This is a genomic window from Robiginitalea myxolifaciens (assembly GCF_900115205.1).
Lineage (GTDB): Bacteria > Bacteroidota > Bacteroidia > Flavobacteriales > Flavobacteriaceae > Robiginitalea > Robiginitalea myxolifaciens.
Map to the genome: position 1 here is coordinate 1326311 of NZ_FOYQ01000001.1, position 57671 is coordinate 1383981.

50 protein-coding genes and 1 tRNA gene (2 of these 51 running past the window's edge) are annotated in these 57671 nt (G+C 48.4%); 31 read left to right on the top strand and 20 right to left on the bottom strand.

The features are described from left to right. From BM318_RS05820 to BM318_RS05845, 6 genes are all read right to left on the bottom strand, one after another. Positions 1-1749: the 5' portion of a pyrroloquinoline quinone-dependent dehydrogenase gene (locus tag BM318_RS05820; protein ID WP_092981427.1), read on the bottom strand. It extends 411 nt beyond the left edge of the window; only the first 1749 of its 2160 coding nucleotides appear in the window; it begins with the start codon at positions 1747-1749; its stop codon lies off the left edge, out of view. 56 nt (positions 1750-1805) lie between these two features. Next, on the bottom strand, positions 1806-3434 hold the full coding sequence (locus BM318_RS05825; protein ID WP_092981430.1) for a S41 family peptidase: 1629 nt from the start codon (positions 3432-3434) through the stop codon (positions 1806-1808). Continuing rightward, complete coding sequence (gene rnpA / locus BM318_RS05830; protein ID WP_245759753.1) at positions 3412-3834, bottom strand: ribonuclease P protein component; 423 nt, start codon at positions 3832-3834, stop codon at positions 3412-3414. The genes BM318_RS05825 and rnpA overlap by 23 nt, the downstream gene beginning before the upstream one ends. Next, the gene (locus BM318_RS05835; protein WP_092981431.1) at positions 3800-5647 is read right to left on the bottom strand and encodes a M1 family metallopeptidase; all 1848 of its coding nucleotides are present in this window, start codon (positions 5645-5647) and stop codon (positions 3800-3802) included. Before BM318_RS05835 ends, rnpA begins: the two co-directional genes overlap by 35 nt. 24 nt (positions 5648-5671) lie before the next feature. After that, complete coding sequence (locus tag BM318_RS05840) at positions 5672-7315, bottom strand: S8 family peptidase (protein ID WP_092981432.1); 1644 nt, start codon at positions 7313-7315, stop codon at positions 5672-5674. Positions 7316-7457: 142 nt separating this feature from the next. Beyond that, positions 7458-8315 (bottom strand): MBL fold metallo-hydrolase, encoded by an 858-nt coding sequence (locus BM318_RS05845; RefSeq protein ID WP_092981433.1) that lies wholly within the window; start codon positions 8313-8315, stop codon positions 7458-7460. A gap of 76 nt (positions 8316-8391) precedes the next feature. On the opposite strand from BM318_RS05845, the gene BM318_RS05850 reads away from it, so the two are divergent. Beyond that, on the top strand, positions 8392-10227 hold the full coding sequence (locus BM318_RS05850; RefSeq protein ID WP_092982094.1) for a cation:proton antiporter: 1836 nt from the start codon (positions 8392-8394) through the stop codon (positions 10225-10227). A 30-nt stretch (positions 10228-10257) separates the two neighbouring features. On the opposite strand, the gene lepA is transcribed toward BM318_RS05850, so the two are convergent. Beyond that, a complete protein-coding gene (lepA, locus tag BM318_RS05855; RefSeq protein ID WP_092981435.1) occupies positions 10258-12054 on the bottom strand; it encodes a translation elongation factor 4 in 1797 nt (598 codons plus the stop codon). A 42-nt stretch (positions 12055-12096) separates the two neighbouring features. Then, positions 12097-13197: a TolB family protein gene (locus BM318_RS05860; RefSeq protein ID WP_092981436.1), complete on the bottom strand. Its 1101-nt coding sequence runs from the start codon at positions 13195-13197 to the stop codon at positions 12097-12099. A 37-nt stretch (positions 13198-13234) separates the two neighbouring features. Here BM318_RS05860 and BM318_RS05865 point away from each other — a divergent pair, with 37 nt between their 5' ends. The 3 genes from BM318_RS05865 to dusB all read left to right on the top strand — a co-directional run bounded on the left by BM318_RS05865 (position 13235) and on the right by dusB (position 18022). Next, positions 13235-14461, top strand: a complete 1227-nt coding sequence (locus BM318_RS05865) for a M28 family peptidase (RefSeq protein ID WP_092981438.1) — start codon at positions 13235-13237, stop codon at positions 14459-14461. 105 nt (positions 14462-14566) lie between these two features. After that, on the top strand, positions 14567-16975 hold the full coding sequence (locus BM318_RS05870) for an outer membrane beta-barrel family protein (RefSeq protein WP_092982095.1): 2409 nt from the start codon (positions 14567-14569) through the stop codon (positions 16973-16975). A 54-nt stretch (positions 16976-17029) separates the two neighbouring features. After that, positions 17030-18022 carry a tRNA dihydrouridine synthase DusB gene (gene dusB / locus BM318_RS05875; RefSeq protein ID WP_092981440.1) on the top strand — a complete coding sequence of 331 codons (993 nt, stop codon included), beginning with the start codon at positions 17030-17032 and terminating at the stop codon, positions 18020-18022. 8 nt (positions 18023-18030) lie between these two features. Here dusB and BM318_RS05880 read toward each other — a convergent pair whose 3' ends face one another. Together BM318_RS05880 and rbfA are read right to left on the bottom strand one after the other, a co-directional pair. Beyond that, positions 18031-19239, bottom strand: a complete 1209-nt coding sequence (locus tag BM318_RS05880) for an ABC transporter permease (RefSeq protein WP_092981441.1) — start codon at positions 19237-19239, stop codon at positions 18031-18033. Positions 19240-19242: 3 nt separating this feature from the next. Beyond that, positions 19243-19635, bottom strand: coding sequence for a 30S ribosome-binding factor RbfA (gene rbfA, locus BM318_RS05885; protein ID WP_092981443.1), 393 nt, complete (start codon positions 19633-19635; stop codon positions 19243-19245). Positions 19636-19685: 50 nt separating this feature from the next. Between rbfA and mce the strand changes: the two genes are divergently transcribed. The 4 genes from mce (at position 19686) to BM318_RS05905 (ending at position 23617) form a co-directional block, all read left to right on the top strand. Next, on the top strand, positions 19686-20099 hold the full coding sequence (gene mce / locus BM318_RS05890; protein WP_092981445.1) for a methylmalonyl-CoA epimerase: 414 nt from the start codon (positions 19686-19688) through the stop codon (positions 20097-20099). Positions 20100-20260: 161 nt separating this feature from the next. After that, positions 20261-20334, top strand: a tRNA-Ile gene (locus tag BM318_RS05895). 626 nt (positions 20335-20960) lie between these two features. After that, positions 20961-21797 carry a hypothetical protein gene (locus BM318_RS05900; protein WP_092981447.1) on the top strand — a complete coding sequence of 279 codons (837 nt, stop codon included), beginning with the start codon at positions 20961-20963 and terminating at the stop codon, positions 21795-21797. A 542-nt stretch (positions 21798-22339) separates the two neighbouring features. Then, on the top strand, positions 22340-23617 hold the full coding sequence (locus BM318_RS05905) for a hypothetical protein (protein WP_092981449.1): 1278 nt from the start codon (positions 22340-22342) through the stop codon (positions 23615-23617). Positions 23618-23971: 354 nt separating this feature from the next. Here the strand turns inward: BM318_RS05905 and BM318_RS05910 are convergent, their stop codons facing one another. Then, entirely contained in the window at positions 23972-25198 is a 1227-nt protein-coding gene (locus BM318_RS05910; RefSeq protein WP_092981451.1) for a hypothetical protein, read from the bottom strand. A 252-nt stretch (positions 25199-25450) separates the two neighbouring features. On the opposite strand from BM318_RS05910, the gene BM318_RS05915 reads away from it, so the two are divergent. After that, entirely contained in the window at positions 25451-26767 is a 1317-nt protein-coding gene (locus BM318_RS05915) for a hypothetical protein (protein WP_092981453.1), read from the top strand. A 144-nt stretch (positions 26768-26911) separates the two neighbouring features. On the opposite strand, the gene BM318_RS05920 is transcribed toward BM318_RS05915, so the two are convergent. Further along, complete coding sequence (locus BM318_RS05920) at positions 26912-27991, bottom strand: HigA family addiction module antitoxin (RefSeq protein WP_092981454.1); 1080 nt, start codon at positions 27989-27991, stop codon at positions 26912-26914. Positions 27992-28605: 614 nt separating this feature from the next. Between BM318_RS05920 and BM318_RS05925 the strand changes: the two genes are divergently transcribed. Together BM318_RS05925 and BM318_RS05930 are read left to right on the top strand one after the other, a co-directional pair. Then, positions 28606-29160: a YegP family protein gene (locus BM318_RS05925; protein ID WP_092981455.1), complete on the top strand. Its 555-nt coding sequence runs from the start codon at positions 28606-28608 to the stop codon at positions 29158-29160. Between the two features lie 203 nt (positions 29161-29363). Then, entirely contained in the window at positions 29364-29657 is a 294-nt protein-coding gene (locus BM318_RS05930) for a DUF2188 domain-containing protein (RefSeq protein WP_092981457.1), read from the top strand. Between the two features lie 17 nt (positions 29658-29674). Here the strand turns inward: BM318_RS05930 and BM318_RS05935 are convergent, their stop codons facing one another. Then, complete coding sequence (locus tag BM318_RS05935; protein WP_143099930.1) at positions 29675-31282, bottom strand: hypothetical protein; 1608 nt, start codon at positions 31280-31282, stop codon at positions 29675-29677. A 232-nt stretch (positions 31283-31514) separates the two neighbouring features. Between BM318_RS05935 and BM318_RS05940 the strand changes: the two genes are divergently transcribed. From BM318_RS05940 to BM318_RS05955, 4 genes are all read left to right on the top strand, one after another. Continuing rightward, a complete protein-coding gene (locus tag BM318_RS05940; RefSeq protein WP_092981459.1) occupies positions 31515-32390 on the top strand; it encodes a GLPGLI family protein in 876 nt (291 codons plus the stop codon). Positions 32391-32399: 9 nt separating this feature from the next. Next, positions 32400-35114: a carboxypeptidase regulatory-like domain-containing protein gene (locus BM318_RS05945; RefSeq protein WP_092981461.1), complete on the top strand. Its 2715-nt coding sequence runs from the start codon at positions 32400-32402 to the stop codon at positions 35112-35114. 27 nt (positions 35115-35141) lie between these two features. Then, positions 35142-36611: a serine hydrolase domain-containing protein gene (locus BM318_RS05950; protein WP_092981462.1), complete on the top strand. Its 1470-nt coding sequence runs from the start codon at positions 35142-35144 to the stop codon at positions 36609-36611. 245 nt (positions 36612-36856) lie between these two features. Then, positions 36857-37678, top strand: a complete 822-nt coding sequence (locus BM318_RS05955) for a hypothetical protein (RefSeq protein ID WP_143099931.1) — start codon at positions 36857-36859, stop codon at positions 37676-37678. Between the two features lies 1 nt (position 37679). Here BM318_RS05955 and BM318_RS05960 read toward each other — a convergent pair whose 3' ends face one another. Beyond that, a complete protein-coding gene (locus BM318_RS05960) occupies positions 37680-39056 on the bottom strand; it encodes an MltF family protein (protein WP_245759754.1) in 1377 nt (458 codons plus the stop codon). A 127-nt stretch (positions 39057-39183) separates the two neighbouring features. Continuing rightward, on the bottom strand, positions 39184-39363 hold the full coding sequence (locus BM318_RS05965) for a hypothetical protein (RefSeq protein ID WP_092981466.1): 180 nt from the start codon (positions 39361-39363) through the stop codon (positions 39184-39186). Between the two features lie 221 nt (positions 39364-39584). On the opposite strand from BM318_RS05965, the gene BM318_RS05970 reads away from it, so the two are divergent. The 5 genes from BM318_RS05970 to BM318_RS05990 all read left to right on the top strand — a co-directional run bounded on the left by BM318_RS05970 (position 39585) and on the right by BM318_RS05990 (position 44324). After that, positions 39585-39977: a DUF983 domain-containing protein gene (locus BM318_RS05970; protein ID WP_092981467.1), complete on the top strand. Its 393-nt coding sequence runs from the start codon at positions 39585-39587 to the stop codon at positions 39975-39977. After that, a complete protein-coding gene (locus BM318_RS05975; RefSeq protein ID WP_092981468.1) occupies positions 39974-40606 on the top strand; it encodes a Crp/Fnr family transcriptional regulator in 633 nt (210 codons plus the stop codon). Before BM318_RS05970 ends, BM318_RS05975 begins: the two co-directional genes overlap by 4 nt. After that, positions 40603-42333 (top strand): SulP family inorganic anion transporter, encoded by a 1731-nt coding sequence (locus BM318_RS05980; protein ID WP_092981470.1) that lies wholly within the window; start codon positions 40603-40605, stop codon positions 42331-42333. Before BM318_RS05975 ends, BM318_RS05980 begins: the two co-directional genes overlap by 4 nt. A 66-nt stretch (positions 42334-42399) precedes the next feature. Then, a complete protein-coding gene (locus BM318_RS05985; RefSeq protein WP_092981471.1) occupies positions 42400-43809 on the top strand; it encodes an MBL fold metallo-hydrolase in 1410 nt (469 codons plus the stop codon). After that, a complete protein-coding gene (locus BM318_RS05990) occupies positions 43791-44324 on the top strand; it encodes a rhodanese-like domain-containing protein (protein ID WP_245759755.1) in 534 nt (177 codons plus the stop codon). Before BM318_RS05985 ends, BM318_RS05990 begins: the two co-directional genes overlap by 19 nt. A 7-nt stretch (positions 44325-44331) precedes the next feature. On the opposite strand, the gene BM318_RS05995 is transcribed toward BM318_RS05990, so the two are convergent. Genes BM318_RS05995 through BM318_RS06005 form a run of 3 tightly spaced genes read right to left on the bottom strand, consistent with a single transcriptional unit; the run spans position 44332 to position 46946 of the window. Beyond that, positions 44332-45213 carry a sterol desaturase family protein gene (locus tag BM318_RS05995; RefSeq protein WP_092981473.1) on the bottom strand — a complete coding sequence of 294 codons (882 nt, stop codon included), beginning with the start codon at positions 45211-45213 and terminating at the stop codon, positions 44332-44334. A gap of 6 nt (positions 45214-45219) precedes the next feature. Further along, positions 45220-45726, bottom strand: a complete 507-nt coding sequence (locus BM318_RS06000; RefSeq protein ID WP_092981475.1) for a monoheme cytochrome C — start codon at positions 45724-45726, stop codon at positions 45220-45222. A gap of 56 nt (positions 45727-45782) precedes the next feature. Beyond that, positions 45783-46946: a sulfite oxidase gene (locus tag BM318_RS06005; protein ID WP_092981477.1), complete on the bottom strand. Its 1164-nt coding sequence runs from the start codon at positions 46944-46946 to the stop codon at positions 45783-45785. Between the two features lie 122 nt (positions 46947-47068). On the opposite strand from BM318_RS06005, the gene BM318_RS06010 reads away from it, so the two are divergent. The 3 genes from BM318_RS06010 to BM318_RS06020 are packed head-to-tail and all read left to right on the top strand — an operon-like array spanning position 47069 to position 49307. Further along, complete coding sequence (locus BM318_RS06010) at positions 47069-48316, top strand: NAD(P)/FAD-dependent oxidoreductase (protein WP_092981479.1); 1248 nt, start codon at positions 47069-47071, stop codon at positions 48314-48316. An 18-nt stretch (positions 48317-48334) separates the two neighbouring features. Continuing rightward, positions 48335-48892, top strand: a complete 558-nt coding sequence (locus BM318_RS06015) for a YeeE/YedE family protein (RefSeq protein WP_092981481.1) — start codon at positions 48335-48337, stop codon at positions 48890-48892. A 1-nt stretch (position 48893) separates the two neighbouring features. Beyond that, a complete protein-coding gene (locus BM318_RS06020; protein WP_092981483.1) occupies positions 48894-49307 on the top strand; it encodes a DUF6691 family protein in 414 nt (137 codons plus the stop codon). Between the two features lie 6 nt (positions 49308-49313). Here BM318_RS06020 and BM318_RS06025 read toward each other — a convergent pair whose 3' ends face one another. Beyond that, entirely contained in the window at positions 49314-50066 is a 753-nt protein-coding gene (locus BM318_RS06025) for a sulfite exporter TauE/SafE family protein (RefSeq protein WP_092981485.1), read from the bottom strand. 107 nt (positions 50067-50173) lie between these two features. Between BM318_RS06025 and BM318_RS06030 the strand changes: the two genes are divergently transcribed. Together BM318_RS06030 and BM318_RS06035 are read left to right on the top strand one after the other, a co-directional pair. Further along, entirely contained in the window at positions 50174-52009 is a 1836-nt protein-coding gene (locus BM318_RS06030; protein WP_092981487.1) for a sodium:solute symporter family protein, read from the top strand. 2 nt (positions 52010-52011) lie between these two features. Continuing rightward, positions 52012-53100 (top strand): acyltransferase family protein, encoded by a 1089-nt coding sequence (locus tag BM318_RS06035; RefSeq protein ID WP_092981489.1) that lies wholly within the window; start codon positions 52012-52014, stop codon positions 53098-53100. On the opposite strand, the gene BM318_RS06040 is transcribed toward BM318_RS06035, so the two are convergent. Further along, a complete protein-coding gene (locus BM318_RS06040) occupies positions 53097-53693 on the bottom strand; it encodes a riboflavin synthase (protein ID WP_092981491.1) in 597 nt (198 codons plus the stop codon). The two genes, BM318_RS06035 and BM318_RS06040, sit on opposite strands and share 4 nt — an antisense overlap. 57 nt (positions 53694-53750) lie before the next feature. Between BM318_RS06040 and pdxA the strand changes: the two genes are divergently transcribed. The 6 genes from pdxA to accC form a co-directional block, all read left to right on the top strand. Further along, a complete protein-coding gene (pdxA, locus tag BM318_RS06045; protein ID WP_092981493.1) occupies positions 53751-54827 on the top strand; it encodes a 4-hydroxythreonine-4-phosphate dehydrogenase PdxA in 1077 nt (358 codons plus the stop codon). Between the two features lie 48 nt (positions 54828-54875). Continuing rightward, positions 54876-55427 carry a YceD family protein gene (locus tag BM318_RS06050; protein ID WP_245759756.1) on the top strand — a complete coding sequence of 184 codons (552 nt, stop codon included), beginning with the start codon at positions 54876-54878 and terminating at the stop codon, positions 55425-55427. Between the two features lie 5 nt (positions 55428-55432). Next, positions 55433-55630 carry a 50S ribosomal protein L32 gene (gene rpmF / locus BM318_RS06055; RefSeq protein WP_092981496.1) on the top strand — a complete coding sequence of 66 codons (198 nt, stop codon included), beginning with the start codon at positions 55433-55435 and terminating at the stop codon, positions 55628-55630. A 166-nt stretch (positions 55631-55796) separates the two neighbouring features. Beyond that, positions 55797-56798: a beta-ketoacyl-ACP synthase III gene (locus BM318_RS06060; RefSeq protein WP_092981498.1), complete on the top strand. Its 1002-nt coding sequence runs from the start codon at positions 55797-55799 to the stop codon at positions 56796-56798. A 22-nt stretch (positions 56799-56820) separates the two neighbouring features. Then, complete coding sequence (accB, locus tag BM318_RS06065) at positions 56821-57309, top strand: acetyl-CoA carboxylase biotin carboxyl carrier protein (protein WP_092981500.1); 489 nt, start codon at positions 56821-56823, stop codon at positions 57307-57309. A gap of 58 nt (positions 57310-57367) precedes the next feature. Beyond that, positions 57368-57671, top strand: the start of a protein-coding gene (gene accC, locus BM318_RS06070; protein WP_092981502.1) for an acetyl-CoA carboxylase biotin carboxylase subunit. The gene runs 1046 nt beyond the window's last position; 304 of the gene's 1350 nt are visible here — the first part of the coding sequence; its start codon is at positions 57368-57370; its stop codon lies beyond the right edge, outside the window.

A 57671-nucleotide genomic window follows, 5' to 3' on the forward strand; every position in this document is an offset into this window, starting at 1 on the left:
GTGTTGATAGGGTACTTGTGCATTCAGGTTCGGGCCAGCGTCTACCACCTCTTGTTTTTCGGCGCTTTCCGCCCCTTTTGATTCGGTTTCCAGGAGGAATTCTCCCAGGGCAATTCGCGATAAGCTGTCGATATGAGGAAATCCTGGCATCATTCCCTTACCGCCTACAATAAGGGTTTCAAGCCCCTCCTGATTCATCCGTTCTCCCAGTGCTCGGAGGTCCGGATAACCACTTTCCGGAACCCCGGAACGATCGGGCTGGTGGCAAATGGCACAGTGTACCCGGTAAAGCTGTTCCCCAGGGGAAAGCTCAGAAACATCTTCGGTTTCGTCTAGCTGGAGAAACCAGGCCATTTCATTGGAGTTAACATAAAGGATTCCACGATTGGGATCTGCAGCTGCACCACCCCATTCGGCGGCGCCATCGTATCCCGGTAGCAGGAATACGGGTTCAGTAGATGGCGGGGCGTACCAACGTCGGTCTGCATTTTGAAACTGATGCAGGAGTTCTTCCTGGTTTGGGGCATACGGGCTAATGTCATTTTCGGTTAAATCCTGCGCCTGCCGCGCAAAGGGCTCGGGTTTTACGGGCTTTGGCTGTGTAGTCCAGGCCGATTCTCCGGGTAGTTTCGAAGGGGGGACGGGTACCTCCTCTATCTCAAAAAGCGGGGTACCATCCCGGCGATCAAAGAGGAAAATAAAACCCTGTTTCGTTACCTGTGCTACAGCCGGGATCTCTTTTCCGTCGCGGACAACGGTCAAAAGGTTTGGTGGGGCAGGAGGATCCCGATCCCAAATGTCGTGGTGCGTAAACTGAAAGTGCCATAGGCGTTCTCCGGTGTTGGCATCCAGGGCTAAAAGGGTGTTGGCAAACAGGTTTTGGCCCAGGCGAACGCCGCCATAAAAATCAGGGGCGGCGGAACCCGTTGGCACATAGAGGATTTCCCGTTGGGCATCAAGCGCCATACCCGCCCAGTTGTTGGCTCCGCCCACCACGGATCCCTGCAGGGCATCCTGGTCCTCCCAGGTCTCGCTTCCCGGACCACCGGGTTCAGGAAGGGTATTAAATCGCCATTTCACCTCCCCGGTTCTAACGTCAAATGCGAGGATGTTTCCCGGGGCTGCCCCGGCTCCTTCACCAACGCGTAGCGGCATCACAATCAAGTCTTTGAATATCGTTCCCGGTGTTGTGGAGGAAACGAAGCGGTCCCGGGCCCAGGAGGGGAGTCCGGAACGCAGATCAACCTGCCCATTCTCGCCGAATGTGGGAATGGGGGTGCCGGTAAGGGCGTCTAAGGCTATAAGCTGTTCTCCCCGGGTAAAGAATATTCGCCGATCACTGCCATCGGACCAGTAACTCACTCCGCGGCTCGTGGCGTACCAGGCCCTTAGGGTGTCGCCATGAATCCATTGCAATTCCCCACTTCTGGCGTCGAGTGCAAAAGGGCGCATTGCTGCACTAACCCCAAACAACAAGGTGTCTACCACCAACGGATTCATTTGCATTTGCCCCCAATCCGGACTTTCGAAACTCCAGACCGGCTTCAATTCCGCGATATTTTCCCGGGTAAATTCGTTTAAAGTGGAAAAGTGGGACCTTCCTGGGTCGCCGAGGTAATGGGACCAGTCGGTGTAATAGGCTGCCGGGGCTTCTGCCACAGATTCCGAATCGGTAGTATCTGCACAACTCAGCAGCAGGACGCCGCTAAGGATGCATAAAACTAAAGGCTTTAAGAAATACGATTTCATGAGAATTGCGTGTAAAGTAAGGCAACGGCTTGTGCCTTAAATTACTCAATTCTCAATTACTGCAGGATATCCCGATACTTCGAGGTGTCGGCCAGCAAATCCCGGGCAGCCGCAATGGCGGTATCCCCATTGATATAGTACGCATACAGGCCTTCCCGGTAAAAGTACCTTTTGACGATCTCATCCTGGAGTTGCTTTTTGATTTCCGGCTTGTATTTGCGGATGGCGTCTAGTTTGGCAGCTTCGACAGCCTCCAGCAAGGATTCCATATCCGATTCAATAGCCGAATTGAAAACCGCCTCCTCCTTGGCGGTGAGGGCGTCCCGCAGCGCTTTTTCCGTCTTGGTTTCAAAAGCAAAATCACTGGCGCCGACCGAGGAAATAAAGTCTTCAAAATCTTTATCGGAGAGCTCAAAGCCCGCAGCATCTTCCATGGTGTGGCTGTAGTAATAATCCGTGGCGTAGTCAAAGATCAGGTGCTGATCGAGCAGCGCCCGGATCAGGGGGTTAGTTCCCAGGGCTCCCGCTTCGAGGTCGGGCATTACCCCACCACCATCTTGTACGCTCCGTCCATTACGGGTTTTAAACTCTTGAAATTGTGTGTTGCGTATCGCCTTCCCGCTTTCGTCCCGATTGCGGTAATCCAGCGCCTGGATACAGCGGCCCGATGGGGTATAATAACGGCTAATGGTAACTTTTAATTGAGTGCCATAGGTGAGTTTCAGTGGGCGTTGCACCAGCCCTTTTCCAAAACTCCGTGCACCCAGCACTACCGCCCGGTCCAGGTCTTGCAAGGCTCCGGCAACGATTTCACTGGCCGAAGCACTCCTGCCATCGACCAGGATGGCCAGGGGAATCTCGGTGTCCACAGCTTTTCTTCGGGTCTTGTATTCCTGGTTGAATTTTTCAACATTGGACTTCGTCGTCACAATGCGCTCCCCTTTAGGAACGAATAAATTGGTGACATTAATAGCTTCTGAAAGCAGGCCCCCCGGGTTTCCACGCAAATCCAGGATTATCCGTTGCGCCCCTTGCTCTTTCAAATCCCTCAGGGCCGACTCGGTTTGTTCTGAGGCTTTGGAATTGAAACGGGAAAGCACGATATAACCGGTTTGAGGGTCGGCCATTCGGTAGAAGGGTACCGCATCGACCTCGATTGCGCCCCTTTTAACCTCGGTGGTTTTAACTTCCCCCTGCCTTTTGAAGGTCAGGGACACCGAAGAGTTATTTGCTCCTTTTAGTAATTCGGTGGCGTCGTCCCGGAAATCCGCAACAGAGATATTGCCGATACTCAGGATTTCATCTCCGGCTTTTAAACCGGCTTCATCGGCGGGATACCCCTTGTAGGGTTCCACGATGACCATCCGATCCTGATAGGAGCGCACCAGGGCTCCGATTCCAGAATACTCCCCGGCATTACTGATTTTATACGCCTCTACATCCTGCTCGTTCAGATACACGGTATACGGATCCAGCTCCGAGAGCATGTTTTTGATCGCGCTATCCATGAGTTCTGCGGGATTGGTCTCATCCACGTAGTTCATGTTCAGCTCCTTGAAGAGGGTGGTGAAAATTTCGATCTGCTTGGCGATTTCAAAGAAGTCGCTCTTAAAACTGGCGGTGGTAACCAGGATTCCAAACGCCAGTACAGGTACGAGAATTTTACGTTTTAGCAGATGCTTCATGATGGAGGAATTTGTCGATAAGTTCGCTCAGTGCTGCACTTATTTCAGCATTTTCGGGCAGTTCCTTACCAAGGTATAAAATAACCAACGCATAGCTTCCCTCCGTATTGTTAAAAACCTCCTGCTTTTTATGCCGGTAATGTTCCCGCAACAGGCGCTTGATTCGGTTCCGGTCTACTGCCTTCGGGAAGCGTTTTTTAGGCACTGAAATCCCAACCTGAATCCGGGAGTCCAGCGCGTGCCCGGATTTCAGGTAGTAGAGTTGCAGGGGGAAGCTTTTAAGCCTCTTCCCTTGCTCAAATACAGCGCTCCATAGCTGTTTGTGCGTTAACCGTTCACTTTTCGGGAAATTCAGGCCGGACATTTCATTCTCCCGCTTGCCAGAAATTGTTTTCGGCATCGACGTCCGCCATAAGGCTGGAAGGATCTATGACGAGGGCTTCGATCTCACCAATTGGCTTATCGATTAGGAACTCATAGCGCGGTTGCGCCCAGGGCCAATCCCCCAGCACCTCCCGTTGCATCCCTGGATAGGGATTCTCCTTCTCTCCCCGCATCATACGCAGGGGAAGGTAGTAGGACATGCGCGAACCGTCTTTAAAAGCGGCCACCAGGTCAATAGGCATAGGCATCAGGCCTTTGCGACTGAGCACTACACGGGTTTGGTCCCCTTCGGCGGTTACAGATTCCAGGACATAATCAATGGTATTTGTGGTCTGTGCAAAATCGGTCAGATACCAACCCAATTGCATTCCACTCACCTTCTCCGCAGTGCGGATAATGTCGTTAGGCGTTGGGTGTTTAAACTTAAAGTCGTCATAATAACGGCGTATGGTCTGCATAAGTTTATCCTGCCCGATCACGTAGCCCAACTGCGCCAGGAACACGGCCCCTTTACTGTAGGCTGAAACGCCATACCCGGTATTGAAATCGTAGCGGTCGGCATGGGTGGTCAGCGGCTGTTCCCGCCCGGAGTTTACCAGGTAGTAGTAATTGCGGTAGGATCCGGCGAATGGGTTTTCTTCGCCACGATCCATGATTTCGTTCATACACAGGGAGGAGATAAACGACGTGAAGCCTTCATCCATCCATTCGTGTTTGGACTCATTGGTCGCCAGGACATGCTGGAACCAGCTGTGCGCCATCTCGTGCACGGTAACCCCCACAAGGCTCCCAAATTGACGGTTACCCGTAATCAGGGTGCTCATGGCATATTCCATTCCCCCGTCACCGCCCTGTACAACAGAGTATTGTTTATACGGATAAGGCCCGATGTTCCGGTTAAAGAAAGCCAGGGTTTCCGCAGTTTTGGGTTGGAGGTTTTTCCAGTTTTCCAGGATTTCAGGATCGTCCTTGTAGAAGAAATGCAGGGTCGTACCGCTTTCTGTTTCCAGGGTATCGTGCCGGTATTCCGGATCTGCAGCCCACATGAAATCATGCACCATAGGCGCCTTGAAATGCCAGGTCAGGGTTTTCCCCCTCGGCTTCGCCACCGTAGTGCCCGGAGCCTCGTACCCATGACCTATCTCCTGGGGGTTTTGCAGGTATCCGCTTCCTCCCACCACATAGTCTTTGTCAATGGTTAGTTTCAGGTCAAAGTCCGCCCAAACCCCGTGGAACTCCCGGGCGATATAGGGGTCGTCGTGCCAACCTTCAAAATCGTACTCGGCCATTTTAGGATACCACTGACTCATGGAAAGGGCAACCCCTTCTGCATTGTTGCGCCCAGAACGCCGGATCTGTACGGGGACCTGCCCTTCAAAGGACATTTCAAAGGTAGTTTTACTCCCCGGCAAGATAGGCTTGGCAAGGGGAACAACCAGCACGGTACCTTCCAGTACAGGTTGCAGTTGGGCTCCATCCTGACTTAAAGAGGAAGCGCGCAAAAATCCGATCTCGTCAGGTTTTAATGCGGCGATACGGCTGTTCCCGTCCCGCGCCATCCGGCCATCCGGATCTTCAATGGCCTGCAGGCGCATATCCATTTCGCTACCCGGTTGGAAGGCGTTGAAATACATATGGTAAAACACCCGGTTGAGGGTATCGGGGGAATTGTTCGTATAGGTAAGGACCTGCGTTCCGGTGTAACCAAAAGTTTCGACGTCCATGGTTACTTCCATCTTATAGTCGGCGTGCTGTTGCCAGTAGCCGTTATTGCCTTGGGCGGAAACAATTGCGGAACAAAGCAGGGTGAATATTACAAGTCGATTCATGAGTTTTCGGATGTGTTTGCGATTTTATTTACTTAATGATTCTACTCCCTGGCTCACCTTTTCGGCCAGAATCAGGGCATTGTACAAGTTGGCGATTTTACCGCTTTTGGAAGCTTCGGCAAAAGGCCGGGTTACGCTTCCACCTTCCCCCAGGACCACCGGGGTTTTCAGCGTGAGCCCGGAATCCATGATAATTTGCTTGATCTCCGAAGCGCTGAAGCTGGGATAGCGGGATCGGAGCACGGCAGCGATTCCGGCAACTCCGGGCGAAGCCATAGAAGTTCCTCCCAGATATTCGTACTTACTGTAAGGTACCGTGGAGTAAATGTCACCACCGGGCGCATAGATATCCACCGTCACTCCTCCATAATTAGAAAAAGAAGACACCACCTCTGAACCGTAGTCGCTGTCCAGGGACCCTACTGTCAGGACATTATTTACGTATTCCGGCCCGGTGCCCACCTGGTCGTGTGGGAAGTGGAGGTTTTCCGGCTTGTCCAGGTCCAGGGCGTCATTACCTGCTCCCTGAACAAAAAGCACATCGTTTTCAGCCGCATATGTCAGGGCTTCCTTGACCCAATCGCTGTTTGGCGAAAAGGGTTTCCCGAAACTCGCGTTGATAATTGAGGCGCCGTTATCTACGGCGTACCGAATAGCCAGTGCAATGTCTTTGTCGTATTCGTCCCCGTCTGGGATAGCCCTTAGCGCCATAATTTCGACATCATCGGCCACACCCTGTGCGCCTTTGCCGTTATTGCGTTCAGCAGCGATAATTCCGGCTACGTGGGTGCCATGGTCTTCCGAGGCCTCCTTTGGGCTTGGATCGCCGTTTCCATAGGCGCGATCCGAAAAGTCATAAGGGTTATCTCCCACGGCCTCCCGACCGTTGAAGTCTACATTGAAGTGATAATTCAGGCGTCCGGTAAAATAGGTGATACCATCCCGGAGTTGTTCCATTACCGCATCGATAGTGTCTTCAAAACTGTACATCTGCCGCAGCACAGAGACGTGTTGTGCCAGGGTCTGATCCGTTGTTTTGATACCCATTACATCGGACTTGGTATAGGTGTCTTTTTTCAGATGGGCTTTTACCGCCTTATCGGCGTTTTCGACCGCCTGCAGGATTTGTTCGTAGCGCTGCTTGTTGCTCTGAGTTTCGGCCCGGTCGGCATCCAGCCGTTGTCTGGCCCTGGCCTGAAGGGAAGCATCCCCCAGCTTAAGGCGGAGAATGCGGGCGGCTTCCATCTGCTCGTGATGGCTTTCCCCCAGGAAATTATATCCGTGGACATCATCGACATAGCCATTGTTGTCGTCGTCTTTTCCATTTCCCGGGCGTTCACCACGGTTCGTCCACAAGACGCCGTCCAGATCTTCATGCTCCAGATCTATGCCTGTGTCGATGACTGCAACCACAACGGTTTGGCTTTTCAGTTTACCCAGTAGTTCGGCATAGGCGCGATCTACACTCATTCCGGGAATGGTGTCTGTAATGAGGTCGGCCTTATTCCAGCGCTGTTTTTCAGTTTCGGAAAGTTCGGCCACCTTGAGGGGGACCTGATCGATTTGTTCCATTGGGGTTTGCACCAACTGGGTGCCCCCGCAAGCCGACAGCAGTATCGCTCCGGACAGGAGATAGAACTTCCTTAAGGGAAGCAATGGGGTCTTCATAGATATTACAATTAAACTGCGGGACGCTGGAAGGCTAGGTTACTGGATTTGGCTGCCCCCGCCCATTGAGATGGGATGCTATTCGCACGTGAAGCAGCTCTTGACTTTCGTCCCTTATTCATACAGTCGCAAGTTACGAATTTCAAAGCACTTCCTGTAGTGGAAAGGTACGGTCGAGCCGAACGCCTTTTTCGGTTTCTTTTACCGTGCAGCACATGTTGTGGGCGTCATGCTCAAAAAAGAGGATAAAATTTTCCTGTGCCGCACGCTTCAGAAAGGCTCCTTTTTCACCCAGCGTAAGTAAGGGCCGGGTGTCGTAGCCCATTACATAAGGCAGGGGGATGTGACCTACCGTTGGCAGTAAATCGGCCATAAACACCAGGGTTTGCCCGTTGTAACGGATGTGGGGAATCATCTGTTTGTCGGTATGTCCGTCGACGTAGAGAATACCAAAACCCAATTCGCTTTCGGGCTGGTACGCATCGGGTCCACGGTCTACAAAATGGAGTTGTCCGCTCTCCTGCATGGGTAGGATATTCTCTTTCAGGAAGGAGGCCTTTTCCCGTGCATTGGGCTGGGTTGCCCAGGCCCAATGGTCCCGGTTGCTCCAGAATTTAGCCCTGGGGAAGGCGGGCCGGTATCCGCTGCGGTCATCGTTCCACTCAATACTGCCCCCGCAGTGGTCAAAATGCAGGTGGGTCAGGAAAACGTCAGTGATGTCTTCACGGCTGAATCCGGCTATATTCAGGGAGCGATCCAGAGAGTGTGGCCCCCACTGATAGTAATAACTGAAGAACTTTTTGGATTGCTTATTGCCCAGACCAGTATCGATCAGGACAAGCCGGTCTCCGTCTTCGATCAGGAGGCTGCGCGCTGCCAAATCGATCATGTTGTTGGCATCTGCCGGATTGGTGCGTTGCCAGAGGCTCTTGGGGACAACGCCGAACATGGCACCGCCGTCTAGCTTAAAATTTCCGGTTTCGATAGGGTAGAGCGTCATTTGTTTTTTCCTGTAGTCGCTCGAAGTTACGAATTCCCTATTTTTGGAATTCTACCATTTTGAAACTGACCAACTGATGATTGAAATAGCGGGCATAGTAATACTGGGAATTATAGCTCAGTGGGTAGCCTGGCGCCTGAAGCTTCCTGCAATCCTCCCGCTTATCCTCATTGGGTTGTTAGTGGGTCCGATATCTACACTGTACACAGAAGACGGCACCAAACTTATTGAGCCTATTTGGAACGGACAAAAAGGACTGTTCCCGGGGGACGGCCTGTATTATTTTGTATCGCTGGCCATCAGCATTATCCTGTTCGAAGGGGGCCTGACCCTCAAGAAATCTGAGGTAGCCAATGTAGGGCCGGTAATCACCAAACTTATAACAATTGGAACGCTGGTTACCTTTTTTGGGGCGGGTATTGCCGCCCATTTCATCTTTGGGCTTAGCTGGCAGATTTCGTTTTTATTCAGCGCGCTGATCATCGTAACAGGCCCAACTGTAATCACGCCTATACTGCGTAACATCCCCCTGAAAAAAGACTTGTCCGCCGTATTGAAGTGGGAGGGGATCCTCATCGACCCTATAGGGGCTCTGGCTGCAGTACTCGTCTTTGAATTTATCAGTGTTGGAGAAGGGCAGGAGTACACGATGACGGCCCTGATCGAATTCGGGAAGATCCTGCTTTTTGGTTTCACCTTCGGGTTCACCTTTGCGCACGGGCTGGCCTTTGCCATCAAACGCAATTTTATACCGCATTACCTGCTCAACGTAGTATCCCTTTCGGTGGTGCTGCTGGTGTTCGTGGAGTCCGATATTTTTGCCCATGAGTCGGGGCTGCTGGCCGTGGTGGTTATGGGCCTGGTCATGGGGAATATCAACCTGCCTAACATCAAAGAGCTGCTCTATTTCAAGGAATCCCTGAGTGTTTTATTGATATCCATTCTGTTTATCCTGTTGGCGGCGAACATCCAGTTAGAAGACATGCAATTGGTCTACAATTGGAAGATGGCTGCACTTTTCCTGGTTATCGTCTTTTTGATCCGGCCACTTGGGGTCTTTTTAAGTGCAGCTGGAAGTGATTTGAAAATGAGGGAAAAGCTCTTTATCGGTTGGGTAGGCCCAAGGGGAATTGTCGCTGCCGGTATCGCCTCGCTTTTTGGATCCAAGTTATTGGCCGCCGGAGAACCCGGGGCAGAATATATCACGCCCCTGGTCTTTACCATTGTATTGGGGACGGTCCTGCTCAATGCCACTACAGCCCGTCTGTTTGCCAAGCTGGTTGGAGTATTCCTGAAGAAATCCGAGGGTATTTTGATTGTCGGCGCTTCCAAGCCGGCCCGCCTTATCGCCCAATACCTGCAAAAGAACAACCGGCACGTTGTGCTGATCGACAGCAACCCAACCAATGTAAAGAAGGCCAAAAATCTTGGGTTGGATGCACTCAATGAGGACATTTATTCCGACACGCTTAAGGACAATATTGAGCTTAGCGATGTGGGTTACTTAATGACCATGACTCCCAACGCGGACATCAACCGCTACGCCATGGAAAAATTCCAGGATCAGTTTGGGGAGCACGGCTCTTTTCGCCTGGTCGATGCCGACGAGATGAACGATCCTGAAAACAATCCCAAGGAAGGCCTGTTTTCGCATACAGACGACTTTGTAAAACTCATGGAAGCGGCTCGCCGGAATCCATCGGTCAATGAAATAGACCTCAAGGACACACAGCACTACGAGGGGCTTATCGAAATCACGAAGGCAGACGACAACATTATCCCGCTCTTCCTGAAGGAGCCCGGAGGAGACCTCATCATAATCCCGTCCTTCTCCAAGGACTTCACCGATATTACTGAAGGCTATAAATTGGTATACCTGGGTCAGGTGATTGACAACGACAAGGAGGAATAGCGGAGTCGTGAGGACGCCAGACTAAGGGAATTAATCGTTTAGCTTCAGGACAGCCATAAAGGCCTGCTGCGGGATTTCTACATTCCCGATTTGGCGCATCCGCTTTTTACCCTTCTTCTGTTTCTCCAGTAGTTTACGCTTCCGGCTGATATCACCTCCATAACACTTGGCGGTTACATCTTTGCGAAGCGCCTTAATCGTTTCCCTCGAAATAATTTTGGCGCCGATAGCTGCCTGGATCGGGATGTCGAATTGCTGTCTTGGGATGAGCTCCTTGAGCTTTTCACACATCTTTTTCCCGATGTCGTAGGCATTGTCAAAATGCACCAGGGCAGACAGGGCGTCTACAGGCTGGGCATTCAGCAGGATATCCACCCGCACCAGTTTGGAGGTGCGCATGCCGATAGGGCTATAATCAAAGGAAGCATACCCCTTGGAAACCGTTTTCAGGCGGTCGTAAAAATCAAAGACAATTTCGGCCAGGGGCATATCAAAGGTGAGCTCTACCCGGTCCTGGGTCAGGTAGGTTTGCCCGGTAATCTGCCCGCGCTTATCAATACAAAGCGACATTACATTGCCTACGAAATCTGCCTTGGTGATAATCGTTGCCTTGATGTAGGGCTCTTCCACATGGCTTAAGGTGGAAGGCTCCGGCAAGTCGGAAGGATTGTTCACGATCAAGGGGGTTTCGGGCTCCTTAGTCGTGTACGCCAGGTAACTCACGTTGGGCACCGTCGTGATTACAGTCATGTCGAATTCCCGTTCCAGGCGTTCCTGGATAATCTCCATGTGGAGCATCCCCAAAAATCCACATCGGAATCCAAAGCCCAGTGCCGCACTGCTTTCCGGCGCAAAGACCAGCGAAGCATCGTTGAGCTGCAGCTTCTCCATGGAAGAGCGCAATTCTTCAAAGTCTTCGGTGTCTACAGGATAGATTCCTGCGAAAACCATCGGCTTGACATCCTCAAATCCGGCAATTGCCTGCGTAGTAGGGTTGGCGGCATCGGTGATCGTGTCTCCCACCTTTACTTCCCGAGCATCTTTGATCCCGGTGATGAGGTAGCCCACATCTCCAGTGGAAATTTTCTGCTTGGGCTGTTGCTTGAGCTTTAAGGTTCCGATTTCGTCGGCGTCGTATTTTTTCCCGGTGGCCACGAATTTGATATTCTGGCCTTTTTTGATTTCCCCGTTCATGACCCGGAAATAGGTTTCCACCCCGCGGAAAGGATTGTAAACCGAATCAAAAACCAGGGCCTGCAAGGGGGCGGAAGGATCTCCTTCCGGAGCCGGGACCCGCTCAATAATGGCTTTCAGGATATCGGCAATACCCAGGCCGGTTTTGGCGCTGGCTGGAATAACTTCCTCCGGTTTACATCCCAACAGATCTACAATGTCGTCGGTTACTTCCTCCGGATTGGCGCTGGGCAAATCCACTTTGTTCAGTACCGGGATAATTTCGAGGTCGTTTTCCAGGGCGAGGTAGAGGTTGGAAATGGTTTGCGCCTGGATACTCTGGGCGGCGTCGACTACAAGCAGCGCGCCTTCGCAAGCGGCGATAGACCGGCTTACCTCATAGGAAAAGTCTACGTGGCCCGGAGTATCGATGAGATTCAGCACGTAGGTTTCCCCTTCATAGACATATTCCATCTGGATCGCGTGACTCTTGATCGTAATACCGCGTTCCCGTTCCAGATCCATATTGTCGAGCAGCTGGTCCTGTTTCTCCCGATCGGTTACCGAACCGGTATGGTCCAGCAGCCGGTCGGCCAGGGTGCTTTTCCCATGGTCAATGTGGGCGATGATGCAAAAATTCCGGATGTGCTTCATGCAGGGCTATAAACTAGGGCGCAAAGATAGCAGATTGCGGGCTCAATCCTGCCATTCGGCAATAAACAAATTCGTATCCCGGGTCCCTCCATTATTGCGGTTGCTGGAGAAAACCAGGTACTTTCCGTCATTGGAGAAAACAGGGAAGGCATCAAAGGTCTTACCGTGGGTTACCCGCTTTAATCCGGTTCCGTCCGTTCCGATCATGTATAAATTAAACGGGAATCCTCCCTCAGCCTCATAATTGCTGGCAAAGAGCACGCGATCCCCATCAGGATGAAAGAACGGACACCAGTTGGCATTACCCAGAAAAGTTAGCTGCCGCAGGTTGTCCCCATTGGCATCGCAAATAAACAGCTCCATATTTGTGGGCATCACCAGACCTTCGGCCAGTAAGGACTTGTATTCTTCGATCTCAGCCTCCGTTTTTGGGCGGGAGGCCCGGAAAATAATCTGGGAACCATCGGGGGAGAAAAACGCACCCCCATCGTAGCCCAGTTCATCGGTAATTTGTTGTACATCGGAGCCATCGATGTTCATGGTGTATAATTCCAGGTCCCCGCTCCGATCGGAGGTAAAGACTATTTTATCGCCCTTAGGGGAAACAGTAGCTTCGGCATCGTAGCCCGGAGAATCCGTAAGCTGAGCCGTGATGTTACCCTGGAGGTCGGCGGCGAAAATATCGAAGCTATCGTAAACAGGCCATACGTATTTACCATTGACTCTCAGGGGGACTTCCGGGCAGGGATCTCCGGCCAGGTGCGTTGAGGCATAGACCACATGCTCGTTGTCCGGAAGGAAATAGCCACAGGTTGTACGCCCTAATCCTGTGCTGACCATGGGCGGTTTGTGATCTTCAAAACGCTCCCGGGCGCCCATTACGAACATCTGATCACACTCCAGCCCCCACTCGGAATAGTTCGATTGGAAAATCAACTGCTGATCGTCAAAGCTCCAGTAGGCTTCGGCATTATCTCCTCCAAAAGTTACCTGCCTCAGGGATTTGAAATGCGTTTCTCCCGGGTAAATGAGGGTATCCGAATCCATAGCCATCAGGCTTTCTCCAGCATCTTCTCCCGCTTTGGGATTTTCTTTGCAGGACAGGATTAAAAAGGCGATCAGGAAGAGGAGTGAAATTCTCATTGGGTTGCGTAATTTTAGGCAAAAATATAAGGAAGCCATGAAGTACCGCATTTTTTTAGCAGGATTTCTCTTATTCGCAGTCGCTTGCAAGGAATCGCCAACGCCGGTTAGCCTGGAAGAGGATGTTGCCTTATTGGCGAGTGATTCCCTTCAGGGCCGGGAAACCGGAACCCCGGGCGCGCGCATGGCTGCCGACTATCTGGAAAAGCGGTTAAAGGACCTGGATTTAAAAGGGGGTGGAGATAACGGGTCGTATTTTCAGGATTTTACCTTTACGCCACGTCGGGACCCGCATAGCGAGGTGCAATTCGGGGAGGCCTCTGATAGTAGCATCACCGGCCGTAATGTTTTGGCATTTATCGATAATGGAGGGGAGCGTACGGTTATTCTCGGAGCGCATTACGACCACCTGGGCGACGGGGGCGAGGGTTCGTTGCACCGGGGAGAACCCGCCATCCACAATGGAGCCGATGACAACGCAAGCGGGGTAGCAGTATTGCTGGACCTGGCTAATAAAATTTCTTCCTGGGACGACGCCAAAGACAATTACCTGTTTATCGGGTTTTCCGGCGAAGAAATGGGATTGCTGGGGTCGAATTATTTTGCCAAGAACCCAACCGTTTCCCTGGACAACGTCAGCTATATGATCAACTTTGACATGGTGGGCAGGATGAAACCCGACAGCACCTTGTCGATTAGCGGGACAGGTACCACACCCACCTGGAGCCAGTTGCTCAACACGCTGAATCCCGGGTTTAACCTGGTGTTACGTGAGTCCGGCGTAGGCCCCTCGGATCACACTTCTTTTTATCTGCAGGACATACCTGTTTTGCATTTTTTCACCGGGCAACACGAAGATTATCACCGGCCTTCGGATGATTCTGAGAAACTGAATTACCAGGGGATGCGCAGTATCTCCGACTATGTTTTCCGATTGGTACAAACTCTGGAAAATGAGGGCGAATTGGCTTTTAGAAAAACCAAAAACGAAAGCGAAGAAGTTCCCCGATTTAAGGTGGCCCTTGGGGTGATTCCCGACTACCTTTTCGATGGCAAAGGCATGCGGATAGATGGGGTAAGCGAAGACAAACCCGCCCAGGCCGCCGGTTTGCAAAAGGGAGACATCGTGATTCAGCTTGGAGACAGTACGGTTGTGGATATGATGAGTTATATGCGCGCCCTGTCCATTTATGAAACCGGAGATACCACCACGGTTACGGTGCTGCGGGGAACCGAAGAACTTTCCCGCTCGATACAATTTTAGCCAACCCCACAGCTTTCTCCCAGCCGTTTATCGAACCGGCTATTTTCTCACGGTCAGGCCCGGCCTAAAAAGGCTATATTAGCGAGTAACTAACCCGCCATGACCATGCGACTCCCCCTACTGCTGGCAGTCATGACTTGTTTTTGCCTGCAAGGGCAGAACGCTGAACTATCCGGTTTTGTACGGGATGTTGATGGGAACCCCATGCCCTATGCGAACGTTGTTTTGTTGGCCGCAGCCGATAGCGTTGCCGTCAAGGGCAGTTCTGCGGACGATACGGGCTTCTTCATTATTCGCGACCTGCAACCCGACCTCTACTACCTTACCGCCACGTATCTGGGCTATCGATCCTTATGGGTCCCCCTGGAAATCCGGGGAGAAATACGGATTGGCGCCCTGATTATGGAGCCGGATTCCGAACAACTCGAGGAGGTCGTAGTCTCCGCCCGCAAACCCATAATTCAACGCACCGCCGACCGCCTGATCTTTCAGGTCGAAAATACCGCGGTAAGTCAGGGAACCACCTGGGACATCCTCAAAAGCACCCCCGGGATTATCACAGCCCGAGATAACCTGGAAATCCGGGGCCGGCCGGCTTCAGTCTATCTCAACGACCGCAAGGTGCAATTAGCCCCTTCTGAGGTGCTGGAATTGCTTAAAGGCCTGAGTGGGGATATCATTTCTTCGGTTGAGGTAATCCCGGTACCCCCGGCGAGTTTCGAAGCAGACGATGGCCCCGTTATCAATATCCGCACCAGCCAAAATATTGTTCCCGGATATAAAGGGAGCATTACCCTCTCACAGACCACGGCCATTTTCCCCAAGTACAGCGCGGCAACCAGCCATTACTATAAATCCGGGAGGTTTTCTGTATTCGGAAATTACAGCTTTAACCCCCGCAAGGAAGTCCGGCAAGAGGAAGCCAACATAAACTTCATTGACGATGCCGACCAGAATTTCGCACGATGGAACCGGGAATCTGAGCGCACCCGCAGGTCCTGGGGACAGCAAGCGAACATCCTTCTGGAATATCAGGCATCGCCCAAAGATCGGCTAAGCCTGGCCGGAAACTGGAACTATTCCCCCAACCGGGTCAGCAATTATCAGCTGGAAACGATGATGCGCAACGGGCAGGGCGCCCTGGATTCCACCTTGCAAACCACCACAGGCCTGGAAGACGATCGGCTCGATTTTTCCGCAGACCTCAATTACCGTCGGGATTTCAATGAGGAAGGCGCTAACCTCAAAACCAATGTTCACCTTACACGCTCCGGACTGGAACGCCTGCAGGAGGGTACTTCGGATTATTTTGATCCGTCCGGTGCATTTATCAGAAGCTTTTCATTCGGGACAGACGCGGAACAAGACATCGACATCCTTACTGCTCAGGCCGACCTTTACAATCCGATTCCTTCAGGTGGTCTGGAGACCGGGTTAAAGAGCTCGGTAATCCGGACTCGAAACCGCATCGATTTTTTCGACGTAAACAATTCCCAGCCACCTTTTGATATAGCCCTTTCCGACCGCTTCGAATACGATGAGAATGTGTATGCAGCCTACGCCAGCATGGACAAAAGATGGGCCGATTGGTCCCTGAAACTGGGGTTCCGCATGGAGCACACCGAGGTAAGGGCGCGATCCCTGACCCTGAACGAAATCAACAGCCAAAGCTATACGGAATGGTTTCCCTCAGTTTTTCTGCAGCGGGATCTTGACGAGGACCACAGCCTGGCGCTGAGTTATTCCCGTCAGCTCACCCGACCTAATTATGCAGACCTGAACCCGTTTCGGTTCTTTCTCAATGAAAACGATTTTTCAGAAGGGAACCCCAACCTGGTTCCGGCATTCAGCCAAAATTTTAACCTGAACCTCAGTCTGAACAACACAGTTTACCTGGACTTTTATTACCGGGACAACGGCGCCTATATCGGAAGCTATTCCTTCCAGGACAACCTTAACCAGACCCTGCTGGAAATCAATCAGAATGCTGAAGAAAGTATTTCTTACGGCGTGGACCTGACGGTTTCTACTTCCCTCTTCCCGTTCTGGAGTTTGTATTCCTACAACTCCCTTTTCTATGAGGCAGAGACCTTTATGGCCCTTGAAAGCGACATCGAAACCTTCAAGAATGAGGTAACGGGGTATTATGGGTATCTGGGGAATTACCTGGACCTGAGCGCAAATGGAAATCTGACCGGGGAGGTAACCCTGGTCTATATCAGCGGCTTTTTACTCGGGTCTTACCAAATGTCGGAAACAATAAGCCTGAATGTCGGACTCACCCAGCGTCTTTGGGAGGGCCGGGGAAGGCTTTCCCTGGTGGCGGAAGACCTTTTGGGTCGCGCAAATGCCACCTTTACTTCGCGTTATGCCAACCAGGACAATTCGATTTTTTACCAACCCGAAACCCAGTTTGTCCGCCTCTCTTTTACCTATAATTTTGGAAACTTCCGCCTGGAAAATTCCGGAACGGGGGAAAGAAATGACGAACAAAAACGCATCGCCGACGAGTAATTTCGCCCCGGTTTCCTGCTGATTTGTAATTTTGTACCCGCTAAACCGCTCAGGATGGTCAAGATAGGACCCATAGAACTTCCCGACTTCCCCCTGTTGCTCGCTCCCATGGAGGACGTGAGCGACCCGCCTTTTCGTACCCTGTGCAAAGAGCAGGGGGCGGATGTGATGTACACGGAATTTATTTCCTCCGAAGGGTTAATCCGGGATGCTGCAAAGAGCGTCATGAAGCTCGATATCTACGAGAAAGAGCGTCCTGTGGGCATACAAATTTTTGGGGCCGAGCTCGATTCCATGTTGCAGGCCATCGATATTGTAACGGCCACCAAGCCCGACATCATCGATATCAATTTCGGGTGTCCGGTAAAGAAAGTGGTTTGTAAAAATGCCGGGGCTGGAATCCTTCGCGACATCCCCCTCATGGTAAAACTCACCGAGGCCATGGTTAAGCGTACCCACTTACCCGTAACCGTTAAAACCCGACTGGGCTGGGACCACGATTCCATCAAGATCGTAGAGGTTGCCGAGCGCCTTCAGGACGTAGGCATTCAGGCGATTTCCATACACGGGCGTACCCGGGTTCAGATGTACAAGGGCCAGGCCGACTGGAAACCGATCGCAGCGGTTAAGAATAACCCGCGAATGCACATTCCTGTTTTTGGAAACGGGGATGTGGACAGTCCTGAAGCTGCGGTTCGCATGCGAGACGACTACGGTTTAGACGGGGCCATGATCGGTCGCGCCTCCATAGGCTATCCCTGGTTTTTCCGGGAAGTGAAGCACTATTTTGAGACTGGCGAGCACCTGCCACCACCGGATATGATGGCTCGGGTGGAAGCGGCCCGCAGGCACCTGGAAATGTCCATCGCCTGGAAAGGGGAAAAGCTGGGCGTTTTGGAAACGCGCCGCCACTATACCAACTATTTTAAAGGAATTCCCAACTTTAAACCCTATCGGATGCGCATGGTAACCAGTGACGATGCCGCCGATGTGTTTGCCGCTTTTGACGAAGCCCTTGAGGTTTTCGGGGACCACGTCTTTGCTTGAATCCCGGCTTAAATTTCGAGTAATTTCTTATTGATGCGGTTACTGCCAATCCGGGCAGCGATAACTCCCAGCACCACAATAGTCAGGAGCACCACCCAGAAATTCCACCAACTGAATTCTACCGGATAGGCCAGGGTGGGGGTAATCATGAACCAACCAAAAAGCAATTGGGATCCGATCAGGAGCGTTCCGATGAGCACACCCAGCACGCCTCCCAGGCTGGTAACCAGCACCCCTTGCAGAAAATAAATGCGCCGGATCTTTCGAACGGAAAGCCCCAGGGAATAGAGGGTACGCGAATGCTGCTGTTTGTCCAGGATCATCATGATTATGGCGCCCACCACATTAAACAAGGCAATGATCAGCACCAGGGTAAAGATGAGATAGGTCGCCAGGTTTTCCGTATTCAGCATGCGATAGAGCGTCTGATTGAGTTCCCGGCGATCTTTGAGGATTACCGATTCGCCCAGAATGTCGGAGAGTTCGCTGCGGAGTTGTTCGGGGTCTGCCTCGGGCCGGAACTTAAAATTGATTCCTGAAATTTGCAGGCTGTCCCGTTCCAGCAAGGCCTGAACAGCGCCTAGCTCGGTAAAGATGTATTTCTTGTCGAGGTTTTCTTCCAGTTGATAGGTCCCGCTCATGACCAGGGCCATTTGGTTGTAAGGCTTATCGCCAAAGCCCTGGGGCGACAAGTTTCCCTTCCCGGGCTTGGGGGCTAAAACGATCAGGGGACTGCGATAGTCCTCAACAGCCATGCTGAGTTCGTTCAGGATCCCGATTCCCGCAACACCCATCTGATTCTGCAGGTTCCATTGCCCGATATAGAGGGTTCGGTCCACACCGGTAGTTTCGGCATAAGCGTCGTCTACCCCTTTGAGATAGGCGATCATGCTTTTTTGTCGGTGGGTCAGGTACACGCGTTCCTCCAGTTCTTTGGAATACGAGGCAACGCCCTCCAGGGCATCCAATGCATCCTGCATGTCCTGCCCAAAAGTGAAGGCTTTCCCTGTAGCCGGCATGGCCTTCATATCCGGATCAAATGCATTGCTGAACGAAAGGCTAAAGGTGCGCAGGCCGGAGAACCCCGACAACACTATGAAGAGGGCTGCACTCCCGATCACGGTCACGGCAAAGGTGACCATGTTAATGATGTTTACCGCATTCTGGCTGCTTTTGGAACGCACATAGCGCCGGGCGATATACAGGGGGACGTTCAAGCCTTAAGACTTTTTGCGACGCGGGAGCAAGTCGGGGTTTTCGATGGGATCGTCCCCTTCTTTCAGCGACTTCTCAATGTCTTCGATGTAGTCCAGGGAATCGTCCAGGAAAAAGGAGAGTTCCGGGACGCGACGCAGTTGATTCTTCGTGCGCCGGGCCAGTTCGTGTCGGATCATTACGCTTTCGGCCTGGATACCTTTGACCAGGGGAGCTCCCTGGTTGGAGGGGAAAATGCTCAGGTAGGCCTTGGCAATGGAGAGGTCTGTGGTTACGCTAACCTTGGACACAGAGATGATCACCCCCTTATGACCCCCATCAACGGCTGCCCGTTGGAGAATGTCGGCCAGGTCCTTCTGGATAACCCCGGCGATTTTCTTTTGTCTTTGCGTTTCCACAGGGCAAAAGTACGTACAAAGTCCTTAATTTAGTAGTAAAGCAGCAGTGTATGCGCAAAATAGAACATATCGGGATTGCAGTTAAGGACATCGAGGCATCAAATGCCTTGTTTGAGGCACTTCTGGGGAGTCCCGCGTATAAAATGGAAGAGGTGGCCTCCGAAGGCGTGCGTACCTCTTTCTTTAAATCCGGGCCGAATAAGATCGAATTACTGGAAGCGACCAGCGCGGATAGCCCCATTGCCAAATACCTCGACAAGAAGGGGGAAGGCATTCACCATATAGCCTTTGACGTTGCCGATATCGAGGCCGAAATGGCACGACTCCGGGAGGCGGGCTTTACCTTGCTCAACGAGGTGCCCAAGCGCGGTGCAGATAACAAGTTGGTGGCTTTTGTACATCCCAAAACCGCAGGAGGGGTGCTGGTGGAATTATGCCAGGAGATACTCGAGGAGGAAAACTAAAGGTCACCTGGCCAGAATAAATCGTTCTGCCCTCCGGCACAGGCCAAAAACCCTTGTGCCCCCGCGGAATTTGTGGTAATATTGCACTCCCAATTTCTGAGTTTCTCAGTTTTGGAATTTGGATTTTGGAATTTTTAAAATGATCTGCGCCAGCAGATCCGGGTCCTATAGCTCAGCTGGTTAGAGCACTTGACTCATAATCAAGGGGTCCCTGGTTCAAGCCCAGGTGGGACCACATCAAGCAGCCAACCCACGCCAATCGGCGTGGGTTTTTGCTTTCTGGAAGAAAGTGGAGCTCGCTTGAGGTTTCGAATGGACAAGAATTAAGGCGATTCGCGCAAGCGAGGCCAGCGCACCGGCTGGCTCCTCGCTAAAATAAGTCCACCGGACTTATTTTGATCGCTCGGCCCTCTCTCGTCCATTTGTTCCGCAAATGAATCCCAGGCGGGACCACACTAAGCCCTGTAAGACATTGATCTTCATGACTTTATTGTTTTGTGTACAACAACCATATGCTTTTGACCCTGAAAAGTAGGGAATTTCGGACAGTTCTTAAATTGTCTTACATTGCGCTATAGCCTAATAAAAAAGCTCTAATGGCAATTAGCACCAACGATTCAAAAAAAGGAATTGATACCTCACTTTATAAGTTTATCCACGAGCGGGACGAATAGACTCAAAGGGAGATAGACTTAGCAACTATATATTATCTGAGACAGATAAGATTTCGAATAGATATAATGAATGACAATCTTTGGGGATTAGTAATCTTTGTGCTGATAACCCCTATAATGTAGGGGTCGTACTAGCATTCATGGGAATGTTCTAATAAACGACTCTCTTTATACCAAAAAAACTAAAATGGACGATTCTAAAAAAAAGAAGGAGGGGTATTTACATATAATTAATATGAAATGGTGGGAATGGGGAATATTTATACTTCTGTTCGCAATGGCACTATTTGCCCCACTTATTTTCTCTCAATTTTCCATTATTTCCTTCAAAGAAACAGGCCAAATAGGAGATACAATAGGGGGATCTTCAGCCCCATTTGTAGGTCTATTAGGCGCCTTTTTGGTTTACAAGTCATTCGAGGCTCAGATGTTGGCTAACCGGGAATTATATAGACAACACAAAGTTCAAATGACCTATGTACGATTTGAACAATCGATGAACATGCTTCTCCACATGTTCGGCGTTGTTCAAGAATCCGTTAATGATAGGAATAACCTAGTCAATGGGGGGTGGAGGAAATACATGAATTACAAGACGAACCAATGTCGAAAGGATATAAGTCACGTGGCTCAAGGAAGTGAAGCTTATAATAGATTAAAGTCTCGATTTGAAGAGGATGCAAAAAAAGGAATTAGGAACTTAAACCTGATGCTGACTGATCTAGAAAAATTGCTAAACACGATTTGGTTTTTTATAGATACGTACTCTTCAATAGAGAATGTTCCGCAGTTATACACATTCTATTTAGATAAAGCAGAAGAACTCGTAAAATCTATCAATAAGGGCCAAGGCATAGATGATAGAGCTAGGCAAATGTTAAGAGAGGATGACTTTAGGACGATTGGCGTTGGAATAGAGGGAGTTGAAAATAGAATGACCGTAATGCTCAATAGACTTATCGAACTAAAAGGTAGCGATGAAATGAGAAGAGTTAATGAAGCCGAGGAGTTTGTTGCGGAATAGTATAATGGGCATTTTTTTTGATATTGGAGCCCACCTATGCAGTTATAGCAGCTGAGATCAAAAAGATGTATTATAGATTAATATAATCTCCTGGGTATCAATCAGGGGCCTGCGAAAAACATAAAAAACTGAGTTAAACTCCATACATTGAAAGGGTGCTAAACTGCAAGTTCCTATCATCTATCCGGGGTGCTCAAAACTGTTGTTACCGGGATGCTGAAATTCTCGGCCATGGAGTAATGGGATATTTCCTTAACCTCTTTCGGTCTGCCCCAGCGGTACTGGAAAAATAGTTTTATTGTTTAACAGCTTTAAAGTTTCTGCAAAGTAGGGAATTCGTTTGGAGTAATTAACCCGGAGTCCGGTCAAGTTACCCAAAACTTTTGTTAGCTAGACTTGTGAATTACTAGTAGCTCAGGTTATATAGTTGATTATGGAAAGTAAATAGTGAACTTTATCCTAGAATAATATGTAAATCAGTAGTAATTACTACTTCAGAACGATTTCTTAAACGTTTATTCATTAACAAAAAAAGTAGCCCAATGAAAGGATATCAAAACTTAATAAATGTTATAATTAGCGTATTTCTTTCTTTGCTGTTTGTTGGTGCTGCACTGTATGTTTATCCAGAGCTTATTGAATCCTTAGAATTCATAACGCCATCGGCAGAATGGTGGGCTGCACTTTCCGTAATTACCACAATAAGTTTAGGTGTATTGGCAATTGGTGTTTCCATTTTACTTAGGGATGCAGGTATTAGGAAAACTCTAGAACAAATAAAAGAGGATTATATAATTCTTCAGGGTGAACACAAATCCTTGAAAGAAACAATTCTAAGTACTGAATCCAAGAATGAAACTGAAATAATTCAGTTAAAATCTGACTTTAAAACTAGCATTGAAAATGAAGCAATCTTTCTGAAAAGAAAAATTGAATCCAAGAATGAAGAGATTCTTGATATGATTTCTAGAATAATTGACCTTCAAAATGTTTATGATAGTAGAAGTCGTCAAACATGGGACGATCTTGTTGATGGAGACTTCTTAGATAACCCGATTATTTCTGATGAATCACTATTAGTTTGGTCCATTATTGCTTGGAAACAAGGTTTTCTTGACAAAGCACTTGTTCTGAGGGATAAGGCATTTGAGAAGAATCCTCAGTCTATTCATGTACGATCTATGTTATGTAGTATCCTGTGTAGCCTGGACTCGCCTGATCTTGACAGAGTGCTTCAAATTCTGGAGAATACAGAGATAAATGATCAGCATAAATCAAAAGACTTCAGAGAATTTAATTTAGCCAAAGCAAGATACTTTTGGTTGAAGCAAGAGTATACTAAAGCCGCGAATATGTATAGAGAAGATCAAATACATAATCTTTCATTCTGGTCTTATGAAGCATACATTTTTTGTTTGCTTAGTCAGGGGGAAAGCGGACTTAATAGTGCGTCTCAATTCCTAAAAGGACTTAACAAAAATGAAAATAGCAAGTGGTATGATTCATCTAAGACAGGTTTTGTTCTATTTAGAATTTTTATTCTCGCCTTTTGTGGATTAACAAAGGAAGAAGAATTTTATTCCTATTTGAATTCATACAACATTTCCAAAATTTCAAATGAATATCAAACGCCATATCATTTAAAGAGAATCTATCATGTTTTCGGTGCTCTCGAGAATCTGAACTATGATGCCAAGAAAAAGAGATTATACTTAACCTATTATATGTTAGTAGGAAGCAGGGATAAAAAGGCAGACATGAAATTACAGGAGTCACATATCATTTCTGATATACAAGCTTATATAAATCAATATGTTTAAGTTGGGGCATTCAATTCGGACACCCAAAAATTTACGAGTTAATAAACAACAGGAAACAAAAAGGTTCTTCTCTGGTTCATTTGCCCCGCAAATGAAACTCAGGTGGGACCTCTATATAAAACCACAACGTCTTGTAAACTAGATTGTTGTGGTTTTTTCTTTTTAACTAGGTGCTTTTCAGGGAGTTTTTTAATTGCAGTTAACCCTTCTGAAAACTGTTTTAAAAGTTATGTTCGAATTTAGTAGGGGAGTACTTTATGTATTCAATTTTCCTATTATCGGGGAAGGTCTTATTTAATCATCTAGCCTTTACAGTAGAATTTTCTATATAGTAGACCTTTGAAGCCAAGTTCGTTAATCAATGAAGCTTCCGAATGTTTTCCCTAATCTAACACCAACAAAATGATCTCCATTAAGCTCTCGCCATTGAATCTCAAAGTTTATAGTACTTTTTCCATCTTTATCCTTTAAACTGACTGGTATACCCATTTTCCAGTTTTTCCTTCCAACATCTCGGTTTTCATAGTATTCACCCGTATTAAATTCACCTGCTATAGAAAAACCAATGGTTTTTTTATAAAGAGTGGTAATCTCTCCCTTAATTTGAGGGGTCCAAAACTCTTCGTAATCTCCGACAAAAACCTGTTTTGTCTTCAAAGGAATAAAATCATCAGTCGGATTTTCCACTAATTGGGTGAATGTTGTTTTTGTAATCTCCTTGGTCAGTATGTTGTTATTATTGAAATAATTAAAAATAACGGAGGCAGTTCCACTCCATTTTTTGTACTTCAATAATCCATTTAATGAACTTGTAAAACTCCAATTTCTAAACTCTTCCGAAAGTTCATTTTCTTCCATGTAAATACTCTCATTTTCTATGTAGGTGTAATCAACTTGATTAATTGGTAGAAAAGCCCTCAAATTAAACCAGAAAATCATGGTTCTTAAGTCCAGTTCGTTTGCTTCAATAAAGTCATTCATTGTTTTCGCGATCGTATTGTTGGCTTTTTTAGTGTCTACTGAAGCTTCATTTTCTAAACTACTTCTGACTTTTCCCCACAACTGATTATTTCTAAAATCTTGTATTTTCTTTCTAGAACCGGCTTTGGGTTTAAACCTCCTTTTAAATGAGAAAATTTTAGTGAATCTCAAATCCGCTCCATAACTGCTGTTAACATCCCCAATATCTAGTAATGGGAAGAAAGAGCCCTCTTTCTCAGCTTGAGCCCTTAGACCTACATAGTAAAGTTGTTTAATGTAATCGGTTAGTGCTCCATCTCGTAAATCAAATGAGTAGCCAAACTCTACAGAATTTGATTCACTATTAAGAACTGCTGTCCATTCTCTTGTTGCGGGAGTCTCGGGAGTGGCGATATAATTTGTCAGGATATTGCCGAAATAATAATTAAGTGTTCTAGGATTGAATGTTAATTCAAACTGGTCATCTTGAACTCTAGATTTGTTAATGCCTTCTAGGTCTAATTTATATTTCCATAACGCATCGCCAATAATATCCTCTTGGGATTTGACTTTATTTGAAATTAATAAAATAATAGCTAGAATAAGTAGTGCTCTCTTCATGGTTAAGCGTTTTACGCATCATAGGTAATTTGGGGGAGGCTTTAATATTTTAAATTTTTAATCAAAAATTCCTTTGGAAAATTATATTCGGGAATCCTGCATGAACGAACTTGAACAAAGATGAACGGATTGTCCGAATAAAATCCGTGTCGACAACCTTATATTGGCGTTCGATCGTCTATAACATAAAGTTAGCTATCTATCATGAAAATCAATATTTATAACTTCTTAATGTGCATTATATGCATCTCGTTGGCATCCTGTCAAGAACAGATTAAAGAGAACAATCTCGCACTAGAATATGCCTTTAATGACAGTTATTGGAGGATTGAAAGTCCCGACGGTTCAGCAGATTCTTTGAAAATTGTGGACCACCAGGGAAGACAATCCCTATTACTGAATCCGGGTCAAAAGGCCATTCTAAAAGATATAGCGTTCAAAAACTTTGTAGTGGAATTCCATTGCAATGGACAGGTCCCGGGATTTGGATTTAGGGTGCAGGACCCAAAGAACTATGAATATCTTTATCTCAGGATGATGATGAGTGGAAATAGGGACGCGCTACAGTATGTTCCAATCCATAATGGAAACTTGCCCTGGCAGTTGTACAATTATCCGCAGTATGAAGGAAATGCCATATATCCGAGACGGGAGGTGGCGACCATACCACTTTCCATGAAGGACCAACTGGTCAGCGGTAAGGCCAGTGATAGCCTTTTGACCGCCATTGGAAATGAAGGCGTAGAATTTTCAGAGGAATCTTTTGTGGATATCCCTGATGGAAGTCCTGCCTACATATACGACCCACGGAGCGGCGAAGCGCTCCTATTTGAAGCAAAGGAAGAGGGTATTGTCTTTTTGGATATCCGTACCTGGGTTCATGTGAAGGCCGAGGTATTGGAAAATAAGATGTCCGTTTACGTGGGGGATATGGACACACCTACTTTTATTTTGGACGATCTAAAGCACGACACCCAAGCGGGCGGAATCAGCCTGTACAGCAATTTTGGGGAGGTCCATTTTAGTGATTTTTCGATAACCGAAATCGAAAGAGGTGATACCCAAAGCTCCGAAAAGGATGCAAAAAGGATTGCCCCGAGCTATATTACCAAGTGGCACTTGTCCGAGATGTTCGTCAAGGACGCTGTCAATTTTGTGCAGCAAGCTGATTCATTGCTAAAACACAGGGACAAATTCAAAGAAATCAATGCTGATAAAGATGGGCTTGTCAATATCAGTCGTTTCTATGACGACATGGACAAGACAATTTTACTTACAAGTAAAATAGTTTCAGATTCGGAGAAAGAAGTAACACTTAATTTCGACTACGCCGATCATTTGGTCATTTTGTTGAACTCAGAGACCCTGTTTGATGGGGGGATGAACTTTCGGCCACCCCCTAACAAGGGTGCCGAAGGAAGGGTGTTCGTGGAAGATGAACGAACGAAACTTAAATTACAAAAAGGCACAAATTGGTTGGTCTTTGTGCTCTCAGGTGACAATCGTCAAAAATACAATTGGGGGTGTATTGCCAAATTAGAAGACTTGGATGGCATTTCATTGGAATAACAGGCTCTTCATTGCTTTATCTGCCCCGCAAATGAAACCCAGGTGATTGCTTAGGACATTCAATTCAGCAATGCCTACGAAAGCTCGAATAATATTGCGCCACAATTGGCATGTCAGAAAATTGGAATTGGCTCAGTCGTATAATCATGTCAACACATTCTTGCTATTGTAGATACTCCTTTTTCTGTAGTATAGGTTATCTTCAAAGCAAACACGCCCTCTAACAATGCAGGGATTAATTTTGTTCTTTCTGGCGAAATTCCCAATTACTTCATCATTAAACTCTTCGTTTTCCAAATAAAAGTCCAACCACAAATCCTCAGGAATTAACTTATTCTGAGCAAATAAGTCCGCTTCTCGTTCTAGCTTGGCGAGTTCGGAATTCCCAGTGAAAAAATTATGCTCTTTAAATTTGTCAGTAACTAAGTGTCTGTAAACATGCCCCAGCTCGTGCAATAAGCCGAAGGCAAAATTATCAAGCCGCTTATATTTTAAAGACATAAAAATTGCGGGATTTCCTTCCGACATGAAGGACTTCCCTTCAACAGGAGTCTTAGGCGGCCGATCAAGAATTGCAAATTTTATACCAAAATCGGAAAGTATTTTGGTAGTCTCCTTTAGCGTGTTTCGGTTTTTATAAAAGCATCTATTTAAGCTTGATATTAATTTATCTTCATCCGAAACTTTGAAGCTACAAACCTTCATATTACGGGCCTTAAATTCTGCCAAAGCAGACCACGCAATTACATTAGTTTTTTTTTCTTCAAACTTTGAAGACTTACGGAATAGCTTCAAAGGATAATTCGAGATTTTCTTTTTTAATTCAATCTCGTCGGCTACACCGTAAATGTCAAACAGCTTATCTAGATCATCAGGAGTATTTAGAGACTCCACGTGTTTCTTAAGATAGGAAATCGGAACCCATTCATCATCTAATTCATTCCATATACGAATCGCATGATTTTTTTTAACTAGTTCACTATCCTTTTTAGCTTCAGCAAGTGAATACTTTAACTGAAGATCCATCCAATAGGAAGCTTTGCGAAAATTTGCAGCTTCGAGAGATAGTGCTAGAGATATATTGATATTTCTATTACCCTTTATGATGGAGTTCAAAACCGTATGGGAAACATCAATGTTGGCCGCGAGTTCTCTTTGCGTAAGGTCCCTTTCGAGCATTAATTTGTTGAGAACTTCTCCAGGATGAGAATTCATTTCAGGCATGGTCGCAAGGTCAAAAGCTTCTAGTTAAAGATATCATTATCAGTCGAAAGAATCTAATTTTGTTAATAACTTCATCAGGCCAAACATATGCCGATCGGAATAAAATCACTAACGCGATTCATTTTACTAAATAAATTGGGTGTTCACAGGATAATAACGTTCAGTACCGATACAGAAAGATAAATGTTAACAAAAATGTGAACCATAAAATCAGTTTTTATGAAAATTTTATATCTTTGAAATGGTCCAAAGTGACGGCATCAAAGCCTATCGCGTGAAGACTATAAAAACCTTAAAATGGATAGTCATGTAGCTATAAAACGAAAAAAAGCCTGATCGTTGACCAGACTTTGAAATTGACAGATTTACTGAACAATTTGATTTTTGACAGAACAAATGTACTTCAAATACACGTCTTTTCCAAATTTCTGAGCTCCAAGAATACCGTCTTGCCTAAGCTCTAAAGCAGACTCCAGGCTTTTTTCCTCCACAAATGTATACCCTGTTCGAGGGGGGTTAGAGCGTCCTGTTATCCTATAAAAGCTAACAACAGGCCATATAGAAGATTTTGATAGGTTAAGGCTTTGTCATTTTACTCATAAAATAATACGAAGATGAGTAATTCAATTACCGGGTACTACACCCTATTTACCGGAAAAGACGGTAATTATTATTTTAACCTTAAGGCAGGAAACAACAAGATTATCCTGCGAGGAACAGAGCGCTACCGCTCAAAAAGCGATTGTTTAACAGGGATTAGGTCAGTGCAACAGCACGGGCCCAATCGTGCCAACTATGTCGTAAAGACAGCGGTAAATGGCCAGCCCTACTTTGTGTTGAAAGCGAGAAATAATGAAGTAATAGGTTTCGGAGAGACTTATACTTCGCAAGCCGCTTTGAACAACGGCATAAGGTCTGTAATGGAAAACTCTCAGTCACGCGTAATCAAGGGAACTGACGAGAGCTATTACGAGATTAATGTAGGCGGAAAAGAGTTCGATGTAAAGGAAGGCTCCTATACGAGGGAGCAGATTCTTGAACTAGCTGGACTTCGTGGTCGTTGGTGCCTTTTCCTCTTGAATAGATTTGGCGGCAGAACCGAGATTACTGCAGGCCAATCTATTGAGATCAGAAGTTGCCTTAGGTTCGCAGTTGTCCGACTGGATTAAACAATTGCATTAAATTTGCGGCGGCTGAATTCCATTTGAATTTGGCCGCCGTTTTTATTGGAGTTACTTCTTCCCAAATAAAAAGATAACCTATAGGTATAGCTTCTACTCTGGTCCATTTGCCCTGCAAATGCAACCCGGGGGAACCAGCCCAATGCCTTTCTTCCGAAAACAGTATCTTCCGCTGGAATTAACCCCTCGGAATGAGTAAGACAAACGCTTCTCGAAACTGGATTGATATTCTGATAGAACTCGTCGAGGTCTTCTTTAAGAGTTCCCGACAAAGCAAGCGCGGCCGCACCTGGAATCAGCATGTGGTGCCTTATGAAGAAGGCTGGGCGGTTAGGCGGGAAGGGAACAAGCGCGTTACTTCCAAACATCGGCGCCAAGACACGGCGATCAATAAGGCCAAGCGCCTGGCCAGAAAATACAAGGCCGATGTAATTATCCATCGAAAAGATGGCACCATACGCGACCGCATTGATTTTAGTTCGTAGCCTTAAGGGATTCTCCGCTACTCCCGATGGTGTTTCCCAATAGGGTTAAAGGTGTTGATGATCCCGGATTGAATTCCTTTCCAGATATAATTTACCACCCCTTTTGAGGGATCGCGTTCGAAATATATATCGGCGATCAACAGCTTGCCGCGACGGTTGGGGTTGGAATGCTTGACCAACGCATTAGCAGCCCAGGAAAGGCCCTTATAATCCTTATCATTGGCCTTATAGAAGCGGATTTCCAGGTCGCTGTAGCGCATGATCAGCTCGCCTTTTATATCCTGAGTATTCCCGGTGGCTGTAAATGCAATCCCGTTGATGTTTCCTGCTTCAAATTGCATCTTTAGGGCGGGATAAACTACGGTATTCAGGGTAGAAAGCCTCGAGGTTCCCTCCGTATGCCCGCTAAAGGAAAAGTGATCAGTTCCATAAGGGAAGCGGGATTGCAGGCTAAAGTCTACGGCTCCTAGCAGTTCAATAGACAAATCTACTTCCAGGGTGTCGGAGGCGGTGGCCGCGTTTGTGGCAGTGCGGATGTTGCGGATCTCACCAGTGATACTATTCAGGGATAACTCAAGGAGTTCATTGTTTTGTGGAAGGAGTTCTTTATAGTCTAAATTAGCCCCAGTCAATTCAAGGGTATCTATGACGAGGGGGAATCCGATATTAGCCAGTTGATGTGCGGGCAGCGGAACGGAATTTTTAGCTCGGGCCGGCTTAGACTTATCCATGTATATGGAGGATTCCATCCCTTCAATAGCAATATGGGGGATTTCAAGGCCGCCGGTCTCCATGAGTTGTCCCAGGCTCACCCCCTCCATGCGAATTGCCTTGATTTTTGTGGAATAGCGGGAATATTGTTGGGATTGCCGGGCGTTGAATGCTTTGTCTGAAATTCCGGGGGCAATAACGAGATCGTCAATAGTTAAGGTGCCCGTGCTATGTCGGTATCCCAAGCTGTCGTACACCACCCGGTAAAGCCCATCGTCCAGCACGTAATTCTGTTGTCCCAGATGCAGGGTCAGGGAATCAATATCCGGAACAAAATTGTCTTCTTCGGAATGGTCTAAATCGCGCAAGCCAATCCCGGAAAGGGTGAGGTCGCTGCTTTGAAAGCGGCTTCCCCCTGTTTCTCCTGGGGGAGCTTGCAGATTGGAAGTGAGATGAGCAATCTTGAAATCTCCCAGGCTTACTTGTTCAATTCCGGGAAGTTTAAGGGAGTCCAGAAGTAATCCCCCGGACTGATTCTTGGCTTTGTGACGCTCCGGGGAGCCTGGATTTAGTTCAAGTACCACAGAATCCAAGACTATTGAATGAATGTTCAAATCCTTTTTCCACAGGAAATTGCTGAGTTGGATACCCTCGATTCGGGCGTTGCTTATTCGCAATTCCTGTAGTCCGGAGGAAGGCAGGCTGTCCGGAGTACTTAAAGTTTCTTCTGGCTGAAGGATTATTCCTTCCAGTTGGAATTCCTGTTGGAAAATATTCAATTGGAGGGCTTCAAAGGAAATCGCATAGGCGCCGGCATCTTTGCGAAGCTCCAACTTAGACCGCAAATAGGCTTCCAGCGAACGATCCAGAATAGGATTTACCAAGACGGCAGCCAATAGGAGTAGGCCGAGCACGAGCAGTGATATCTTTCCCCAAGTCTTTTTTTTCACCCCTTAAACATCATGCTAAATAGTTGACTGCCCGAATGAAAGTTACAAAAAGTCTTTTGGTTAAACTTTACGGATCGAGCGCGGTCTAAGAGACACAGCGGGCCAGTAGTGCCATGTTAATCTTTTGATAAACACGGCAATTTTGTTTAATGATTAGATTACATTCGTTAAACAATCAGACATTAACTCGGGAATTATGAAATCACTGCTATTGGATTGGACCGGAGGCTTTCTCCTGCCTGTACTGGCATTTGTCGTTTTTGGGAACTTCGACACTAAGGTTCAACAAAACAAACCGCAACCCACGGCTATCGTCCAGGATTTTCAGGGGCAGGCTATTTATATGTCCAAGTCTTCCCTGGAACTGGGCAGTTGGGGAGCCCGCATGAGCGAGGCTCAGAAAAAACAAGTTAAGGAACGCCTTAAAAACCGTCTGGAAAAGACTTATGTCCTGAATTTTAATCGCGAAGCTTCGGTATTTGACGAGGAAGAAAAGCTGGATGCAATTTCCGGGGCAACTGATTCCTGGGGAAATAATTTTTCCCGCGGCGAACAGTACAAGAATGTCAAGGACAACGCCCTGGTGCAGCGGCAAGAGTTTTATGGCAAACTCTTCTTAGTAAAAGACGATCTCCCTGAGATCCAGTGGATCATGGGATCAGAAAGCAAACAAATTGGGCAGTACACCTGTTATAAGGCCACTGCAACGGTTCCGGAAGATGAGCTGAGCTGGTATGATTTCTCCTGGGGCAAATTGCGCAATCAACAGCAGGCCAACGATTCCACGGAAGCCGCTCCTCAAGTCCAAATGGTAGAAGTAGAAGCCTGGTATACTCCACAGATACCCGTAGCTCACGGACCGGGAGAATATTGGGGACTTCCCGGATTGATCCTGGAAGTGAATGCCGGAAACACCACCATGCTTTGTTCCAAGATCGTAATGAACCCCAAAGGCGATCTTAAAATTGAACCCCCGACCAAAGGAAAAGTAACTACCAAAACGGAATACCAGGAAACGATCATGCAAAAGATGAAAGAGATGCGTGACAACCGGGGCCGTAGACGCAGCTAGCCCATCCCGATGCGACACTTTCTCTTACTGATCCTCGGCCTGGTAACGTATTCCGCTACGGCCCAGGTAACCCTTACCGGAACGGTCCGCGATAGCGTGGGTCAACCCCTGGAGTTAGCCAATGTCATTGCCATAAACCAGGACACCAAGGCTATGGCCGCCTATGGTATTACGGACAGTCAGGGAATATTTACCCTGGCGCTTCCCAAAAACGACACCCTGGAACTGCAGATCAGCTATGTGGGGATGAAACCCTTCAAAGAGACCATTACCACAGCGGATGAAGATCTCGAAGGCACCTACACTATGGAGGCCGACAATGTGCTGGATGAGGTAGAACTCATCTACGAAATGCCGGTACAGGTCAAAGGAGATACCCTCATCTATAATGCAGATTCCTTCAATACGGGTACCGAGCGGAAGTTGGAGGACGTCTTGGAAAACCTGCCGGGCGTGGAGATCAACGAAGACGGGCAGGTGGAAGTTGAAGGCAAGGTGGTCAATAAGCTCATGGTCAACGGCAAGGATTTCTTTGACGGGGACACCAAACTGGCCACTCAGAATATCCCTTCCAAGGCCGTCGATAAGATTCAGGTACTGCGTAATTACTCCGAGGTCGGGCAATTGAGCGGGGTTACCAACAACCAGGACAATGTGGCTTTGAACATCAAGCTGCGAGAAGGGAAAGAAAGCTTTTGGTTTGGCACCGTTACCGGCGCTGCCGGGGATTCCCCGGATTATGAGCTTTACCTGCTGCAACCCAAACTCTTTTACTACAGCCCGAACTTTAGTTTCAACTTTATCGGAGACCTGAACAATACCGGAGAGGCTGCCCTCACGCGTCGCGATATTCGGAATTTTGGGGGAGGGTTTCGGGTTCCCAGTCGAAGTAGTGGAACTGTCATTGACCTGGGGGACAACAGCCTGAATTTCCTGACCACTCAGGGCAACGCCTTAAAGATTGAGAATCGTCTTGCTTCGGGGAACTTCGCTTATGCGGCCAGCCCGGCCCTGGATATCAGCGGCTTTTTTATCTACAACAGCAGCCGGATTGAGTCCCGGGAAACCAGTGAAATCCAATATACCGACCCGCAACTGGGCATCCCGGATGAAACTACGGAGCAGACCAGTTCCGAGCGTTCCAATCAGGCGCTTTTGAAGCTGAGTGCCCGCTACCAACCCAATTTCAGCAACCAACTGGATTATGATATCCTGGGTAGGTTAAGTAAGGACACCCAGCTCCAGAATGTTTTTTCATCCGTTATCGGTAATACAGATCAGGAGGACGAAGTAAACCCTTATAGCCTGAATCAGAACCTGAACTACTATTATACACTGGACGAGAACAACATCTTTGCGCTGGAGGCCCAGCATCTGATCCGAAACGAAGACCCTTTCTATAACGCTATTTTGCAGAACGATCCGAATGGGGAGGACGCGTTCGATGCCACTGCCGACGCCCTGGGTCTCGACACTTCCCTGGCTACCTATGATATCGGGCAGGACCGTCGCATTTTTTCCAACCAGCTCGACGCCAAGATCGATTATTACAACATCCTCAATACCAAAAGTAATCTCAATTTCACCCTGGGCCTGATCCTCAGTCGTCAGGAATTTGATTCCCGAATCTTCCAATTCCTGGACGATGGCAGCCTGCTGGAACCGAGCCCTAACTTTAACGATGGCCTGGCCGAAAACGATACCCAATACGCATTCAGCGACTTCTATTTCGGAGCCCATTATCGGGTGCGTACCGGGAAATTCACACTTACTCCCGGATTTTCGATTCACGCTTATGGCAATAAGAATATCCAGTTTGGATCGGAGTTCAAGGACAACTTTTTCCGCTTCCTCCCGGATTTCGAAACGCGGATCCAACTCAAGAAAAACGAATCCCTGACCCTTCGCTACGAAATGCGCAATCAGTTCACCGATGTTACCCGGATAGCTCGCGGGATTGTCCTCAACAGCTTTAACAGCATCCAGTTTGGGGAGGCGGAATTACAAAACGCCCTTTCGCACAATGTAAACCTCTTTTACAGCAGTTTTAACCTGTTCAATTACACCAACGTCTTTGTACGGGCGTCTTATTCCAACAATATTGACCAGATTCGAAGCCTAACTACCTTCGAAAATGTGATCCGTACCAGTACCTTTTTCAATTCCCCCTTTGCTGATGAGAATGCGAGTGTATTCGGGCGCATCCAGCGAACGTTTGGCAAGGTACGGGCCTCGCTGAATGCGAGTTTTAACTACAGTAAAATCAACCAGTTTATCCAGGGCCAGCGTTCCCTGAATGAGGGCTTTACCCAAACCTACACCCCGGGACTTAGGACCAACTTCAAAGTGGCTCCCAATGTAAGCCTGAGGTATCGGTACAGCGTGACCCAGAACGATCAGGGTGGGCGGGAAACGACGTTTACCACCCAATCCCCCTCGATCGATTTCGATGCTTATATCTGGAAGGCTGTTACGGTTCGCTCGAACTATGCCTATACCCGGCAGGATCTCGGGGATGGCGAGTCGCAATCTTTTCAGACCTGGGACGCCTCTATTGCCTATCGCAAAGACCGGGATGCCAAATGGGAATTCGAAGTGCAGGCGACCAATATCCTCGATATCGATGCCCAGGTTCGCAACAGCGCGAATAACATCTCAGTCTTCTCCTCTGAAACGTTTATCCAGCCGCGATTCCTGACCTTTCGCGTGATTTATAGCCTGTAGTATTATTGGAATAAAACAAAGGATAGCATGAAGGAATTTAATCGTATTTATTTTGTCTTCACAGCCTTATCACTCCTTTTAATTGCATGCCAAAACCAATCCGATACACCCAATATTAAATCGAATTTTGGCACCGCGCTCACTCAACAAGCAACCGATGATTTCATTGAATCACAAATGGAATCGCTTGGTATGCCGGCCCTATCAATAGCAATAATTAACGATGGGGAAGTAGTGTATCATCGAGTGAAAGGGTACGCCGACAAAGAAAGGAAGATACCTGCCGATAACAATTCCATATTTGAGGGCGCCTCCATCTCAAAATCCGTTTTTGGATTTTTCGTAATGACCTTCGTTGAGGAAGGCATCCTTGACTTGGATAAACCGCTATACGAGTATTTGCCTAACCCGGACATAGCACATGACGAGCGGTATAAAAAAATTACAGCGAGAATAGCGCTTTCCCATCGCTCCGGATTTCCGAATTGGCGTGATGATTATGCCGACAAAAAACTATTTATCCAGTTTGAGCCGGGCACGGGCTATCATTATTCCGGGGAGGGTTACCAGTACCTGGCCGAAGTGTTGAAACATCTTCTGGATACGAATTGGGCGGGATTGGAAGCAGAGTTTCAGAAAAGGGTTGCCATCCCTTTTAATATGGAACACACCAAGTTCATCAAGGATGAATACATCAGAAAACACAAAGTCCAACCCTATGACAAAGAGGGCAATTGGATAGACAAGAATGCCGACCCGTGGTGGCGAAGCAGGGACTCTGTTTTTGTAGCTCCTACAACGATTCATTCTGAGGCGATCGATTTTTCCAAATGGATGATTGCCATGATGAACGAACAGGGATTGAGCGAAGAAGGATTTGAAGAACTGTACAAACCCCACTCCGAGATAAGCACCGGATTTTTAAGTGAAGATTATACGCTTGGATTTAGCAGGCTGTCGATACTCAATCTCGGTAATTGGTATTCTCACAGTGGAAATAATACGGGGTTTTCGTCCTACTTTGCCTTTGATAAAGACAAGAAATGGGGATTTGTTTTTTTTACAAATTCTAAGGCGGGAGACCAATTTGCCCTGAATCTTACTTATAATTGGCTGCTTAGCGGTAGTGTCGCAAAACAAATTGCAATTGGATTGACCCTGCTCTTCGGACTTTGTATCTTTTTGGTAAACCTTGTATTGCTTCCCCTTAAAAAGTCTGGTAATGCAGCAATAAGAAAGCGTAACCTGGGCATAGGGCTCTTAACAAGTGCCGGTACTATCACATCCTTATTGTTGATGATAACGGTGTACTACGGACTAGTGCGCTATTTATATTTTTTACTCTTGATGTGCGGACTATTCCTAATTAGTAAAGCCACCATTCGGATTGCCCGACATTGGAGGGAAAACAACAGCAGTAAATTCGAATTAGCGCTTCAGGCGATTTTACTCTTGGCCCTGTCGATATCCGCAATTGCCGCTGGACTTTTACAATAAGCTTCCGCGCACTTTTTTGTTAAAATCGATGAAAATCGTGCAGTTCATCGATTTTTTCTGCACTTCGACGTCCAAAACGGGTTTTACTATCGTAAACCTGACAACGAAATCTTATCGGAAATATTTGTAATCGCTTTTTCGTCACCCCAAACACGGAATTGCGAGCACTATTTTCCACTAACAAAACCTATTTAAGGCCCACAACCATGAACTTGAGAACCCCACTATACCTACTTATGTTGGCTATGGCATGCTCATTTTTTACAGCATGCGAGGACGAAGATCCCTCCGAAGATCTATTCAGCGATCAGATTGACACCTCCGGAGATGATCCGGAGGGATCTGATCCCGATTCCGAAGAAGCATCTAATGATGACTCCAGCGAGGAGGAATCAAACTCCGATGAAGGCAATTCCAATGACGGTAGCTCCGGTGAGAGCGGAAATTCCGGCAGCGACTCCTGTACCCCTTCAAACTATATTTTTGAAGAGGAAGGTGGCGTTATTCTGGGCGAATTGGAAGATTCCAGCTTTTCCGGATCCTGGCAGAAGCAGGGCAGCGGGTCATCGGCCTATTTGCGCTGGACCGGCAGTCAGTATTTTGGCGATCCTGGCAACGGAGTGGTCCGATTTAAAATCCGCATTACCAATCCGGGCAGCTATCGCTTTAGCTGGCGCTCGTCGGTAACCATTGGGAATAATGGTACCGAACACAACGATACCTGGTTGCGCTTCCCAGACGCTTCCGATTTCTACGCCACCAAGAACAATAGCACCATCTATCCAAAAGGAACCGGTAAAAGCCCGAACCCTAACGGGGCCAGTGCCGATGGATGGTTTAAAGTTTACCGCACCGGGAATAATACCGATTTCAAATGGGAAGCCTATACGTCCGATCACGACGGGCATATTATCCACGCCGATTTCGATAGCCCCGGAATTTATACCATGGAAATTTCCGCCCGCTCCACAGGACATGGGGTAGACAAATTTGCCCTTGTCCGTACAGACCTCAACTTCAATGATGCGTTAGGTGGAGCTATGAGTGAAATTACCTGCGGAGACTAATTCAGCGGCTTAAGCTGCGATAGTGTTCGAACCGGTTAAAGATTTGGTTCACATAGCGATACGGCTCTTCCCCTCGGACATACCCATAGCGCACCACTTCGTGATGGTAGTTGGAGGGGGAGCGTAAAGCCAGTAGCATACTATCGACACTGCGGTCCCACTTGTTGCGATCAAGGCCCTTTACGGCAGCCAGACGCCTGGCATCTTCTACGTGTTCATACCCACAATTATAGGAGGCCAGGGTAAACTTAATCCGTTGCAGGCTATCGGAAACCTCTTCAAATCGCCCGTATAATTGTTTGAGATATGTAGATCCGGCTTTGAGGCTGGCAACCGGGTCTTCCCTTTGGTCAACACCCAAATCTTCGGCAGTTGAAGGCATTAACTGCATGAGTCCGCTCGCACCGGTCCAGGAGTTCGCTTCCGGATCAAACCGGGATTCCTGATAGACCACCGCGGCAAGCAGGCGCCAATCCCAACCCAGACGCCGGGCTTCTTGCCGGATGGTTTCATCGTAGGGGCTAATTTTTCCTTCGTTCAGGCTGTAAAACGGGCTGTCGGCCCGGCGCGCAAAACTCCGGCGATTCTTGAAATATTTGTTGTAGATCACATAGAAATCCGTCCGCTTTTTCTCAGCAGCCAACCACTGGTTCACATAGTTCAAAAACTCCGGCGACTCCTTGGAAAAGGCCCAGGCAATGCGCTGGGAAAAGCTCACCGGGACACTGACATCTAACAGGGGATACTGCGAAGCATTAATCCGGGCCAGGTTTTGATCGGCAAAGGAGTATTTGATCTTTTTGTCGACCACCATTTGGATGATTTCGTCCGTGGTCAGGGAACCCTTGAGCGTATCTATCTCAATTTCTCCCCCTATTTCCCGCATCAGGTTTTCCACGCGATCCATATAGGAGGAATTGGCCCGAAGACTCAGGGTGTCCCCTATGAGTTCTACGGGATCCTGAATGAGCTTCTCCCGAATTTCATCCCGGGTAAGCCGGCGCCAATTATCCGGTTTTCGCTGGACCAACACCTGCCGGGTCAGATAGAGGTAATCGGCAAAGGCGACCTGCTGTTTTCGTTCGCCGGTTATGGCCAATCCATGGGCAACTAAATCGACCTCCCCCCGCTGGAGGATATCCAGCATCTCGTCCAGGTCCTGGGCAATAACTATTTTAAGATTCAGGTCCATGGATTCCGCAAGGCGTTCCAGCAGCTCGTATTCATAACCCATGGGATTTCCGCGATAGAGGAAGTAACTCGTAGCACTGTAGGCTACCAGGGCCCGAAGTTCTCCGGAATTTTGGATCTCGGCAAGGTCCCGAATCTCGACTTGCTCCGTATGCTCAATAGTTTCTCCGCAGCCAAACAAGACCAAGGCACACAAGAATAGCGAGGAAAGGACCCTTTTTGTAATCGAAGAATGTAGAAAAGCAACCATAGTTGAAAGCAGCGTATAGCAAAGCCAGGTACCCTACTGCTAACAATATCGGAAAAAATCCAATTTATTTCCCGGCCAGGCCTGTACTGAAGCTATTGTACTGGATGGAAAGCCGATGAGCCGTTTCTTCAAGCATACCCCCGTCCTGGACTTGCTGATAAATAAGCAGGGCCGCGGTTACCAGGAGAATTAGAATCAGGCCTGCCCCAAATCGGGCAATCTGAAGTTTGTTCTCTGCTGTCATAATTGGCAAGTGGTTGATTGCTAGGTGAAAATACGCCAAAAACTTGTATTTAACAAATTTTTAAGAATCCTCCTACTCCGGAAAATCCGGAAGGGTTCATGCCCACAGGGCATTCCAAACGCTATAAGTGGCATGAGGCCCTGGCCGCATATTCAATTATGTAACAAAAGTCACCAAAGACCAGTAGCGGAGTTAGTAATTTTGCACTTTAAGAATTCACTATGTTAGGCAAAGGCTCCAAACTCTACAGCATCTTACGATTAAAATGTCCACAATGTCATCAGGGGGCCTTCCTGCAGGGACACCCCTATAACCTGTCCAAGATCAACCGGGTAAGAAACAGCTGCCCGAATTGCGGACTGAAATATAAGATAGAGCCCAGCTTCTACTACGGGTCAATGTATGTTTCCTACGGGGTCGGTGTCGCTGTAGGAATCGCAGTCTTTGTGCTAATCCGTATTTTTGGGTTGGAGTTGAGTACCGGAGAAACTTTCGCAGCTATAGTTGCGGCACTGGTTTTGTTAATGCCCTGGATCGGAGCCGTTTCCAAGGTAATCTGGGCAAACTTCTTTTTTAAGTACGATCCCAGTACATCGAAAAGCATAAAACGGTGATACAAGAACTCAAAGCCGGGTATGGCGACCAATTCGAAGCGGCCCTGATTCAGGAAATCGCTCAGGTTGGCACCTTCAGGGATGTTCCGGAAGGTTCCAAACTCATTGAAATTGGGGAGTACATCAAAGGGATGCCACTGCTGATATCCGGCGTAATCAAGGTAATGCGGGAGGATCCCGACGGGGACGAACTCCTGTTGTACTATCTGGAACAGGGCGACACCTGTTCCATGACCATGAGTTGTTGTATGGGACAAACCCGTTCCGAAATCCGTGCGGTAGCTGAAACCGATGTACGGTTGATTATGATTCCTGTTCGCAAAATGGAAGAGTGGACGGCAAAGTATCGGTCCTGGAGGAATTTTGTCTTTGACAGCTACAACACCCGACTCAATGAAATGCTCCATGCGATAGACAGCATCGCTTTTTTGAATATGGACGAACGCCTGATCAATTACTTACGGGAAAAGGCCCGGGTTAATCAGGACAACACCCTGCACAGCACGCATCAGCAAATCGCGTATGACCTGCACAGTTCGCGTGTGGTCATTTCCAGGTTGTTGAAAAAACTGGAGAACCTGGGAAAAATAGAACTGCACCGCAACCATATTGAGATCCTGGAACTGTGAAGAAGTTTTTCCCCATCCTGCAGTGGTTACCCACCTACAAACGCTCGGATTTACCCGGGGATCTTTCGGCTGGCCTGACTGTAGGGATTATGCTTATCCCCCAGGGTATGGCCTATGCCATGATTGCCGGCCTGCCTCCTGTTTTTGGACTTTATGCAGGCCTGGTTCCACAAATTATCTATGCCCTGACCGGCACCTCGCGCCAACTGGCCGTGGGCCCTGTTGCCATGGATTCCCTCCTGGTGGCAGCCGGATTGGGCGCACTGGCCTTATCGGGTATCGAGGAGTATATTGCCATGGCCATTTTTCTCGCGCTGTTCATGGGGGTGCTGCAACTCGCTTTCGGACTGCTGAGAATGGGTTTTCTGGTCAATTTTCTCTCCCGTCCGGTTATTAGCGGGTTTACTTCGGCAGCTGCCATCATTATCGGATTGAGCCAACTCAAACATCTGCTGGGTACTGAAATCGCCAGTAGCAATCAAATACACAAACTCCTTAGCAATGCCTTTGAATCCCTGGGCGACACCAATGCCCTGAGTCTTGGGATAGGATTAGCGGGAATAGCTTTAATCTGGGGGTTAAAGCGGCTTGCCCCCCGAGCTCCTGGCGCCCTTATTTCCGTGGTGCTTGGAATCGTACTCGTGTATTTTCTGGGATTGGCCGATAAGGGAGTTAGCATTGTTGGGGCCGTTCCTGCAGGCCTCCCCGGGTTTGTCTTGCCTGAGTTGCCCTGGGACCGGGTATCTGAACTATTTCCCATAGCGCTCACCCTTGCCCTAATTGCATTTATGGAAGCTATTTCTGTAGCGAAAGCCGTGGAAGAACGGCGGGGCGAAAAGCAGGTAGATGCCAACCAGGAACTCGTAGCCCTTGGCCTTTCGAATATGGTGGGCTCTCTTTTTCAATCCTATCCGGTAACCGGAGGGTTTTCCCGCACTGCGGTGAGCGATCAGGCCGGAGCGAGGACAGGAATGACTTCCCTGATAAGTAGTTTGTTGGTAGGGCTTACCTTATTGTTCCTGACCCCAGTATTTTATTACCTGCCCAATGCTGTGCTGGCAGCGATCATTATGGTAGCGGTATTCGGGCTTATTGATTTGAAGTACCCCCGCCAATTATGGAAAGATCGCAAGGATGAATTTGCCTTATTGCTTCTGACCTTTGCGATAACGCTTGGCCTGGGAATTCGGGAGGGAATCTTGCTGGGTGTGCTCTTTTCGCTTTTGCTGTTGGTATATCGGATATCGAATCCACATATTGCAGTTTTGGGGAGGATTCGCGGAACGGATTACTTCAAGAATATCAACCGCTTTGCCGAAGACATCGAAGAGTTCCCAGAGTACCTGATCCTTCGCTTCGACGGGCAGTTGTTTTTTGGCAATCAGGAGTACTTCCGCTCCCAGTTGCGCAAACGCATTCAGGCGAAAGGCCCTCAACTGAAATTCATAATCCTCAATGCGGAGGCCATTAATTACATTGATTCTTCCGCGGTATTTATGCTGCGTTCACTTCTCAGGGATTTGAATCAAAAAGGCATACGCCTGATGATTGCTGGCGCCATAGGTCCCACCCGCGATATTTTACGAAGTAGCGGGCTCCTCGAGGAAATAGGTCCGGAAAACCTCTTTGTCAGGACTTTTGAAGCCTTCGAGTGCTGTCGGAATACAGCTGAGAAATCGGAAGTACAACGCAGGATTTCTACACAGACCTCCGCTTCACGCATGTAACCTAGGTCACTGACACGCGCCGTTTCACGCCTTACTTTTACCCTGTAACTTTTAAAGAATATCATCATGAATATAGAGCAGATATATACCGGCTGCCTGGCACAAGGAGCATATTATATTGAGAGCAAGGGAGAGGTAGCCATAATTGATCCGCTGCGCGAAGTTCAACCCTATATCGAAAGGGCACAGAAGGACGGGGCCACGATCAAATACATCTTTGAAACCCATTTTCACGCCGATTTTGTCAGTGGTCACCTTACCCTTTCAAAGGAAACCGGAGCACCAATTGTTTATGGCCCCCTGGCCAATCCACAATTCGAAGCCATTATCGCTGAGGACGGCCAGGAATTCCAGCTAGGGGACCTGACCCTGGTAGCTCTGCACACTCCGGGGCACACCATGGAAAGCACAACGTATTTACTTCGGGACGCAGATGGAAATGACCATGCAATTTTTAGTGGAGACACCCTGTTCTTAGGCGATGTGGGGAGGCCCGACCTTGCCCAGAAAGCTGCTGACATGACCCAGGAGGAATTAGCGGGAATCCTGTTTGACAGCCTGCGCAGCAAGATCATGCCCCTGGCCGACGAGGTGATCGTTTATCCGGCCCACGGTGCTGGTTCTGCCTGTGGTAAGAATATGATGAAAGAAACCGTGGACACCCTCGGTAATCAGAAAAACACCAACTATGCCTTACGGGCCGACATGAGCCGGGAGGAATTCATTGCTGAGGTTACGGAAGGCCTGCTTCCCCCTCCCCAGTATTTCCCCCTGAATGTTAAAATGAACAAGGAAGGCTACGCTGATGTAGATGATGTGATCGAGCGAGGTACCCAGGCGCTCAGCCCGGCTGCTTTTGAGGCTGCCGCCAATGAAACGGGAGCCATTGTGCTCGACGTTCGCGATAAGGATGCCTTTGCGGCTGGCCACATTCCGCGATCTATTTTCATAGGTCTAGACGGCAGCTTTGCTCCTTGGGTAGGCGCCCTGGTAGCCGACACCCAGCAGCCTATACTTTTGCTGGCACCAGAGGGTAAGGAGGAAGAAGCAGTAATCCGACTTTCCCGTGTTGGGTTCGACAATACCCTGGGGTATCTTAAAGGCGGATTTAAAGCCTGGACCGAAGCTTCTAAGGAGTACGATACGCTGAGCCGGATTTCAGCCGCGGACCTCAAGGAGCTCATGGCGTCCGAGGAAGCCCACGTATTTGATGTGCGCAAGGAAAGTGAATTTCTTTCGGAGCATTTGGTGACGGCCGAAAACACCCCGCTGGACTATTTGAATGACCACCTGAGTCAATTTTCGGATTCCACAACGAATTACATCCACTGTGCCAGCGGCTATCGCAGTGCTATTGCGGGATCCATTCTGAAAAGTCGCGGCATTCACAACATCGTAGATATTGCAGGAGGCTTTGAAGCGCTCAAAGAAAACGGTTTGGAAGTAAGTGATTACGTATGTCCTTCAACGCTCTAATGCGCGCAGTTAAAATAATTAGCCCTGCCGGGATCTTCCTGGCGGGGTTACTTGCGTTTAGTGGGGCAGCTGCCCAGGATTCAATAACAAACTCCAGATATGCGCGTATGTTGGAACGTTTATTGTCCCACGATGTCCCGGAAATTAATGTACCGTCGGTCGCCAGTTTAGAAAACCCCATTTTTCTCGACACCCGTAGTGGGGAGGAATTCGCGGTAAGCCACCTGGAAGGAGCTGTTTGGGCAGGATATAAGGAGTTTTCACTGGAACGCCTGAACCACATCCCAAAAGACCGGCCAATGGTTGTTTACTGTTCTGTGGGGTATCGCAGTGAAAAAGTTACCGCTCTATTGCAGGAAGCGGGATTTCAAAATACCTATAACCTTTATGGGGGCATTTTTGAATGGGTGAATCAGGGCAAGCCAGTGGTCGACCGCAACGGCCCTACCGGGAGAGTTCACGGGTACAATTGGTTCTGGGGTCGCTGGTTGACTAAAGGCGAAGTCGTGTATTAAAACCGCACTAACCCTTATTGGAACGCGGGGAAAATCCATAGGTATTCTGCCCTACGAAATCCTTTGGAAAACCTTCATCTCCAGGAAATCCAATAGGGATGGTTCCGCTATCTTCCGGAATGTAATTGGTGCCAAACAGATAGTCCCATAAACTCAGGCTAATCCCAAAATTCACCCCGTACTTACCCTCAGGTAAATGGTAGGCGTGGTGGTACAGGTGCATTACCGGATTGTTGAAGACATATTTCAATGGCCCCCAGGTAAGCTTGATATTCGCGTGGTTCAAATGGCCAATAGCAATTGCGGTAAAATGGACGATATAGGCTTGTTCGGGCTCAAATCCTCCCAGGATCATTACCCCAAATGTTTTGAGGGGCTTATAGAGCACATTTTCCATCCAATGATACCGAAGGTGGGCTGCAAAGCCCATTTCTTTTACGCTGTGGTGCACTTTGTGAAACTGCCAGAGGAAGGAATACTTATGCAGGAGGATATGCGTAAACCACTGCACAAAATCTAGGATTACGAAAAAGACCAGTAACTGGACCCACATGGGCCATGCCTGAATATCCACTAGGGCCAGACTTCGCGCCGTGATCCCGAATTCGGAAAACAGGACTTCGAGCATTTTGTAGAAGCCACTGATAACGATGGCAAAGACAAAGAAGTTAAAAAACATATATCCGGCATCTAGCCAGAAGTCTTTCCGGAATATGGATTGGTTTTTCCTCCAGGGAAAGACAATTTCCAACCCCCAGACCACCAGGGAGATGACGATAAGCCCCCAGAAGTAATTCGTATACCAGGGCACTTCCAATAGAATGGATTTCCAGGTCCAGTTTATCGTCCCGTTTAAAGCATTTACAAAGGCGTTCCAGTACTGTTCCATAATGGGTTAGTCGCTTGATTCTTCCAAAACATACCATTCAATATCTGCAAGGTTGGCCCTGCGACCGGTATCTTCCGGTGCATAATTAGCGGCCAGATAATCGAGGATTATCGCTTCATTATTGCCGAGATCCCATAATTTCTGGGTCTCCTGCATCCAGCGAATGGTAGCTTCCCATCCCTCCCGGGTCATCCGGTTCTGGGTGACCAGTTTGGCCGAATGACAATTGGTGCAATTGTTCACCACCGTCATCAGCCCCTCTGCTTCCACAAACCCCGTGCGAAGATGGATGCCATTTTCAATGGCGTCATAATCTGCATCCACAAGTCCCTGATCCAAGCTGTCCTGGACGTTGACTACGGAAGCTGGCCTGGCGGATTGGAAAGAAGATAAGTCCGGATCAAAAAGCACAAACAAGAGCACCCCGCTAATGGCTAGGAACAACAGAACGATCATCCGCATCATCGTGCGAACCTCCCGGAAACTCTTCTCGAATGAATGCTTATCGGACATTAGCTAACCTTTATCGCAATTCTATGGCAGGCGTTGTTGAGGTAGCCCTTGGGATTCTAGCCCGGTAAGACCATGGGCTGTGCGTTGCCCTGACTGTCGGTAGCCCGCACCCATAATTCGTAATACCCTTTTTTCGGGAACTGTGCCGAGCCCTGGAAGCGTTGCCAGGCAAGTCGATTCGCTGGAGCCTTCACAGAACAGCCTTGCCAGGTGGCCCCAAAATCGATTGAGTATTCCATGCTTTTTACCGTGAGTTCACCGGCCCATGCATGGCCGCGAAAATTCAAGGCTTTGCCCAGTGGCAAGGTGGCACCGGTTTTCGGATAGGTAATCAGGGACTTTACGGGCATGGATTCTATGATACACATATCCTCATTGGCAACTTTTTCGCCCGGGGCAACAGGCTCGCAGGGCACCCGGTAGGAAGAACCCGTCATTTTTTCCCCATCGTGCACAATGTTGCGCACACTTAAGCGGTTGAGCCATTTTCCGGAAGCGGAAGCGGGCCAACCCCCGGCTACCAGACGCAGTGGAAAACCATGGGCCAGAGGAATGTCCTTTCCATTCATTTGAAAGGCCACCAGGGTTTCATCCTGAAGGGCTTTGGCTATAGGGACCCCCCGAGAGATAGGTTCCAGCTCCGGGGCGCCACTCAAATGCGTGTCGGCGGCATGATACCCAATATATACCGCCTCGTCGGTGATTCCCACATCCTCCAGGATATCCCTAAGGCGTACGCCAGTCCAGGTGGCACAGGAAACAGCCCCAACAGTCCATTGATTCCCCTTGGCAGGGGGGTTGAACTCGCTACGGCCGTTACCACCACATTCCAGGGTTAATTGATAGGTGTATCGGGGGAACCTGGATTTAAGGGCTTCCAAGGAATAGGTTTTGGGAGCTTGCACCGCCTCCCCATCTATGGTAAGCGACCAGGTATTCAGGTCTATTCCTTCGGGAATTTTTCCATTGTTCCGGATAAACATGAATTTATTCGGGGTAATGGCGTCGTCTAACAAATGGGCCTTGGCTTCGATATTCCAGGGTTTGTCGTTTAAGACCGTCATCCCCGGGTCTTTGTCGAAAAGTTTGAAGGGATCGGGATCCTGCAGGCCTAATAATGGCAAGCCTTCGGGCAGGTTGGCACCGTAGACGATCTCGGTCCCCAATAAGGCCGCCAGGGAGGCGAGGCCCGACCGGCGAACAAATTGACGTCTTTTCATGGGTAGCTGTGGCTAATTGAGTTCTAAACATACTAGTTTTTATTCAGTACTAGTGTAACCAGGGTTACAAGAATTGATCAAACCGAGCTGTAAATTTGCTTTAGTTAAAACACGGACGATCAATGGATAAGCATTACGAAGTTCTAATAATAGGTGGTGGAACCGCCGGTATTATGACGGCAGCGAATCTGCTCCGCGCCGATCGCAACATAAAGGTTGGAATTATTGAACCTGCCGACACGCACTATTACCAGGCTGCCTGGACATTGGTTGGCGCTGGGACCTATGATTATCAGAAAACGGCACGCCCTATGGCGTCGGTCATACCCAAGCGGGCTACCTGGATCAAAGATTCCGCAACAGGTTTCGATCCGGAAAACAACCTTGTAAAGACCGCGAGTAGTGGCGACCTGACCTATGATTATTTGGTAGTGGCGCCCGGACTAACCTACGACATGGACTTGGTTCCCGGGCTGGCTGAGGTACTGGACAAGGATGTCGTTTGTAGTAATTATACGGATCCCGAGCACACCTGGAAACTGATTAAAAATTTCGAGGGAGGAACAGCACTCTTTACGCAACCCACTACCCCTTTAAAATGCGGCGGAGCTCCTCAGAAAATCATGTATCTGGCTGAGAGCCATTGGCGAAAGTCGCACGTCCGTGGGGCTTCTCAAGTGATCTTCGCTACCCCGGGAACCATTATTTTTGGAATTCCGCAAATAGCCCAGACGCTTATGAACGTGGTTGGACGTAAAGACATCAATCTTCGTTTTGGGTATAAACTGGTCAAGGTCGATGGGCCAAACCGCATTGCCTGGTACGAATTTGCTGATCACGAGAAGGAATACAACCACAAAGAAGTAAAAACCGAGAAGGACGGGAAGTTAACAGGGATTCATTACGATTTCATGCACACTGCACCTCCTTCGGTTGCCCCGGAATTCATCCGCAAATCTGTTTTAGCCAATGAGGCTGGCTGGCTGGAAGTCCATAAACACAGCTTGCAACATTTGCGGTATGCCAATATATTCGGCCTGGGTGATGTTGCGGCCTTACCGACGGCTAAGACTGGTGCTGCTGTTCGCAAGCAGGTTCCGGTTGTGGTGGAAAACCTCCAACTGATGCGTTCGCGAAATAGAATCGGAAGCAATGCCTACAATGGTTATTCCTCCTGCCCCATCGTGACTGACTATGGTAAAATGGTGCTGGCCGAATTCGACTACGACAATAATTTTACACCGGATCCGAAGTTGAAACAATTGCTCATTTCCGATTCGGCAAAAGAACATTGGAGGCTCTGGATGCTTAAGAAGTACGGGCTCCCATATCTTTACTGGAATAAAATGCTGAAAGGCAAAGACGTCTAAAGCGTCTAAATCACAACTATGGATTGGATCTATGAACCCTGGCCCTGGTATGTTTCAGGTGCCGCTATTGCTTTTGTTATGCTGCTCTTGCTCCTTATGGGCAACAGCTTTGGAATGTCGGGAAACCTCCGAACTTTTTGTACACTCTGTGGGGCGGACAGGCATGCCGACTTTTTCAAGTTCGACTGGAAAGCACAACGCTGGAATCTCCTGGTTGCCCTGGGGGCAGTTATCGGAGGATTTTTAGCGTCAAATTACCTTACTGCTGACCCTGCAGTTGCCATCAGTGCCAATACAGTCAATGAATTGCAGAGCCTCGGGTTTGAAAGCGCCGGGTCGGCGTACTTGCCGGAGGAACTATTTGGCAGTGGAATCTGGAGTGATTTTAAAGCCCTTGGTTTGCTGGCAGTGGGAGGGTTCCTGGTTGGTTTTGGCGCCCGATATGCCGGGGGATGTACCTCTGGCCATGCCATTTCAGGCCTGAGTAACCTACAGTGGCCTTCCTTACTGGCGGTGATTGGCTTTTTCGCCGGTGGTATGATTATGATATACTTTTTGTTCCCCTTAATTTTTTGATATGCGTAGTCTGGGTTATTTACTGATTGGAATATTTTTCGGGATTACCATGTTCAAATCCGAGGCCGCATCCTGGTTCCGGATTTATGAGATGTTTAAGTTCGACGCCTTCCATATGTATGGGATTATCGGTACCGCTGTGGGGATCGGGGTTGTGATGGTCTGGGTAATTAAGCGCTTCCGGGTACGGAGTTTTTATGGCACGCCCATTACGTTTGACAATAAGGAAACCAAGATAGTTCGCTATGCGATGGGTGGATTGATTTTTGGTCTTGGCTGGGGCTTGGCCGGGGCTTGTCCAGGTCCGATATTCACCTTGGCCGGGGCTGGATATCTGCCGATTCTCGTGGTTTTGGCGGCGGCTATTCTCGGCACTTATGCCTACGGGTTGCTTCGCGACAAGCTACCCCACTAATCCAACTTATTTCATCAGGAGCAGAATGGCTCCAAGGGCGGTAAGGATGAGGATCAGTTTTCTGAAGACGCCTTCCCGTATTCTTTTGACCAGCCAGATTCCAAAGAGCATTCCCAGGACCAGGGCGGGGAGTAGTGCCAGGATCATAGGGACCGCTTCGATCTGAAGGGTATCCCAAACAAAGAGATGAAAGGGCAGTTTGATTACATTGATCAACAAGAATAACCAGGCAGCCGTGCCAATGAAGGCCTGCTTGGGCAGGCGCATTGCCAGGAAATAGATGTTGGAAAAGGCCCCTGCGAGGTTGCCCACCATTGTGGTGAAACCCGCAAGACTCCCAACAAATCCTGCAAATGCCCAATGACCTGGAACCCGTTTACTCTTGCGCAGGTCCCACCAGGCCATAACCACTACACTCCCGATGATGATCGCGGCCATGGCCCATTTAAAGAGGGCCTCGGGCAGGTCTTTTCCCAACCAGACGCCTACGAGCATCCCCAAAAGCATCCAGGGCAGAAACTTCCAGATGTAGGACCATTCGGCATGGCGGTGATAGTAAATTACCGCCGCGATATCCCCTACAATCAATAAAGGGACCAGCCAACCTGTAGATTGGCGGGCTCCCAGGGCGAGGGCGAGCAAGGTTACGGAAAGAACAGAAGTACCCTTGATGCCTGCTTTGGAAAGCCCCTGGATAAAGGCAGCCATAAAGGCCAGAATCCAGGTACTAGTAGCCAGTTCGGGTAGGGACAAGGTCATGGTTAGTTGGCTTATTCACGGATGTTGGGCGGGGCTGGCGGTTCCTCCGTTAGCTGTCTAAAGGTATTTCAAAAAAAATTATCTTTATCGCTAACCACAACCAAACCATGGAGCTTTCCACTCTCGATTACACCCTGATCGCAGGGTTTTTCAGCCTTGTCCTTATTATAGGAATTTACGTTTCAAAAAAATCCGGTAAGAACACTACAGAATTCTTCCTGTCGGGGCGGAGTATGCCCTGGTGGTTATTGGGATTTTCAATGGTGGCCACCACCTTTTCCACCGACACCCCGAACCTGGTCACGGATATAGTCCGTAAAAATGGCGTTTCGGGAAACTGGGTTTGGTGGGCCTTTTTGCTGACCGGATTACTCACCGTATTTGTCTATGCTAAGTTGTGGCGTCGATCGGATGTGAATACCGATATGGAATTTTACGATTTACGCTATGGTGGGAAACCGGCCCACTTTTTAAGGGGATTTCGTTCGGTTTATCTCGGGATTGTATTCAACATCATGGCGATGAGCGCAGTGACGCTCGCCGCGATCAAAATTGGGCAGGTGATGCTCGGGCTTACGCCGATTGAAACCGTGCTTATCGGAGGAACCATTACGGTTATTTTTAGCGCTGTCGGAGGGTTCCGCGGAGTGGTGTACACGGATTTTGTCCTCTTTTTTGTCGCCATTATCGGGGCAGTAGGCGCTGCGATTTATTTGGTAAATCTCCCGGAAGTAGGGGGAGTAGCAAATTTAATCAGTCATGAAAACGTCAGCGGCAAGCTCTCCATACTTCCCGATTTTTCGGATACGGAGGCGCTAATCGGTCTTTTAATCATTCCCCTTGCCATCCAATGGTGGAGTGCCTGGTACCCGGGTGGAGAACCCGGCGGTGGCGGTTACATTGCCCAAAGAATGCTGGCTGCAAAAAATGAAAGTCACGCCATTGGGGCGACCTTCTTTTTTAACATCATGCACTATGCGCTGCGCCCCTGGCCCTGGATCCTGGTTGCCCTGGCTTCTTTGGTAATCTACCCTGATATCGCCAGTATTCAGGAGGCTTTCCCTAACGTAGAAGAGAGTAAACTGGGGCACGACCTCGCCTATTCGGCTATGTTGACTAAATTGCCAAGCGGCCTCTTGGGCATTGTTCTGGCTTCTTTGGGCGCTGCCTATATGTCCACGATTTCAACGCATTTGAACTGGGGGTCTTCCTATGTGGTCAATGACTTTTACAAGCAGCAAATTCGCAAGGAGGCCAGTGAAAAAGAATTGGTGCTGGTGGGGAGGATCACTACCGTAATCCTGATGGTATTCAGCGCAATTTTTGCCTTGTTCCTGACCAATGCCCTGCAACTATTCGACATCATCATCATGTTTGGCGCGGGTACCGGGCTGATATTTATTTTGCGCTGGTTTTGGTGGCGGATTAACTCCTGGAGTGAGATTTCCGCTATGTTTATCTCCGGCCTGGTTTCAATTTTATTTAATCTCACTGACCTGGGGACTACCTTCTTTGGAGGGGCTACTCCCACCGGAGAAATGGTGGAAGGGATAATGCCGGGCTGGGCCAAGTTTCCGGTGGTTGTTCTAATCACTACAATCGTGTGGGTGGTAACCATGCTTGCCACTAAACCTGAAGACAAGGAAGTCCTTTACAAGTTCTACAAGAAAACACAGCCGGGAGGACCAGGCTGGGAGAAAGTGCGTCAACAGGCAAAGCAGGACGGCGTTTCCCTGGGTGAAGAAGACGATAAAAAATGGACCGTTCCTTCGGGCATCCTGGCAATGATCCTGGGGTGTGTTCTGGTCTATGGCTGCATGTTTGCCACAGGAAACTGGATTTATGGAAATTACGGATTGGCCGTGGGGCTATCCATAGCTGTTGTGGTGGCAGCAATACTGCTCAAAAGAGTTTGGAATACGATAAAAACGGACATACTATAGTTATGAAAGAGCGCATTTTAGCTGTCGATATTTTCAGAGGACTCACCATTGCCCTGATGATCCTGGTAAACACTCCGGGTACCTGGGCGGCAGTTTACCCGCCACTGCGGCATGCGGAGTGGCATGGTTATACGCCAACCGACCTGGTTTTTCCATTCTTTCTTTTCATAGTCGGAACATCCATCGTATTCGCATATCGCAACAAAACAGCGAATTCGAAGACCTACCGCAAGATTGTGATACGCACCCTTAAGCTTATAGGTCTTGGGTTATTCCTGGGAGCATTTACCCTGGAGTTTCCTTTTTTCAAGGATTTTGCTGAAATCCGGTTCCCCGGAGTATTACAGCGTATCGGGGTCGTCTTTTTCTTTGCGGCGCTACTCTATTTGCACTTCCGCAAGAAAGGGCTGATCGTTATCACTGCGGCCATCCTGATAGGTTATTGGTTGTGGATGGCTTACCTCCCGCTCGACGGGGCCGCCCCAAGCCTGGAGCGGGTAGCGAACAACTGGGCCAATTATATCGATGTAAACCTCTTTGGCAGCCATACCTATAAACCGGATTACGATCCTGAAGGCCTGCTGAGTACCCTGCCTTCCATAGCCACTTCACTCCTGGGTATCTTTACAGGGCTTTTGTTGGTTTCCAAGCGGGACGATAAACTAAAAGTGATGCTCCTGATGGGGGTAATCATGCTAATAGTCGGAACGCTTTGGGGCATGGTTTTCCCAATTAACAAGGCGCTGTGGACCAGCTCTTTTGTGCTGGTTACTGCCGGCTGGGCTAATCTGGTACTAGGGCTTATCTATTATCTCACAGATATGCGGGGGATACGTTTTGGGAGTATTTTCAGCAAGGTTGGAGCCAATGCCATTACGGTCTATTTCCTCTCCAGTTTTATCGCAAAGCTATTCTACCTGATACGGGTCAATGAAGACCATGGGGTACATAGCTGGCTCTTTGATACCATTTATGTACACGATGGGGTTCCCCTGGAATTTTCCTCCCTCCTGTATGGACTTTCCGTGACAGGATTCTATCTCTTTCTGGGTTGGTGGATGTACCGCAAGGGGATATTTATCAAGGTCTAGCCCGCGTCCCGCTGTTCCAGTAAGCGGGCCACGTATTTCCCGATCATATCAAATTCCAGGTTAACCTTAGTACCTGCCGTATAGGTTTTGAAGCGGGTGTGTTCGTAGGTATATGGGATTATAGCCACACTGAACTTTCCCGGTGAAGAATCAACCACAGTAAGGCTTACGCCGTCTACGGTGATGGAACCTTTTTCCACGGTAAGTTTGCCCGGACCTGTCGGATAGGCAAAGTGAAAAACCCAACTCCCGTCCAGGGCTTCGACACTTTCACACTCCCCTACCTGATCTACATGCCCCTGTACCAGGTGACCATCAAGGCGGTCTCCCAGTTTCATGGCGCGTTCGAGGTTTACAATATCGCCCACCTTCAAATCCCCGAGGTTGGAACGACTCAGCGTTTCGGCCACGGCGGTAACGGTATATTCGCCAGGCTGGATATCTACCACAGTAAGACAAACCCCGTTATGGGCAAGGCTTTGGTCTATTTTCAGCTCACAGGACAGGCTGGATTTCAGGGTGAGATGCAAATTGGTGCCTTCTTGTTCGATTCCCGAAACCAGGCCAAGAGTTTCTATTATACCAGTAAACATATCGCGCTATTTTGTCTAATTTTACGCATTTAAAATTGGTACAAAGGTACATCATTCATGCAGGAAGCAGGACAACCCCTTAAAGTCGGTATTTCAATTGGCGACCTCAGTGGTATCGGATGCGAAATTATTCTCAAAACCTTCGAGGACAGCAGAATGCTGGAACTCTGTACCCCGGTAATTTTTGCTGCCGCTAAAACCATATCCCGACAAAAAGATGCACTGGGCATCGATTTGCGCTTCCAGGGTATTGGGCGTGTTGAACAGGCGGTGGAGGGAAAGATCAACGTTGTTAATGTGTGGAAGGACAGCCCGGAGATTCCAATGGGAAAAGCCTCTCCTGAATCGGGGGCTTTTGCTATTAAATCCCTCAAGGCTGCTGTAGCTGCCCTGAAGTCCGGGGCTGTAGATTTGTTGGTTACCGCCCCCATCGATAAGAAATCCGTGCAGTCCGACGCCTTCAAGTTTCCCGGACACACGGATTACCTCGCTCAGGAACTCGAAGGCGAAAGCCTGATGTTTATGGTAACCGACACCCTGAAAGTGGGCTTGCTTACCGATCATGTCCCCGTTTCTCAGGCTCCGAGCATGATTACCCCAAAGTTGCTGGAACAAAAGGTCGTGGCCATGGAGAAGTCCCTGATCCAGGATTTTCGGATACAGCGTCCGCGTATTGCCGTGTTGGGGATCAACCCCCACAGTGGCGATGAAGGCGTAATCGGGCGGGAAGACGAGGATATTATGAAGCCGACGCTCGCCAAGCTTGCCGCAGCGGGACACCTGGTGTTTGGCCCCTATGCCGCCGACACCTTTTTTGCTTCAGGCAATCACGAAAAATTTGATGCAGTTCTGGCCGGATACCACGATCAGGGGTTGATTCCGTTCAAAACGCTTGCCTTTGGGAAAGGGGTGAATTTTACGGCGGGTTTATCCCAGGTCAGGACTTCCCCCGACCACGGTACTGCCTATGATATTGCGGGCAAGGGAATCGCCGATCCGTCTTCTTTCCGGGAAGCCCTGTTTACAGGGATTCGAATCCTCCGGAATCGCAGAGAATTCGAAGCGCTTACGAGTAATCCATTAAAGCAGCAAAAACTCAAGAGGCCACCGCGAAAAGGTTCGCGGAAGAAATAGGCCAGGAGTATTGGCATTTCACAAAAAAAGGATATCTTTGCACGCCCTATGAGCATGGAGGAAAGGAAGCGTTTGAAGGAATTTGAAATTCCATTTTCAGGCCTGAAGCAGGGGAAGCATCAATTTGAGTATCAGATTGATCAGGAGTTCTTTGACGATTTCGATTACGAGGAGTTCAACCACTGCGAGGTAAATGTTGTGGCCGATCTGCATAAAATGAGCACCATGATGGAGCTTGAATTGCAGGCGTCCGGAACCGTGAACCTCGCCTGTGACAGCTCTGGGGAACCCTTTGACCAACCTATTTCCGGGAAACTGGATCTGGTGATTAAGTTCGGGGATACCTACAGTGATGAGGACGATGAAATCCTGGTATTGCCCCACGGGGAGCACCAGTTTAACATTGCCCAGTACGTTTATGAAATGATTGTGCTGGCGGTCCCTTCCAAAAGGATTCATCCCGGAGTTCTCGATGGAACCCTCAAGTCGGAAGCGCTGGACAAATTGAAAGAATTAGAACCCAGGCAGGACAAACAGTCTACTGATGAGACAGACCCCCGGTGGGATGCCCTGCGGAATTTATTAACAGATAAAAAGTAAGCGATATGGCACATCCTAAACGTAAGACTTCAAAAACCCGTAGGGATAAGCGGCGTACGCACTATAAGGCTTCGGCCCCTACACTGGCTACAGATCCGACAACCGGAGAAGTTCACCTCTATCACCGCGCCCACTGGCACGAGGGTAAGTTATACTATCGTGGTCAGGTACTGGTCGACAAGTCTGAGGAAGCGATTGTTTGATTTCCGCCTGAAAGAATTTAACTCCCACTGCAGCCAGTGGGAGTTTTTTTATGGCCCGAATTCACTCAAAATTGGTAAAAACCGGGCATTATTGGCGATTTATCCTTAATTTTCACCACTTTTAGGCCTTTTCGAAAGGGTTCCTGATGAAAACACCGAAACGAAAATGACTGAGATCACGGCAGCGATTACCGCTGTAGGAGCTTATCTTCCCGACCACAGACTAACCAACGCCGAGTTGGAAACCATGGTCGAAACTAACGACGAATGGATAACCACGCGAACCGGTATCAAGGAGCGCCGCATCCTTCGCGATAAAGATAAAGGGACTTCTTACCTGGCCATCAAGGCAGCTGAAGACCTGATTCAAAAAAAGAACCTGGACCCGGCTGAAATTGATCTGGTGCTGGTGGGGACAGCAACTCCGGATATGCCGGTAGCTTCCACTGCAGTATATGTCGCTTCAGAGATCGGTGCGGTCAATGCCTTTGCCTACGATATACAGGCGGCCTGTTCCAACTTTCTCTACGGCATGTCTACCGCAGCAAGTTATGTGGCTTCCGGCCGTTACAAGAAAGTGCTGCTGATCGGGGCCGACAAGATGTCTTCGATTATCGATTATACCGATCGTGCCACCTGTATCATATTTGGAGATGGCGCCGGTGCGGTGTTGTTTGAACCTTCTGAAGAAGGCTACGGGCTTCAGGACGAATATTTAAGATCCGATGGCCAGGGGCGTCAATTCTTGAAAATTGAGGCGGGGGGATCCCTGATGCCGGCCAGTGAGGAAACAGTCCGTAACAAAAAGCACTACGTTTACCAGGATGGGAAGTCGGTATTTAAGTTTGCCGTTTCCAACATGGCAGATGTGGCTGCAAAAATTATGGAGCGCAACAACCTGTCCGAGGAAGATGTTCAGTGGTTGGTGCCTCACCAGGCCAATAAGCGTATCATTGATGCAACTGCAAACCGTATGGGAGTAGACAGTTCAAAGGTGATGATGAATATTGAGAAGTACGGCAATACCACCTCGGCTACCCTGCCGCTATTGTTAAACGATTACGAAAAACAGCTCAAGAAAGGAGATAACCTGGTCTTTGCTGCCTTTGGAGGCGGCTTTACCTGGGGCGCTGTCTACCTGACCTGGGCGTACGATACTGACGCATAACGAACTAACTAAACCGAAATCCATGGATATTAAAGAAATTCAAAGTCTGATCAAATTCGTGGCTAAGTCCGGAGCCAGCGAAGTAAAGCTGGAAACTGACGACATTAAGATCACGATCAGGACCGGGTCGGCTTCTTCCGGAGGAGAGACCACCTATGTCCAGCAGATCCCAATGCCTGCACAGCAGCCGATGGCCCAGGCGCCTGCAGCACCAGCAGCTCCGGCTCCTGCCGCTGCTGAAGAAGCTCCGAAGGCAGAGGACGATTCTAAGTATATCACTATAAAATCGCCGATCATTGGAACCTTTTATCGCAAGCCTTCGCCCGATAAGCCTTCCTTCGTTGAGGTTGGAGATACTATTTCCCAGGGAGATGTTCTTTGTGTGATCGAGGCTATGAAACTGTTCAATGATATTGAATCAGAAGTCTCCGGAAAAGTGGTCAAGGTACTGGTAGATGATTCTTCTCCGGTGGAGTTTGACCAGCCCCTTTTCCTGATCGATCCCTCCTAGGGGTAGTACGGGTTAACCCCCGTATGAATTGCTAAGCGACTAACATTAACTCAAGGTTATGTTCAAAAAAATATTGATCGCAAACCGCGGCGAGATTGCCCTGCGCATTATTCGGACCTGTAAGGAAATGGGGATTAAAACGGTTGCCGTTTACTCCAAGGCCGATGAGGAAAGCCTTCACGTGCGCTTCGCCGACGAAGCCGTTTGTATTGGCCCTGCGCCCAGTTCGGAGTCCTATCTCAAAATCCCGAATATTATCGCAGCAGCGGAAATCACGAATGCCGATGCGATCCACCCGGGCTATGGATTCCTGTCTGAAAATTCCAAGTTTTCCCGAATTTGTGCGGAACACGAAATAAAGT

Bases quoted from the DNA above. Each gene is read 5' to 3' on its own strand.
- BM318_RS05825 (WP_092981430.1), bottom strand. From the start codon at position 3,434: ATGAAGCATCTGCTAAAACGTAAAATTCTCGTACCTGTACTGGCGTTT.
- rnpA (WP_245759753.1), bottom strand. From the start codon at position 3,834: ATGCCGAAAACAATTTCTGGCAAGCGGGAGAATGAAATGTCCGGCCTG.
- BM318_RS05835 (WP_092981431.1), bottom strand. From the start codon at position 5,647: ATGAATCGACTTGTAATATTCACCCTGCTTTGTTCCGCAATTGTTTCC.
- BM318_RS05840 (WP_092981432.1), bottom strand. From the start codon at position 7,315: ATGAAGACCCCATTGCTTCCCTTAAGGAAGTTCTATCTCCTGTCCGGA.
- BM318_RS05845 (WP_092981433.1), bottom strand. From the start codon at position 8,315: ATGACGCTCTACCCTATCGAAACCGGAAATTTTAAGCTAGACGGCGGT.
- BM318_RS05850 (WP_092982094.1), top strand. From the start codon at position 8,392: ATGATTGAAATAGCGGGCATAGTAATACTGGGAATTATAGCTCAGTGG.
- lepA (WP_092981435.1), bottom strand. From the start codon at position 12,054: ATGAAGCACATCCGGAATTTTTGCATCATCGCCCACATTGACCATGGG.
- BM318_RS05860 (WP_092981436.1), bottom strand. From the start codon at position 13,197: ATGAGAATTTCACTCCTCTTCCTGATCGCCTTTTTAATCCTGTCCTGC.
- BM318_RS05865 (WP_092981438.1), top strand. From the start codon at position 13,235: ATGAAGTACCGCATTTTTTTAGCAGGATTTCTCTTATTCGCAGTCGCT.
- BM318_RS05870 (WP_092982095.1), top strand. From the start codon at position 14,567: ATGCGACTCCCCCTACTGCTGGCAGTCATGACTTGTTTTTGCCTGCAA.
- dusB (WP_092981440.1), top strand. From the start codon at position 17,030: ATGGTCAAGATAGGACCCATAGAACTTCCCGACTTCCCCCTGTTGCTC.
- mce (WP_092981445.1), top strand. From the start codon at position 19,686: ATGCGCAAAATAGAACATATCGGGATTGCAGTTAAGGACATCGAGGCA.
- BM318_RS05900 (WP_092981447.1), top strand. From the start codon at position 20,961: ATGGACGATTCTAAAAAAAAGAAGGAGGGGTATTTACATATAATTAAT.
- BM318_RS05905 (WP_092981449.1), top strand. From the start codon at position 22,340: ATGAAAGGATATCAAAACTTAATAAATGTTATAATTAGCGTATTTCTT.
- BM318_RS05910 (WP_092981451.1), bottom strand. From the start codon at position 25,198: ATGAAGAGAGCACTACTTATTCTAGCTATTATTTTATTAATTTCAAAT.
- BM318_RS05920 (WP_092981454.1), bottom strand. From the start codon at position 27,991: ATGCCTGAAATGAATTCTCATCCTGGAGAAGTTCTCAACAAATTAATG.
- BM318_RS05925 (WP_092981455.1), top strand. From the start codon at position 28,606: ATGAGTAATTCAATTACCGGGTACTACACCCTATTTACCGGAAAAGAC.
- BM318_RS05930 (WP_092981457.1), top strand. From the start codon at position 29,364: ATGAGTAAGACAAACGCTTCTCGAAACTGGATTGATATTCTGATAGAA.
- BM318_RS05940 (WP_092981459.1), top strand. From the start codon at position 31,515: ATGAAATCACTGCTATTGGATTGGACCGGAGGCTTTCTCCTGCCTGTA.
- BM318_RS05945 (WP_092981461.1), top strand. From the start codon at position 32,400: ATGCGACACTTTCTCTTACTGATCCTCGGCCTGGTAACGTATTCCGCT.
- BM318_RS05950 (WP_092981462.1), top strand. From the start codon at position 35,142: ATGAAGGAATTTAATCGTATTTATTTTGTCTTCACAGCCTTATCACTC.
- BM318_RS05955 (WP_143099931.1), top strand. From the start codon at position 36,857: ATGGCATGCTCATTTTTTACAGCATGCGAGGACGAAGATCCCTCCGAA.
- BM318_RS05965 (WP_092981466.1), bottom strand. From the start codon at position 39,363: ATGACAGCAGAGAACAAACTTCAGATTGCCCGATTTGGGGCAGGCCTG.
- BM318_RS05970 (WP_092981467.1), top strand. From the start codon at position 39,585: ATGTTAGGCAAAGGCTCCAAACTCTACAGCATCTTACGATTAAAATGT.
- BM318_RS05985 (WP_092981471.1), top strand. From the start codon at position 42,400: ATGAATATAGAGCAGATATATACCGGCTGCCTGGCACAAGGAGCATAT.
- BM318_RS05990 (WP_245759755.1), top strand. From the start codon at position 43,791: ATGTCCTTCAACGCTCTAATGCGCGCAGTTAAAATAATTAGCCCTGCC.
- BM318_RS05995 (WP_092981473.1), bottom strand. From the start codon at position 45,213: ATGGAACAGTACTGGAACGCCTTTGTAAATGCTTTAAACGGGACGATA.
- BM318_RS06000 (WP_092981475.1), bottom strand. From the start codon at position 45,726: ATGTCCGATAAGCATTCATTCGAGAAGAGTTTCCGGGAGGTTCGCACG.
- BM318_RS06005 (WP_092981477.1), bottom strand. From the start codon at position 46,946: ATGAAAAGACGTCAATTTGTTCGCCGGTCGGGCCTCGCCTCCCTGGCG.
- BM318_RS06010 (WP_092981479.1), top strand. From the start codon at position 47,069: ATGGATAAGCATTACGAAGTTCTAATAATAGGTGGTGGAACCGCCGGT.
- BM318_RS06015 (WP_092981481.1), top strand. From the start codon at position 48,335: ATGGATTGGATCTATGAACCCTGGCCCTGGTATGTTTCAGGTGCCGCT.
- BM318_RS06020 (WP_092981483.1), top strand. From the start codon at position 48,894: ATGCGTAGTCTGGGTTATTTACTGATTGGAATATTTTTCGGGATTACC.
- BM318_RS06025 (WP_092981485.1), bottom strand. From the start codon at position 50,066: ATGACCTTGTCCCTACCCGAACTGGCTACTAGTACCTGGATTCTGGCC.
- BM318_RS06030 (WP_092981487.1), top strand. From the start codon at position 50,174: ATGGAGCTTTCCACTCTCGATTACACCCTGATCGCAGGGTTTTTCAGC.
- BM318_RS06035 (WP_092981489.1), top strand. From the start codon at position 52,012: ATGAAAGAGCGCATTTTAGCTGTCGATATTTTCAGAGGACTCACCATT.
- BM318_RS06040 (WP_092981491.1), bottom strand. From the start codon at position 53,693: ATGTTTACTGGTATAATAGAAACTCTTGGCCTGGTTTCGGGAATCGAA.
- pdxA (WP_092981493.1), top strand. From the start codon at position 53,751: ATGCAGGAAGCAGGACAACCCCTTAAAGTCGGTATTTCAATTGGCGAC.
- BM318_RS06050 (WP_245759756.1), top strand. From the start codon at position 54,876: ATGAGCATGGAGGAAAGGAAGCGTTTGAAGGAATTTGAAATTCCATTT.
- rpmF (WP_092981496.1), top strand. From the start codon at position 55,433: ATGGCACATCCTAAACGTAAGACTTCAAAAACCCGTAGGGATAAGCGG.
- BM318_RS06060 (WP_092981498.1), top strand. From the start codon at position 55,797: ATGACTGAGATCACGGCAGCGATTACCGCTGTAGGAGCTTATCTTCCC.
- accB (WP_092981500.1), top strand. From the start codon at position 56,821: ATGGATATTAAAGAAATTCAAAGTCTGATCAAATTCGTGGCTAAGTCC.